General features: G+C 64.7%; 56 protein-coding genes, 1 tRNA gene and 2 pseudogenes (2 of these 59 running past the window's edge). 27 read left to right on the plus strand and 32 right to left on the minus strand.

What is annotated here, in order from left to right; translation table 11 throughout:
- Positions 1-109: the 3' end of an SDR family oxidoreductase gene (locus LB528_RS01895; protein ID WP_224713646.1), read on the plus strand. 686 nt of this gene lie to the left of the window's left edge; 109 of the gene's 795 nt are visible here — the last part of the coding sequence; the start codon falls outside the window, past its left edge; its stop codon occupies positions 107-109.
- A 356-nt stretch (positions 110-465) separates the two neighbouring features.
- Entirely contained in the window at positions 466-1,557 is a 1,092-nt protein-coding gene (locus LB528_RS01900) for a 3-deoxy-7-phosphoheptulonate synthase (protein WP_224713647.1), read from the plus strand.
- A 21-nt stretch (positions 1,558-1,578) separates the two neighbouring features.
- On the opposite strand, the gene LB528_RS01905 is transcribed toward LB528_RS01900, so the two are convergent.
- A complete protein-coding gene (locus LB528_RS01905) occupies positions 1,579-2,214 on the minus strand; it encodes a LysE family translocator (protein WP_224713648.1) in 636 nt (211 codons plus the stop codon).
- A 127-nt stretch (positions 2,215-2,341) separates the two neighbouring features.
- Here LB528_RS01905 and LB528_RS01910 point away from each other — a divergent pair, with 127 nt between their 5' ends.
- Positions 2,342-3,046, plus strand: a complete 705-nt coding sequence (locus LB528_RS01910; protein ID WP_224713788.1) for a helix-turn-helix transcriptional regulator — start codon at positions 2,342-2,344, stop codon at positions 3,044-3,046.
- A gap of 43 nt (positions 3,047-3,089) precedes the next feature.
- Here LB528_RS01910 and LB528_RS01915 read toward each other — a convergent pair whose 3' ends face one another.
- Positions 3,090-3,890 (minus strand): class I SAM-dependent methyltransferase, encoded by an 801-nt coding sequence (locus tag LB528_RS01915; RefSeq protein WP_224713649.1) that lies wholly within the window; start codon positions 3,888-3,890, stop codon positions 3,090-3,092.
- A gap of 189 nt (positions 3,891-4,079) precedes the next feature.
- On the opposite strand from LB528_RS01915, the gene LB528_RS01920 reads away from it, so the two are divergent.
- Positions 4,080-5,483 (plus strand): FAD-dependent oxidoreductase, encoded by a 1,404-nt coding sequence (locus LB528_RS01920; protein ID WP_411962084.1) that lies wholly within the window; start codon positions 4,080-4,082, stop codon positions 5,481-5,483.
- A 71-nt stretch (positions 5,484-5,554) separates the two neighbouring features.
- On the opposite strand, the gene LB528_RS01925 is transcribed toward LB528_RS01920, so the two are convergent.
- From LB528_RS01925 to LB528_RS01945, 5 genes and pseudogenes are all read right to left on the minus strand, one after another.
- Positions 5,555-6,634: an NAD(P)H-dependent flavin oxidoreductase gene (locus tag LB528_RS01925; RefSeq protein ID WP_224713650.1), complete on the minus strand. Its 1,080-nt coding sequence runs from the start codon at positions 6,632-6,634 to the stop codon at positions 5,555-5,557.
- 63 nt (positions 6,635-6,697) lie between these two features.
- Positions 6,698-6,890: pseudogene (locus LB528_RS01930) on the minus strand (LacI family transcriptional regulator); the annotation flags it as partial.
- 22 nt (positions 6,891-6,912) lie between these two features.
- Entirely contained in the window at positions 6,913-7,449 is a 537-nt protein-coding gene (locus LB528_RS01935; RefSeq protein ID WP_224713651.1) for a GNAT family N-acetyltransferase, read from the minus strand.
- Positions 7,449-7,754, minus strand: coding sequence for a DUF1778 domain-containing protein (locus tag LB528_RS01940; RefSeq protein WP_224713652.1), 306 nt, complete (start codon positions 7,752-7,754; stop codon positions 7,449-7,451). The genes LB528_RS01935 and LB528_RS01940 overlap by 1 nt, the downstream gene beginning before the upstream one ends.
- 50 nt (positions 7,755-7,804) lie before the next feature.
- Entirely contained in the window at positions 7,805-8,950 is a 1,146-nt protein-coding gene (locus LB528_RS01945; protein WP_224713653.1) for a LacI family DNA-binding transcriptional regulator, read from the minus strand.
- A gap of 621 nt (positions 8,951-9,571) precedes the next feature.
- Between LB528_RS01945 and LB528_RS01950 the strand changes: the two genes are divergently transcribed.
- The 8 genes from LB528_RS01950 to LB528_RS01980 all read left to right on the plus strand — a co-directional run bounded on the left by LB528_RS01950 (position 9,572) and on the right by LB528_RS01980 (position 16,642).
- The gene (locus LB528_RS01950; protein WP_224514962.1) at positions 9,572-10,534 is read left to right on the plus strand and encodes a sugar-binding protein; all 963 of its coding nucleotides are present in this window, start codon (positions 9,572-9,574) and stop codon (positions 10,532-10,534) included.
- A 122-nt stretch (positions 10,535-10,656) separates the two neighbouring features.
- Positions 10,657-12,222 (plus strand): sugar ABC transporter ATP-binding protein, encoded by a 1,566-nt coding sequence (locus tag LB528_RS01955; protein WP_224514964.1) that lies wholly within the window; start codon positions 10,657-10,659, stop codon positions 12,220-12,222.
- Complete coding sequence (locus LB528_RS01960; RefSeq protein ID WP_224713654.1) at positions 12,219-13,214, plus strand: ABC transporter permease; 996 nt, start codon at positions 12,219-12,221, stop codon at positions 13,212-13,214. Before LB528_RS01955 ends, LB528_RS01960 begins: the two co-directional genes overlap by 4 nt.
- Positions 13,215-13,409: 195 nt before the next feature.
- Positions 13,410-13,961 (plus strand): transporter substrate-binding domain-containing protein, encoded by a 552-nt coding sequence (locus tag LB528_RS30510; RefSeq protein WP_411962085.1) that lies wholly within the window; start codon positions 13,410-13,412, stop codon positions 13,959-13,961.
- 30 nt (positions 13,962-13,991) lie between these two features.
- Entirely contained in the window at positions 13,992-14,252 is a 261-nt protein-coding gene (locus tag LB528_RS30515; protein WP_411962086.1) for a hypothetical protein, read from the plus strand.
- A gap of 87 nt (positions 14,253-14,339) precedes the next feature.
- A complete protein-coding gene (locus LB528_RS01970; RefSeq protein WP_224713655.1) occupies positions 14,340-15,086 on the plus strand; it encodes an ABC transporter permease in 747 nt (248 codons plus the stop codon).
- A 3-nt stretch (positions 15,087-15,089) separates the two neighbouring features.
- On the plus strand, positions 15,090-15,827 hold the full coding sequence (locus LB528_RS01975) for an ABC transporter permease (RefSeq protein WP_224713656.1): 738 nt from the start codon (positions 15,090-15,092) through the stop codon (positions 15,825-15,827).
- Positions 15,827-16,642 (plus strand): ABC transporter ATP-binding protein, encoded by an 816-nt coding sequence (locus tag LB528_RS01980; RefSeq protein WP_318012263.1) that lies wholly within the window; start codon positions 15,827-15,829, stop codon positions 16,640-16,642. Before LB528_RS01975 ends, LB528_RS01980 begins: the two co-directional genes overlap by 1 nt.
- A gap of 202 nt (positions 16,643-16,844) precedes the next feature.
- Here LB528_RS01980 and phnN read toward each other — a convergent pair whose 3' ends face one another.
- The 9 genes from phnN to LB528_RS02025 form a co-directional block, all read right to left on the minus strand.
- Complete coding sequence (gene phnN, locus LB528_RS01985) at positions 16,845-17,471, minus strand: phosphonate metabolism protein/1,5-bisphosphokinase (PRPP-forming) PhnN (protein WP_224514976.1); 627 nt, start codon at positions 17,469-17,471, stop codon at positions 16,845-16,847.
- Positions 17,468-18,607, minus strand: a complete 1,140-nt coding sequence (locus tag LB528_RS01990) for an alpha-D-ribose 1-methylphosphonate 5-triphosphate diphosphatase (protein ID WP_224514979.1) — start codon at positions 18,605-18,607, stop codon at positions 17,468-17,470. The genes phnN and LB528_RS01990 overlap by 4 nt, the downstream gene beginning before the upstream one ends.
- A 20-nt stretch (positions 18,608-18,627) precedes the next feature.
- Entirely contained in the window at positions 18,628-19,335 is a 708-nt protein-coding gene (locus LB528_RS01995; protein ID WP_224713657.1) for a DUF1045 domain-containing protein, read from the minus strand.
- Positions 19,336-19,574: 239 nt separating this feature from the next.
- Positions 19,575-20,390, minus strand: coding sequence for a 5-deoxy-glucuronate isomerase (gene iolB, locus LB528_RS02000; protein ID WP_224713658.1), 816 nt, complete (start codon positions 20,388-20,390; stop codon positions 19,575-19,577).
- Between the two features lie 14 nt (positions 20,391-20,404).
- Entirely contained in the window at positions 20,405-20,617 is a 213-nt protein-coding gene (locus LB528_RS02005) for a DUF3329 domain-containing protein (RefSeq protein WP_224514985.1), read from the minus strand.
- 76 nt (positions 20,618-20,693) lie between these two features.
- On the minus strand, positions 20,694-21,608 hold the full coding sequence (gene iolE, locus LB528_RS02010) for a myo-inosose-2 dehydratase (RefSeq protein WP_224514987.1): 915 nt from the start codon (positions 21,606-21,608) through the stop codon (positions 20,694-20,696).
- 146 nt (positions 21,609-21,754) lie between these two features.
- Positions 21,755-23,605 carry a 3D-(3,5/4)-trihydroxycyclohexane-1,2-dione acylhydrolase (decyclizing) gene (gene iolD, locus LB528_RS02015; protein ID WP_224713659.1) on the minus strand — a complete coding sequence of 617 codons (1,851 nt, stop codon included), beginning with the start codon at positions 23,603-23,605 and terminating at the stop codon, positions 21,755-21,757.
- A 32-nt stretch (positions 23,606-23,637) separates the two neighbouring features.
- Positions 23,638-25,572, minus strand: a complete 1,935-nt coding sequence (locus LB528_RS02020) for a bifunctional 5-dehydro-2-deoxygluconokinase/5-dehydro-2-deoxyphosphogluconate aldolase (RefSeq protein ID WP_224514990.1) — start codon at positions 25,570-25,572, stop codon at positions 23,638-23,640.
- 153 nt (positions 25,573-25,725) lie between these two features.
- Positions 25,726-26,571, minus strand: a complete 846-nt coding sequence (locus tag LB528_RS02025) for a MurR/RpiR family transcriptional regulator (protein WP_224515115.1) — start codon at positions 26,569-26,571, stop codon at positions 25,726-25,728.
- A 158-nt stretch (positions 26,572-26,729) separates the two neighbouring features.
- Between LB528_RS02025 and LB528_RS02030 the strand changes: the two genes are divergently transcribed.
- The gene (locus LB528_RS02030; protein WP_224514992.1) at positions 26,730-27,839 is read left to right on the plus strand and encodes a Gfo/Idh/MocA family protein; all 1,110 of its coding nucleotides are present in this window, start codon (positions 26,730-26,732) and stop codon (positions 27,837-27,839) included.
- Between the two features lie 69 nt (positions 27,840-27,908).
- Here LB528_RS02030 and LB528_RS02035 read toward each other — a convergent pair whose 3' ends face one another.
- The 7 genes from LB528_RS02035 to iolE (LB528_RS02065) all read right to left on the minus strand — a co-directional run bounded on the left by LB528_RS02035 (position 27,909) and on the right by iolE (LB528_RS02065) (position 34,998).
- Positions 27,909-28,847: a sugar phosphate isomerase/epimerase family protein gene (locus tag LB528_RS02035; RefSeq protein ID WP_224514994.1), complete on the minus strand. Its 939-nt coding sequence runs from the start codon at positions 28,845-28,847 to the stop codon at positions 27,909-27,911.
- A 33-nt stretch (positions 28,848-28,880) separates the two neighbouring features.
- On the minus strand, positions 28,881-29,873 hold the full coding sequence (gene iolG, locus LB528_RS02040; RefSeq protein WP_224514996.1) for an inositol 2-dehydrogenase: 993 nt from the start codon (positions 29,871-29,873) through the stop codon (positions 28,881-28,883).
- 63 nt (positions 29,874-29,936) lie between these two features.
- Positions 29,937-30,755 (minus strand): carbohydrate ABC transporter permease, encoded by an 819-nt coding sequence (locus LB528_RS02045; protein WP_201412757.1) that lies wholly within the window; start codon positions 30,753-30,755, stop codon positions 29,937-29,939.
- The gene (locus LB528_RS02050; protein ID WP_224514999.1) at positions 30,752-31,657 is read right to left on the minus strand and encodes a carbohydrate ABC transporter permease; all 906 of its coding nucleotides are present in this window, start codon (positions 31,655-31,657) and stop codon (positions 30,752-30,754) included. Before LB528_RS02050 ends, LB528_RS02045 begins: the two co-directional genes overlap by 4 nt.
- Positions 31,657-32,970, minus strand: coding sequence for an extracellular solute-binding protein (locus tag LB528_RS02055; protein WP_224713660.1), 1,314 nt, complete (start codon positions 32,968-32,970; stop codon positions 31,657-31,659). The genes LB528_RS02050 and LB528_RS02055 overlap by 1 nt, the downstream gene beginning before the upstream one ends.
- Positions 32,967-34,064 carry an ABC transporter ATP-binding protein gene (locus tag LB528_RS02060; RefSeq protein ID WP_224713661.1) on the minus strand — a complete coding sequence of 366 codons (1,098 nt, stop codon included), beginning with the start codon at positions 34,062-34,064 and terminating at the stop codon, positions 32,967-32,969. Before LB528_RS02060 ends, LB528_RS02055 begins: the two co-directional genes overlap by 4 nt.
- 22 nt (positions 34,065-34,086) lie before the next feature.
- On the minus strand, positions 34,087-34,998 hold the full coding sequence (iolE, locus tag LB528_RS02065) for a myo-inosose-2 dehydratase (protein WP_224713662.1): 912 nt from the start codon (positions 34,996-34,998) through the stop codon (positions 34,087-34,089).
- A 484-nt stretch (positions 34,999-35,482) separates the two neighbouring features.
- Here iolE (LB528_RS02065) and LB528_RS02070 point away from each other — a divergent pair, with 484 nt between their 5' ends.
- Positions 35,483-36,955 (plus strand): PLP-dependent aminotransferase family protein, encoded by a 1,473-nt coding sequence (locus LB528_RS02070; RefSeq protein ID WP_224713663.1) that lies wholly within the window; start codon positions 35,483-35,485, stop codon positions 36,953-36,955.
- Positions 36,956-37,254: 299 nt separating this feature from the next.
- On the opposite strand, the gene LB528_RS02075 is transcribed toward LB528_RS02070, so the two are convergent.
- From LB528_RS02075 to LB528_RS02085, 3 genes are all read right to left on the minus strand, one after another.
- Positions 37,255-37,638 carry a GFA family protein gene (locus tag LB528_RS02075; protein WP_224713791.1) on the minus strand — a complete coding sequence of 128 codons (384 nt, stop codon included), beginning with the start codon at positions 37,636-37,638 and terminating at the stop codon, positions 37,255-37,257.
- Between the two features lie 138 nt (positions 37,639-37,776).
- Positions 37,777-37,853: transfer RNA gene (locus LB528_RS02080), tRNA-Arg, on the minus strand.
- Between the two features lie 225 nt (positions 37,854-38,078).
- Positions 38,079-39,002 (minus strand): DUF1003 domain-containing protein, encoded by a 924-nt coding sequence (locus tag LB528_RS02085; protein WP_224515009.1) that lies wholly within the window; start codon positions 39,000-39,002, stop codon positions 38,079-38,081.
- 446 nt (positions 39,003-39,448) lie between these two features.
- On the opposite strand from LB528_RS02085, the gene LB528_RS02090 reads away from it, so the two are divergent.
- Positions 39,449-39,898, plus strand: a complete 450-nt coding sequence (locus LB528_RS02090) for a universal stress protein (protein ID WP_224515010.1) — start codon at positions 39,449-39,451, stop codon at positions 39,896-39,898.
- Between the two features lie 429 nt (positions 39,899-40,327).
- On the opposite strand, the pseudogene LB528_RS02095 reads toward LB528_RS02090, so the two are convergent.
- Positions 40,328-41,176 (minus strand): annotated as a pseudogene (locus LB528_RS02095) (D-alanyl-D-alanine carboxypeptidase family protein); the annotation flags it as partial.
- A 312-nt stretch (positions 41,177-41,488) separates the two neighbouring features.
- On the opposite strand from LB528_RS02095, the gene LB528_RS02100 reads away from it, so the two are divergent.
- From LB528_RS02100 to LB528_RS02115, 4 genes are all read left to right on the plus strand, one after another.
- Positions 41,489-43,297, plus strand: a complete 1,809-nt coding sequence (locus LB528_RS02100; protein ID WP_224713665.1) for a methyl-accepting chemotaxis protein — start codon at positions 41,489-41,491, stop codon at positions 43,295-43,297.
- A gap of 242 nt (positions 43,298-43,539) precedes the next feature.
- The gene (locus LB528_RS02105) at positions 43,540-44,646 is read left to right on the plus strand and encodes a hypothetical protein (protein WP_224713666.1); all 1,107 of its coding nucleotides are present in this window, start codon (positions 43,540-43,542) and stop codon (positions 44,644-44,646) included.
- A 227-nt stretch (positions 44,647-44,873) separates the two neighbouring features.
- On the plus strand, positions 44,874-45,500 hold the full coding sequence (locus LB528_RS02110) for a nucleoside triphosphate hydrolase (protein WP_224515018.1): 627 nt from the start codon (positions 44,874-44,876) through the stop codon (positions 45,498-45,500).
- Between the two features lie 151 nt (positions 45,501-45,651).
- Complete coding sequence (locus LB528_RS02115; protein ID WP_224515020.1) at positions 45,652-45,975, plus strand: hypothetical protein; 324 nt, start codon at positions 45,652-45,654, stop codon at positions 45,973-45,975.
- 17 nt (positions 45,976-45,992) lie between these two features.
- Here LB528_RS02115 and LB528_RS02120 read toward each other — a convergent pair whose 3' ends face one another.
- From LB528_RS02120 to LB528_RS02130, 3 genes are all read right to left on the minus strand, one after another.
- Positions 45,993-46,697 (minus strand): glutathione S-transferase family protein, encoded by a 705-nt coding sequence (locus tag LB528_RS02120; protein WP_224713667.1) that lies wholly within the window; start codon positions 46,695-46,697, stop codon positions 45,993-45,995.
- Positions 46,698-46,935: 238 nt separating this feature from the next.
- On the minus strand, positions 46,936-48,144 hold the full coding sequence (locus LB528_RS02125) for a beta-ketoacyl-[acyl-carrier-protein] synthase family protein (protein WP_224713668.1): 1,209 nt from the start codon (positions 48,142-48,144) through the stop codon (positions 46,936-46,938).
- Between the two features lie 4 nt (positions 48,145-48,148).
- Positions 48,149-48,403, minus strand: coding sequence for an acyl carrier protein (locus tag LB528_RS02130; RefSeq protein ID WP_041003067.1), 255 nt, complete (start codon positions 48,401-48,403; stop codon positions 48,149-48,151).
- Between the two features lie 235 nt (positions 48,404-48,638).
- Here LB528_RS02130 and LB528_RS02135 point away from each other — a divergent pair, with 235 nt between their 5' ends.
- The 5 genes from LB528_RS02135 to LB528_RS02155 are packed head-to-tail and all read left to right on the plus strand — an operon-like array spanning position 48,639 to position 51,010.
- Positions 48,639-49,487, plus strand: a complete 849-nt coding sequence (locus LB528_RS02135) for an urease accessory protein UreD (RefSeq protein ID WP_411962088.1) — start codon at positions 48,639-48,641, stop codon at positions 49,485-49,487.
- Positions 49,488-49,508: 21 nt separating this feature from the next.
- Entirely contained in the window at positions 49,509-49,811 is a 303-nt protein-coding gene (locus LB528_RS02140) for an urease subunit gamma (RefSeq protein ID WP_224515023.1), read from the plus strand.
- An 11-nt stretch (positions 49,812-49,822) separates the two neighbouring features.
- Positions 49,823-50,077 carry a DUF1272 domain-containing protein gene (locus LB528_RS02145; protein WP_224515024.1) on the plus strand — a complete coding sequence of 85 codons (255 nt, stop codon included), beginning with the start codon at positions 49,823-49,825 and terminating at the stop codon, positions 50,075-50,077.
- A gap of 26 nt (positions 50,078-50,103) precedes the next feature.
- The gene (locus LB528_RS02150; protein WP_224515025.1) at positions 50,104-50,697 is read left to right on the plus strand and encodes a HupE/UreJ family protein; all 594 of its coding nucleotides are present in this window, start codon (positions 50,104-50,106) and stop codon (positions 50,695-50,697) included.
- A 7-nt stretch (positions 50,698-50,704) separates the two neighbouring features.
- Complete coding sequence (locus LB528_RS02155; RefSeq protein WP_224515026.1) at positions 50,705-51,010, plus strand: urease subunit beta; 306 nt, start codon at positions 50,705-50,707, stop codon at positions 51,008-51,010.
- Between the two features lie 17 nt (positions 51,011-51,027).
- Here LB528_RS02155 and LB528_RS02160 read toward each other — a convergent pair whose 3' ends face one another.
- Both LB528_RS02160 and LB528_RS02165 read right to left on the minus strand, forming a co-directional pair.
- Entirely contained in the window at positions 51,028-51,513 is a 486-nt protein-coding gene (locus tag LB528_RS02160; protein ID WP_224515027.1) for a hypothetical protein, read from the minus strand.
- Between the two features lie 117 nt (positions 51,514-51,630).
- The gene (locus tag LB528_RS02165; protein ID WP_224515028.1) at positions 51,631-52,008 is read right to left on the minus strand and encodes a hypothetical protein; all 378 of its coding nucleotides are present in this window, start codon (positions 52,006-52,008) and stop codon (positions 51,631-51,633) included.
- A gap of 182 nt (positions 52,009-52,190) precedes the next feature.
- Between LB528_RS02165 and ureC the strand changes: the two genes are divergently transcribed.
- The 3 genes from ureC to LB528_RS02180 all read left to right on the plus strand — a co-directional run.
- On the plus strand, positions 52,191-53,903 hold the full coding sequence (gene ureC, locus LB528_RS02170) for an urease subunit alpha (RefSeq protein WP_411962087.1): 1,713 nt from the start codon (positions 52,191-52,193) through the stop codon (positions 53,901-53,903).
- Between the two features lie 93 nt (positions 53,904-53,996).
- Positions 53,997-54,590 (plus strand): hypothetical protein, encoded by a 594-nt coding sequence (locus tag LB528_RS02175; RefSeq protein ID WP_224515029.1) that lies wholly within the window; start codon positions 53,997-53,999, stop codon positions 54,588-54,590.
- Between the two features lie 56 nt (positions 54,591-54,646).
- Positions 54,647-54,831, plus strand: partial view of a glutathione S-transferase family protein gene (locus LB528_RS02180; RefSeq protein ID WP_224713669.1) — the beginning only. Its footprint extends 421 nt past the window's final position; only the first 185 of its 606 coding nucleotides appear in the window; the start codon lies at positions 54,647-54,649; its stop codon lies beyond the right edge, outside the window.

Consider the following 54,831-nt stretch of genomic DNA (forward strand, 5'->3'; position numbering starts at 1 on the left):
GGCGCAGCTTGCCCGGCTGATCACCTATATGCTGAGCCCCCAGGCCGGCGTCATGACCGGCTCGCTGGTCGATTATGATCAGAACATAGCCGGGGTGATAGGAGAATAAGAGCCGGCGCCGCGGCCAGCCCTTTCTCCCCGTCACTATACGGGGAGAAATGCCTGGCAGGGCAATGAGGGGCAGCGCCAGCATTGACAATTGGCACTTCCAAGCGCGGCCGTCGCTGTTTAGGCGATCACCTTCAGAGGGCAGCATCATCGGCGCGTGACAAACGCCTTCGCATCGACTATATGGGCCGCATGATCCACCTGACCGCCTCGTTTTGGTACTTTTATGACAGCTCGCTGGCGGCGGGAGGATTGCGCTCGATCTGAAAACTCCAGATCAAAAATCCGACAAGCCGCCAGACCTGGCGGCTTTTTTGTTTCAAGCCGGCAGGTCTCCTAAACCAGGAGCAGAAAGCCGTGTTGACCGCCACAGACGACCTTCGGGTCAAGGAACTCAAGGTACTGACCACGCCGGACGAGGTGATGCGCGAGATACCGCGCTCGCTCACGGCGACGCGTACCGTTGCCGCGTCGCGCAACGCCATCCATTCCATCCTGAATGGGGCCGACGATCGACTGGTGGTCATTGTCGGCCCTTGTTCCATCCATGACCCGGTCGCCGCCGTGGACTACGCCAGCCGTCTGGCGGCGCTGCGCGAGGCTCTGGCCGACCGGCTCGAGATCGTCATGCGTGTCTATTTTGAGAAGCCGCGCACCACAGTCGGCTGGAAGGGCCTGATCAACGATCCCGACCTCGACGGCAGCTTCAACATCGACAAGGGGTTGCGCATGGCGCGCAACGTTTTGTCGGCCGTCAACAATCTCGGCCTGCCGGCGGCGACCGAGTTCCTCGACATGACGACGCCGCAATACATCGCCGACCTTGTCGCATGGGGCGCAATCGGCGCGCGCACCACCGAAAGCCAGATCCATCGCGAGCTGGCCTCGGGCCTTTCTTGCCCGGTCGGCTTCAAGAACGGCACCGATGGCAATCTCAGGATCGCCGGCGAGGCGGTGAAGTCTGCCGCCCAGCCGCATCACTTCATGGCGGTGACCAAGGGCGGCCGCAGCGCCATCGCTGCGACCACCGGCAACGAGGATTGCCATGTTATCCTGCGCGGCGGCATCACGCCGAACTATGATGCCGCAAGCGTCGACGCCGCTGCTGCCGAGCTTGGCCGCATCGGCGTCGCGCCGCGGCTGATGATCGATGTCAGCCACGCCAACAGCGCCAAGAAGCCGGAGAACCAGCCGAAGGTCGCGCATGACGTGGCGGGCCAGGTCGCGGCGGGCGACGAGCGCATCATCGGGGTCATGATCGAGAGCAATCTCGTCGCCGGCCGCCAGGATGTCGTGCCTGGCAAGCCGCTGGTCTACGGCCAGAGCATCACCGATGGCTGCATCGACTGGGCGACCACCGAGACGGTCCTGCACGGCCTCGCCGGCGCCGTCGAATGGCGCCGATCGGTGAAGCGCGAGATGCTCGCCAGCCGTCAGGGCGCGGCCTGAGCGAAATGGAGAGGGCGGCGATCACGCCGCCCTCAAGCCTTCCCAGGCCGTGAATATCGAAACGGCAAACAGCAGCAGCCCTGCCGCGCGGCCTGCAAATGTGGTCGCCTTCGGATTGTCGACCAGCAGGCTCCGGCTGCGGCCGGCGGTGACGGCGAGCCCGCCATAGATCGCAGCCTGCGTGGCGACCGTCAGCAATCCCATGATTGTCGCCTGCATCCAGATTGGACCGTAAGCCGGTTTCAGGAATTGCGGATAGACGGCAAGGATGAAGAGATAGGCTTTCGGATTGATCAGGCAGGTGACTAGGCCCTGCCGAAACGCCTTCCAGGCCGAGCGGCTCCCCGAGGGCCCGTCATCGCCGACGGTGATCGAGCTGCGCATCAGCGAAATGCCGATATAGGCCATGTAGGCGGCGCCGGCGATTAGCAGCGGCGTAAACAGGATCGGCACAAAATGCATGAGCAGGCCGACGCCGATCGCGCCGTTCAGCGTGTGCACGGCGCCTCCGAGCATGATGCCGGCGGTCGCGGCCAGGCCCCTGTTGCTGCCGCCGGCCAGCGCATTGGCCAGCACGAACAACATGTCCATGCCCGGAACGGCGATGATGCCGAACAGAAGCACGAAGAACAGCCAGAGGTTTTCGGCATAGCTCATGTCAGTTGCCTGTCGCATTATCCGCTTGCGCGAAAAGGAATCTGTTGCTTTTCAAGCGGGTAGGCGACTCTATAGGTCACTCCAACTGACGGGGATGTGTCAGTTGCGTTCTGATCGGGCCAAGGAAATGCGCAAGGCCTCGCGGCTGTTCGAGATCATCCAGATCCTGCGTCTGGCCAAGAAGCCGGTGACGGCGGCGACGATCGCCGGGCATTTGGAAGTCACCGTACGCTCGGTCTATCGCGACATCGCCGCCCTGCAGGCGATGCGCGTGCCGATCGAGGGCGGGCGCGGCATCGGCTACATATTGCGCCCCGGCTTCGACCTGCCGCCGCTGATGTTTTCCATCGAGGAGATGGAGGCGATCGTGCTGTCCTTGGCGCTGCTCGAGCGCACCGGCGACGAGGAGCTCAAGCAGGCCGCCAAACGCGTCGGCGCCAAGATCGCCGGCGCCGTGCCGCCGCCCTTGCGGCAGACGCTCGACGCCAATGCCCTCCATGCCTGGGGCTTTGCCGCACCCTCCGCTTCCGCCGTCGACCTCGCTCTGGTCCGCCGCGCCATCCGCGACGAGGAGAAGCTAAGCCTCTCCTATCGCGACGAGGCGGGACGGGCGAGCGACCGCATCATCCGCCCGGTCGCGCTGATCTATTATGCCGAGACCGCCAACATCGTCGCCTGGTGCGAGTTGCGGCAGGCCATCCGCAATTTCCGCAGCGACCGAATCGAGGACTGTCGGCCGGGGGGCCTGTGGTTCAAGGGCGAGGGCGACCGGCTGCGGCAGGTCTGGGTCGACGGCTGGGAGATCAACGCCGCGGCCACCGGCGGCAACTGAGGCGTCCTGCCTTGCGATGCAGTGCTGCGCGGTCGACGCGATTTCAGGGCACGATGCCGCGGCAGGCCCAGGCGACGTTGGCGAAGGATCGCGGGCCGTCGGGCCGGCCGGCCTGATAGGCATCGCGAACTGCGGCCTCCGTACGGGTTCGCTCAGCCGCGTCCAGCGTGGTCATGTATTTGCCGAGCGGGCCTTCGCCGGCGCCGATCGGCGCCCAGAAGTCGTCGAAATCCGCGTAGTCCATGCGGATCATCAGCTCGGCCTCGGTGACATCGACGAGACCCTGCTCGACAAAGGTCCGCTTCATCTCGCCCGGCTGCATCATCGGCTGGAAGCAATAGCGGCTGCGCATCTGGCGCCCGCTTTCGCTGAGCGCCGCGACAGTGTCGATTATCATGCGCATGCCGGTCATGCCGCCGTAATGGTCCCAGACCACGGCCGCGACCACGCCGCCCGGCCGCGTCACGCGGCGCATCTCCGCCACCGCCTTGCCGGCCTCCGGCACGAAGTGCAGCACCAGCAGCGCCAGCGCGCGGTCGAACGCATTATCGTCGAACGGCAGGGCGGTGGCATCCGCCTGCTGGATGGTGACGCGCGGATCTGTGTTCCTCTCCTTCGCCGCCGCGACGAAGACCGGCGAGAAGTCGATGGCCTGGATCTCGGCGAGATCGCCCGATTTCGCCAGTTCGAAGGTGAGGCTGCCGGTGCCGCAGCCGACATCGAGGATTTTTTCGCCGCCGGCCAGACCTGCGAAGTCGATGAACTTGGGCGCGAGTCTTCTGCTCCAGCGCCCCATCAGTTGCTCATAACCGGACGCCGCGTGAACGGTGAAGCTTGATGTCATCCCGCCCTCCCTTCGCTGGTTTCAGCCTAAACCTGCGCGGAAGCCATGCCAAGCAGCGAAAACAGCGGTTCGTTCCGTGATCGCACGCAAGGGTTGGAGTGGGTGGGCGCCGGCCGGCCAGGCACGTTGCCGGGAACGTGTGCAGAAGCTAATATAGCACCGGACCCTCGCGAAAAATTTGGGGGACGGGTGAGCAAGATCCTGATTTGCGGTGGAGGCGTAATCGGATTGTGCACGGCGGCCATGCTTGGCCGTGACGGTCATGACGTGACGGTCCTCGAGGCTGATCCGGCGGATCGGCCTTCGAGTTCCCTTCAAGGATGGGACTGGGAGCGCCCCGGCGTTGCGCAATTCAGGCAGCCTCACAACCTCAGCTCGCGTTTCCGAATGGTCGCCGATCAGGAGCTGCCGGGGCTGACGGATATATTGCTGCGCGCCGGCTGCGTCTGGATGGATTTCTTCGACCCTCGATCGTTGCCCCCGACGATAACGGACAGGGCGCCCCGCCCGGGCGACGAAGCCATGCGCTTCGTCACCGGCCGGCGGCCGGTGATCGAGTGGGCCACAGCAGAGATGGCGCAAGCGGCGCCCAATGTGACGGTGCGGCGGGGGATCAAGGTTCGCGAGCTGATCACGGGAGCCTCAGCCATTCCCGGCGTGCCGCATGTTGCGGGCGTTCGCACCACGTCCGGCGAGGAGATTCGCGCCGACCTGGTGATCGATGCGATGGGGCGGCGGAGCCCTGCCTGCGAATGGATCGTTGCGGCCGGAGGCCGCAGTCCGAGGGAGGAAGCTGAAGACAGCAATTTCGTCTATTTCACTCGCTATTTTACGGGCAAGCAGCGGCCGCGCCGAAAGGGCCGCCTGCTCACTCCGATGGGACTGTTCTCGATTCTCACGCTGGATGGCGACAACGACACCTGGTCGGTCACCCTGTTCACCTCCGCGAGAAACAAGGCCATGCGGGCTTTGCGCGACACCGCCACGTTCCACCGCGTCGTCATGGCATGTCCGATGCAGGCCCATTGGCTTGACGGCGAGCCGATCACGCATGTCCTGCTGATGGCTGGCGTTCTCGACCGCTACCGGCGGTTTGTCGTCGACGGCCAGCCTGTCGTCACCGGGTTTGCGGCTGTGGCCGACGCCTGGGCCTGCACCAATCCGTCCGCCGGGCGGGGGTTGAGCGTCGGCCTCCTGCACGCGCAGGTGCTCAGGAATGTCGCTCGCCGGCACATCGACGACCCCGCCGAATTCTCGCGAGAATACGATGTCGAGACCGAGCGCCAGGTCGGCCCCTTCTATCGCAACCAGATCGCCGCCGACCGCGCCCGGATCGCGGAGATGAACGCCCTGGCGGACGGCCGTCCTGTTCCGCCGCCCAATCCGGTGATGGCCCGGCTTTTCGCCGCCGCAAGCGAGGATGCCGACGTGTTTCGCGGCGTGATCGAGATCGCCATGTGCGTTTCGCTGCCGCAGGACGTCATCGCCAGACCGCATATCGCGGCAAAACTGGCCGAACTGGACGGTCGCCCTTTGCCGCCGAATCCCAACATCATCGATCGCGACCGTATGGCATCCCTGCTTGCCGGCTGATCTTTTCGCAATCCAGCGTCGACGCGCGGAGATAAAAGCTCATCGGGGACGCCAACGACCGGAGACTTCGCTCACGCAGGCGTCGTTTTGCCGGCCGAGAGAGCGTCGAACACTTCGCCCGTTTCGGCCACGAGCGTTCGCACCAGTTCGCCGGCCGGAAGTTCCCTGTTGAGCGCCGCCGCCTGCCCATAGAGATGGAAGGCGAAATCTTCCTTGGCGTCGCTGAGCGGAGCGCTGAGCGCGACCATTTGCGGGAAGTCCGGAAGGGGCACCCTGCTCTCTTCCATTTCCAGGGCGAAGCGGGTGCGTCTGGCCCGCGCCGCGCGGCCGGTGAAGACATCGGTGACCATCGTGTCCATATCGGTCGCGGTGCGGATCAGGGCGCGGCGCGGCGCGTCCGTGCCGGCTTCGTCGCAGGACAGGAAGCCGGTCCCGATCTGCACGCCGCTGGCGCCAAGCGCGAAAGCGGCCGCTATGCCGCGGCCGTCGGCGATGCCTCCCGCGGCAATGACCGGGAGCTCGACGGCATCGACGACCTGCGGAACCAGTGCCATCGTTCCAACGCCGTCGCCGGGACCATTGGGAGCGTGCGAACCGCGGTGACCTCCCGCCTCCCAGCCCTGGGCTATGACCGCGTCGGCTCCACCGTCGGCGAGCTTGCGCGCCTCGGCGACATTGGTCGCGGTGCCGATGATTGCGATCCCGGCTTGCTTCAGCCTGCCAACGGCGGCCGCATCCGGAATGCCGAAATGAAAGCTCACGATAGGCGGGCGGATCTCGAGCAGCAGTTCAAGCTTTTCGTTGTCGAAACCCGGTCCGATCGGCGGAAGCCTCCGCGAGGGTTCACCGAGCGACAGCTCCTCATAGTAGGGCCGCAACCTGTCGATGACCTGGGTCAGCACGGCGTCGCCGGTGTCGGGTCTGGGAATAACAAAGAAGTTGAGGTTGAAGGGACGCCCGGTCAAGGCGCGCATCTGGCGCGCAACGTTGCGCAGGCCATCCGGCAGCATCGATGCGCATCCGAGCGACCCCAGCCCACCGGCATTGCTCACTGCGGCGGCGAGTTCGGGCGTTGCTGAGCCCGCCATAGGCGCCTGGATGATCGGATGCTCGATCTTGAAGAGATCGCATAGACGGCGGTTCGGCCACATGAGCGTTTTTCCTGTTGGGAAGGAACACACGCCCACCCATCATAAACCGGTCGCGGGGCCGGGTCACCGGAATTGTGCGGGTACGCTCCCTACGCACTCTCTTTCCACCAGCGGGCACTCCAACTTGGTGATCGGATACCGTCCGCGGCCGGGCGTCGGCGGCGTCTTCAGCTGCTCGATCGCCCATTGGCCCATCCCCAGATGCGGCAAGGTCGTCAGCGGCGGGAAGAGATGGTCGGGCGATCTCCTCGTTATTGCAGTGGCCTGCACAGCTCGCCTCAAGTTTTCGAGAACAGCGCCTGTACCGTCTCGAACGGCATCAGCATGACGCGCTCGCCCAGCGGAGACATAGTGAAGCCGTGACGCTGGTAAAAACCAACGGCGCCGTCGTCGATGGCGTGTGCCACTACGGCACGAACCCCGGCAATTTCCGAAACCGCGAGGCAACGCCGCAGCGCATCGGAAAGCAGGTCGCCCCCGAGGCCCATTCCCTGGAACGCCTGATCGACCGCAAGGCGGCCGATCAGCAGCAGAGGCACTTGCTCGGGCATGCCGGGACGCAGTTTCGCGCTTGGCAGCGCGACCCGTTCTTCCATCGCTGTGGAGATCGCGTAGTAACCGACGACCCGATTTTTCGTGCCCGCGTCGCAGACGACATAGGTTCGGGCAGACAGTCCCTCGCCGGCGGGGGCACGGTTTCGCAGCCAGTCATCAAGGGTGGAATACCTGCCGTTGCGAAATTCTGCGACGTCATGACTGATGGTCAGCCGTTCCGGAGCGCGGACTCGCGGGCCTTGCGATTGCCCAGCGGGCATCAGCGGTCCCAGGGTGGCTTGCGCGTCATGCGGGCGCGAAGCTCTTGCGACGGCTTGTTCGGCGCGTCGAGCAGATCGAGAAATTTGTCATGCGCGTCTGCATCGAGAAAGAAGGCACGCTGGTCGAGAATGGTCTCCTCGGCCTGCTTGCGCGCACTGTCCAGCATGAACTCCGACAGTTTTTGCCCGCGCAAGCTCGCGGCGCGGTTGAGAATGGCCTTCGTCTCGGCCGAGGCGCGGATCTGAATCACGTCATTCTTGCGAACTGCGTTATGATCGCTGCCAGCATGACTGGACTGCGCCATCGAAATCCTCCTGTGTCGGGGTCAGATATCTAGCGATTGTCAATACAATGTCAATACGTTCCAAGTCTTGAAGCGGCGATCTGGGACGTCCTATCCTTCACGTCTGCCACACTCTCCCGCTCCACCAGCGGGCATTCCAGCTTGGTGATCGGATAGCGGCCGCGGCCGGGCGTCGGCGGCGTCTCCAGCTGCTCGATCGCCCATTGGCCCATCGCCAGATGCGGCAGGATGGAGGTCGTCAGCGGCGGGAAGAGATGGCGGGCGATCTCCTCATCGTCATAGCCGACCACCGAGATGTCCTGCGGGATGTGCAGGCCGGCTTCCTTCAGCGCCTCGTAGCAGCCGATCGCGGTACGGTCGTTCTGGCAGAAGATGGCGGTGGGTCGCTCCTTGAGTCCGAGCAGCTTGACCGTCGCGGCGTAGCCGGCGCTGGCCGACCAGTCGCCCTCCACCACCAGTTCCGGATCAAACGGGATATCGGCGGTGGCTAGAGCGCGGCGGTAGCCCTTGAGCCGATCCTGAGCGGCCTGCATCCACGGCTCGCCGGTGATGGTGGCGATGCGGCGATGGCCGTGGGCGATCAGATGCCTGGTCGCGCTCTGGCCGCCGGCGATCTCGGAGGGAACCACGGCCGGAAAGGCATAGTCGGCGGTGTAGCAGTTGAGCAGGATGACCGGGATGTCGAGGCTGTAGAGGAAATCGGGCGCGGCGATCTCGCGGGTGAAGATGGTCATATAGATCAGCGCCGAGATGCCGCGCCTTGTCAGTGCCTGGATGGCGCGCGGCTCCATCACCGCGTCGCCCATGGTCTGCGCCACCAGAAGCACATTGCCGGCATTCCACGAGGCCTGCCGCGCGCCCTCGATGGCGACCACCGCCTCGGGGCTGGTGGCGAGCTGGTCGACCGCGAAGCCAATGACGCCGTCCAGGCCTTCGAACGGCGTCACCGGCGGCCGCAACGCCGAAAAGACTGGTGGCGAATAGCCCAGCGCCCTGGCCGCCTCGATCACCCGGTCGCGTGTCTGCTGCGACAGCCTGATGCCCGGCGAATTGTTGAGCACGAACGAGACCGTCGCCTGCGAGCAGCCGGCGGCGCGCGCAATGTCGGTCATGGTGACGCGCCCCTTGGGCTTAGCGGCCGGCTTGCGGCGCCTGGAAGCCCCGGGAGTATCGCGCAGTTCCGTCGGTTCGCTCATGGTCGTTTCCCAAACCCAGACGGCCCTAAAGCAAAGGCCGATGGCAACGGCAAGATGGTCGAGGCCGGTGCGTTATTGAGATTGCGTCAACTAATTTATATTATCAAGCGCGGCATGCAAATCGCCGGCTGCGCCGCTTCGCGACGAAACCGGCCAAACAAGTCAACAATGCTGACGATTCCCGTATTCCTGCGCGGCTGCAAGGCTTGCTACGCTCACTCTCCTCGCTCCCCGCGCGTCCTTCGACCAGCAACTCCTCCGCTTCGAAAGCGCGCGTCGTGGTCTTATAACTAATACTCTTTACTAATAGCCGGCAGCGTTCTACTGTCAACTCGTCGTCACCGTTCGGGCTTCCGTTGGGTGATGACGGGTGTGAGGGACGCTCGCTCGAAACCCGGCGGGATCGCCGGTTTGGGCTCATGTCCATTCTCACGAAAATGTCAGACAAATCGGACTATTTACGAACGCCACATGAGTGTCTAGTGTCCCCATCGCGGCCGGATCGGCACCGTTCTTAAGTCGGCGGACCTTCGCCGTACCCTTGAGGAGGAGGTTGTCCGGGCCGCAGCCGAGACATCGGCAACGAGTTCTACAGGCAAGTTCTACAAGGGAGGTTGAACTATGAAATCCATGATCCGTAATGCATCTGTCGCCACGGCGGCCTTGCTCATCGGGCTTGCGGCCACGGCGGTAACCCGCGCGGACGACAAGCCGACGCTGGCCTTCGTCGTCAACGGCGCGTCCGACTTCTGGAAGGCGGCGGAAGCCGGCGTGAAGAAGGCGCAGGGCGAACTGCCCGACTACAATCTCGAGCTCAAATATCCGGAGCAATCCTCGGTCGCCATCCAGCAGCGGCTGATGGACGATCTGGTGACGGCAGGCGTCAAGGGCATCATGGTCTCGGCCGTCGATCCCAAGACCTCGACCGACGGGCTGAACAAGATCGCGTCGGAAACCGCGCTGTTCACCACCGACTCGGATGCGCCGCAGACCAAGCGCGTCGCCTATATCGGCTCGTCCAATGTCGATGCCGGCAAGCAGGCGGCCGAGATCGCCAAGAAGGCGATGCCCAACGGCGGCAAGTGCCTGGGCTTCGTCGGCCTGCTCGGCGCCGACAACGCCAAGGAGCGCATCCAGGGCATGAAGGACGGGCTCGCCGGCAGCAAGATCGAGCTGGTCGACGTGCGCGGCGACGACATCGACCAGGCGCGCGCCAAGAAGAATGTCGAGGACGCGCTGGTCGCCAGCCCCGACATCACCTGCATGGTCGGCTTCTACTCCTACAACACGCCGCGCATCTATGAAGCGCTGCGCGACGCCGGCAAGCTCGGCCAGATCACCGTCGTCGGCTTCGACGACGATCCGATCACGCTGGGCGGCGTCAAGGAAGGCACCGTCGCCGCGACCGTGGTGCAGCAGCCGTTCGAATGGGCCTATCAGGGCATGAAGCTGATGGCCGCCTATCTCAAGGGCGACAAGTCGGGCATCCCGGCCAACAACCTGATCATCATCCCGACCAAGATCATCGGCAAGGATGATGTGGACGCCTACGCCGCCAACCTCAAGGCGATGCAGGGCAAGTAAGCTCAGCACAGTTGCGCCGGCTCAAGGTTCGCCTTGAGCCGGCGTTCGTATTGACGGACCCGCCAAGGCCCGTCAGTCTGTGGCCACCGGCTGTTGCCCCCGTGCGGTAAACTTTAGGCGCGATGACCTCTACCGACACCACTCAACCGATCACCGCTCCGTTCCTGAGCCTGGATGCCGTGCGCAAGACCTATCCGGGCGTTGTCGCGCTGGACAGGTTCTCCATGGAGGTCCGGCCCGGCGAGGTCATCGGCCTGGTCGGCGAAAACGGCGCCGGCAAATCGACGCTGATGAAAATTCTCGGCGGCGTGACGCGGCCGGACAGCGGCACCATCACCGTCGATGGCACAGCACATGACGCGCTGACCGTCGAGCACAGCATCGGCTCCGGCATCGCCTTCGTGCACCAGGAACTCAACCTCTTCGAAAATCTCGACGTCGCCGCCAACATCTTCTTCGGCCGCGAGCCGCTGCGCGCCGGACCGCTGAGGCTGGTCGACCGCGCGAAACTGCGCGAGATGGTGGCGCCGCTGCTGAAGCGCGTCGGCGCCAATTTCTCAGCCGACGCCCCTGTCGCGTCGCTGTCGCTCGCCCAGCAGCAGATGGTCGAGATCGCCAAGGCCTTGTCGATCAAGGCCCGCCTTGTGATCCTCGACGAGCCGACCTCCAGCCTGCCGATCGCCGAGACCGAAAAGCTGCTCGACGTCATCAAGGGGCTGAAGGCCGAAGGCATCAGCGTCATCTTCATCTCGCACCGGCTGCATGAGATCGAGCGCGTCGCCGACCGTGTCGTGGTGCTGCGCGACGGCACGCTGGCCGGCACGCTGGCGAAAGACCGGATCAACCACGACGAGATGGTCAGGCTCATGATCGGCCGCATGCTGAAGGAGCGCGAGAAGGCCGGCGAAGCCGCGCGGGCTCCGGGCAGCGTTGCGCTGTCGGCCGACGCGATCTGCACCAGCACCTATCCGGACAGGCCGGTCAGCATCGAACTGAGGCGTGCGGAGATCCTTGGCCTCGCGGGCCTGGTCGGCTCCGGCCGCACGGAGCTCGCGCGCGTGCTGTTCGGCATCGACGAGCGGTTGGCCGGCAGCGTCACGCTCGACGGCAAGCCGCTGAATGTGACGTCGGCCGCCGACGCGGTGGCGAACGGCATCTTCCTCGTGCCGGAGGACCGCAAGCTCACCGGCATATTGCTCGATCTCTCGATCGCGCAGAACATTTCGCTGCCCAACCTGCCGGCCCATGCCAGGCGCTCGCTGGTCTCGGTCGGCGCAGAGCTCGCGACGGCGGAAAAGCAGAAGAGGAACCTCGGCATCAAAGCGCCGTCGGTGCTCACCCGCACCGGCACCTTGTCGGGCGGCAACCAGCAGAAGGTGGTCCTGGCCAAATGGCTGGCGATGAACCCCAAGGTGATGATCCTGGACGAGCCGACGCGCGGCATCGACATCGGCGCCAAGGCCGAGATCTACGGGCTGATGCGGGCGCTCGCCGATGCCGGCGTCGCCGTGCTGATGATTTCCAGCGACATGGAAGAAGTGATCGGCGTGTCGGACCGCATCGCGGTCATGCATGAGGGGCAGATCTCCGGCATCCTCGACAAGGACGATTTCAGCCAGGAGAACGTGCTCTTGCTGGCGGTCGGCAAGAAGCCGAAACTGCTGCAAGCGGCGGGAGGAGCGCAATGAGCAAGAAAGATCTCGGCCTGCTGATCCTGATCCTGGTGGTCGGCGCGGTGGTGACGGCCATCAATCCGCGCTTCCTGTCGGCGATCAATCTCGCCAACACCTCCAACCTGGTCGCGCTGTTCGGCATCCTGTCGATCGGCCAGGCCTTCGTCATCATCACCGGCGGCATCGAATTGTCGGTCGGCTCGGTGATCGCGCTGCTCGGCACGCTGTTCATCGACTTCATCGCGGTGCGCGAGGTGAGCTGGCCGCTGGCCTTCGTGCTGATCCTCGTGCTCGGCGCCGTCATCGGCTTTGTGCATGGCTGGCTGATCACGCGGCTCAAATTGCAGCCATTCGTGGTGACGCTGTGCGGCCTGCTCATCTATCGCGGCGTGGCGCGCTTCTACACCGCCGACGGCACGGCCGGCTTCGCCTTCGGGCAGAATTTCCCGACGCTCGAATTCCTGACCGCCGGCCGCTCCTATGGCCTGCCGAACAGCTTCATCGCGCTGATCGTCATCGCCATTGTCATGTGGGTGGTGCTGCACCGCTCGGTCTTCGGCCGCTATCTCTACGCAATCGGCAAGAACGAGGAAGCGGCGAAATATTCCGGCATCCGCACCGGCCGGGTAATCATTGCCGCCTACGTCATCTGCGGCGTCCTGACGGCGCTGTCGGCGATCTATTTCGCCATGTATACGCGCTCGATCTCGCCGGCGAGCCATGGCCAGTTCTACGAGCTCTATGCCATCGCCGCGGCGGTGCTCGGCGGCTTCTCGCTGCGCGGCGGCGAGGGCTCGCTGGTCGGCGCCGTCCTCGGCACCGTGCTGCTGCAGGAGTTGCAGAACCTCGTCAATTTGCTCGGCATCCCCTCGTCGCTCAACTTCGCGGTTATGGGCGGCGTGATCCTGATCGGTGTGCTGGTCGACCAGCAATGGGGCGCCTTCCGCGCCCGGCGCCGGATCCTGGAGGCGTCGCGCAGGGGCGTCGCCGGTGCGCCGGCGGAGTAGCCTCGCTCCCTTCCGCCCACTCCCGGACCGGGTTCCGATTGGATCGATGCTCGTGGTGAAGCCGCGGGCAAGTCCGGATTCGTGGACGAATTGCAACAACGCGTGAACCGGAAAACAGCCCTTGTCGCAGAATCGGGGCTGGGCTAAGCAATTGGCATCTGAGGGTTCCAAGAACAAAATATGGGAGAAATGACCGTGACATCATCACGTTGGATCGCGCTTGCCGCGCTGGCCTTGACCTGCTCGACCCCGGCGATGGCCAAGGACTGGAAGACCGTGACGGTGGCGATGGAGGGCTCTTATGCCCCGTGGAACCAGACGGATGCCAGCGGCAAGATCGTTGGCTTCGAGGTGGACATCCTGAACGACGTCTGCGCCCGCGCGAAGCTCCAATGCAACATCGTTGCGCAGGATTGGGACGGCGTCATTCCTGGCCTCACCGCCGGCAAGTTCGACATCGTCATGGACGGCATGTCGATCACCGAAGAGCGCATGAAGACCATCGACTTCTCGATCCCCTATGCCTCTTCGCCGGTGGCGTTCCTGGCCGACAAGAACGGACCGCTGGCGCACATGTCGAACAGCGGCAAGATGATCGACCTGTCGAAGGACGACGCCGAATCCAAGGCGGCGATCGACACGCTGCGCAAGGAGCTCACCGGCAAGAATGTCGGCCTGCAGGTCTCGACCACCGAGGCGACGTTCGCCGACAAATATCTCAAGGATGTCGCCAACGTCCACGAATAAAAGACCACCGACGAGCACGACCTCGACCTGATGGCGGGCCGTATCGACGTGGCCTTCGCCGACACCACTTATTTCCTAGGCACGCTGGCCAAGCCCGATGCCAAGGACCTGGAATTCGTCGGCCCGCAATTCAAGGGCGGCCCGATCCTCGGACCGGGTATCGGCGCTGCCTTCCGCAAGACCGACAAGGACCTGCAGGACATCTACAACAAGGCGCTCAAGGCCGCGCTCGACGACGGCTCGGTGTCGAAATACTCCATGCAATGGTTCAAGATCGACATTACCAAGTAATGTCGCAACGGGAGCAGCCAAGGCTGCTCCCGTTTTGCATTGAGCAATATACGTCGATACCTATCTCGGCGCCCGCAGGAGCCGTAAGTGGAGTTTCTCAGCGATCTGAAAGACCAGGTGTCGACGGCGTATGAGCTGTTGGCTGCCGGCTGGGGTGTGCAACTGCTCTGGGGCATCGCCTGGACGCTCGCCGTCACCGTAGTCTCGATGCTGATCGGCGCGATACTGGGGTCCTTGGTGGCGGCGGCCAAGCTTTCGCATCGCGGCGGATTGAGGTTCATCGGCGAGAGCTACACCACCGTCTTCCGCGGCGAACCGGAACTCCTGATCATCTACCTGTTCTACTATGGCGGCACTCAGGTGCTGACCGGCGTGGCGCGGTCGACCGGATCGATCGGCTCGACGGACATCTTGAACATGCCGAGCTTCCTGGGCGGCGTGCTCGCGGTCGGCATCATTTCCGGCGCCTACCAGGCCGAGGTCTTTCGCGGGTCGTTCCTGGCCATCCATCGCGGCGAGCTGGAAGCGGCCCGTGCCTACGGCATGTCGGCCTGGCTGCGGTTTCGCCTCGTGATCATGCCGCAAGTCCTGCGTCTCGCGGTGCCGGGGCTGGGCAATGTCTGGCAATTGACCATCAAGGATTCGGCGCTGATCTCGGTCACCGGCGTCGCCGAGCTGATGCTCACCGCCAACAAGGCTGCGCGTTCGACGCATCATTCGCTGCTTTTCTACACGCTCGCCGGCATTCTCTACCTGGTGATGACGTCGATCTCGACGCCGATCTTCGACAAGGCCGAGCGTTACACCTCGCGCAGTTTCACGCGGCCGAAGTGAGAGGTGGCGGTGGGGTTTGATTTCTATCTTTCGACCATGTGGAGCGTGCTCAAGGCACTGCCGCTGACGCTCGAGATCTGGTTCTTCGGCATCGCCTTCGGACTCATCATCGCCACCGGCCTGACCTGGCTGCGGGCTTCCGGCTACAAATTGGGTGAATATTTCACCCGCGCCTATGTCTTCGTCTTCCGCGGCTCGCCGCTCTTGGTGCAGCTCTATCTGATCTATTTCGGGCTCTCCCAGTTCGACTTCGTTCGCCACAGCCCGATCCTGTGGCCGATCCTGCGCGATCCGATGTATTGCACGATCGTCGCCATGGCCTTGAACACAGCCGCCTATGAGAGCGAGATTTTCCGCGGCGCGCTGCGGGCGGTGCCTGTCGGCCAGATCGAAGCGGCCAAGGCGTTCGGCATGTCCGCCTTCACCCGTTTTCGCCTCGTCACGCTGCCGATTGCGCTGCGGCTCGCCTTGCCGGCCTATTCGACGGAAATCATCCTCATGACCAAGGCGACCGCGCTGGCCTCCGTGGTCACCATCATGGAGATGATGGGAACGGCGCAGAAGATCCAGCACGACACGTTCCGGCCGATCGAGGTGCTGACCTGCGCCGGCGTGATCTACCTGCTGCTCAACCTGTCGATCGCTCGGCTGTTCGCCTGGGTCGAGCACCGGCTTTCACCGCATCTGCGTCCCCCGCCTGAGCAGAGACAGCTCATCAAACCCGTCCCGGAGGTGTTGTGATGTCGGCAAATGTCGCCGCTGCCGCGAAAGCCGCACCGTCCTCCGACGGGATGCCCGCTATCAGCGTCAAGGATCTGCGCAAGTGCTTTGGCGATCATGAAGTGCTCAAGGGCATTTCGCTCGAAGCGCACAAGGGCGACGTCATCTCGATTCTCGGCTCCTCCGGGTCCGGCAAGAGCACGATGCTGCGCTGCATCAACCTCCTGGAGACCCCGGATTCCGGCGAAGTGCGGGTCGACGGCGAGCTCATCAAGATGAGGCGGGGTCGCGACGGCCACCAGGTGCCCGCCGACATTCGCCAGGTGGAGCGGATCCGCGCCAACCTCGCCATGGTTTTCCAGAGCTTCAATCTCTGGTCGCATATGACGGTGCTGGAAAACCTCGTCGCCGCACCGACGCATGTGCTCAAGCGGCCGCGCGCCGAATGCCTGGAGCAGGCCGAGGCGCTGCTGAAGCGCGTCGGCATATGGGAGCGCCGCAACTACTATCCGCCCCACATGTCCGGCGGCCAGCAGCAGCGCGCGGCAATCGCCCGCGCCCTGGCGATGAATCCCAAGGTGATGCTGTTCGACGAGCCGACATCGGCGCTCGATCCGGAACTGGTCGGCGAGGTGCTGCGCGTCATGCGCTCGCTCGCCGAAGAAGGACGCACCATGCTGGTCGTCACCCATGAAATGGGCTTCGCCCGCGACGTGTCGAGCAAGGTAATGTTCCTGCACAAGGGCGAGGTGGATTCGGTTGGCGAGCCGAAGGAAATGTTCGCCAGGCCGCCGACCCCGCAGTTCAAGCAGTTCATCGCCAACTTCAACAAGTGAAGCGCCGCTATCGCTTCGTCATTCTATGGCGGAGCAAGGAGCGAAGCGACGCAGCGAAGACCATAGAATCCATTCCGTGACTTCGATGCGTTGCAACGGTGCAGAATTCTGCTCCGCTGTGCCCTTCGGCGAAAGTCACGGAATGGATCCTCGGGTCTACGCGCCGCTTCCCGGCGCTCCGCCCGTGGATGACGACGTCGAGTCAGATCATGTCCGACAGATCCGAAAACGCCATCGCCCTGCGCAGCACCTCGGCGAAGCGTTCGCCGGCGATGTCCTTGTCGCCGCTGTTGTCGATCGAGGTCACGTCCGGTCCCGTCAGCTTGACGCTGGTGCTGCGCGCCAGGCGGGCAAGCACCTCGCCGCGCGATTCTCGGCCGCGCGCCGCCAGCCGTTCGGCGAGCATCTCCGGCGTGGCGGTGATCTCGACCACGGCCAGGTTGGCATAGCGCTCGCGCAGCGCCGGGATGACCGCGCGGGAGACATTCGCCACGGCTACATGGCCGTTCGCCACGGCCCAGTCGACATCGGCCGGCAAGCCATAGCGCAGGCCGTGCGCGTCCCAGCAAAGCGAGAAGGCCCCGTCGGCTTCCGCTTCGGCAAAGGCGGCATCGGCCAGCGTATCGTGATCCTCGCTTGCCGTATCGCTTGGCCGGGTGATGACGCGGCGCACGAATTCCAGCCGCGTCTCGCCGGCAAAGCGCGCTTTGGCGTAGCCGATCAGCGTATCCTTGCCGGCGCCGCTCGGGCCGACCACCGCGACGAAGACGCCGTTGCGGATCGGCAGGCTGTCGGCCAGCTCGCGCTCGATGAGAGCCGAGACCATCATGCGACCCGGCCGCCCTGGCGCCACACGATACGCACGACCGGCACGTGGTCGTCGACGCGCACGCGCACAAGGTCGGCCCGGCGGCCGGGCTCGATGACGCCGCGGTCGTTGAGGCCGATTGCTTCGGCCGGGTTCTTCGAGACCATGGCGACCGCCTGCGGCAGCGAAATGCGGTCGACGAGATCGCCGAGGAAGAAGGCGGACTGGATCAGGCTGAAGGGAATGTAGTCGGACGAAAGGATGTCCAGCAGGCCGTCGGCGGCGAGCGTGCGCGCCGAGACATTGCCGGAATGCGAGGCGCCGCGCATGACATTCGGCGCGCCCATCAGCACGCCGAGGCCCGCCGCCTTCGAGGCCTTGGCCGCCTCTTTCGTCGTCGGGAACTCGGCGACGCGCACGCCCTGCTCGATCGCTTCGTCGACATGGCCGGCGGTCGCGTCGTCATGGCTGGCCAGCACAATGCCGCGCTCATGGCAGGCGGCCGAGATGAAGACGCGGTTCGGACCGGAATTGCGAGCCGATTCCGCCATCCGCTTCTCGCAGAATTTCTGGAAGTCGTGGTCCGTCAGCTTCAGCTTGCGCTGGTAGTAATAGGCATAAGTCTCGAGGTTGACGAACTGGCGCTGTCCAGGCGCATGGTCCATCAGCGAGGCGAGCTTCACCCGCTCGTTGGTCTCGAAATTGGCGAAGGCCTTGAGGCAGTCCGGCGCCGAGACCTCGCAGCGCAGGTGGATGAAATGGTCGGCCCTGAGCCGATCCTGGCGCACGCTGTCCTCGATCGCGTCGGCGAGCTTGCGGACGTCGTCGGACTTCAGGTCGGCGTCATCGTCCATGCCGACGCGCAAGGCGTCGAGTACGGTGGTGATGCCGGCGGTCGCCACCTGGGCGTCATGGGCAAGCACGGCGGCGATCGGGTTCCAGCGCACTTTCGGGCGCGGCGCGTAATGGCCCTCGAGGTGGTCGGTGTGCAGCTCGACGAGGCCCGGGATGATGTAGTCGCCGCCCATATCCTCGCCGGTGCGGGCAGCACCCGGCTCGACGGCGGCAATCAGGCCGTCGCGCAACAAAAGCGAGCCCTCGATGATTTCATCGGGCAGCACGATGCGGGCATTGGTGAGAACGGTTTCGGCGGTCATCTTGGGCGGTCCTATATCAATCAAGCTGTTTTGCGGGCAGGGCCGCGGCCAAGCGCATGGTGGGAAAGCACCATGAATGGGGCGCCGGGTTCGCTTTCGACAAACAAGGTCAGCGCATCCACCGGCACCGGCTGCCGCAGCACATCGGCGAACAGGCCGTCGATCGCCGCGCGAAGACGTGGGCTTTCCTCTGGCCCGACGCGCCCCGACAGCGTCATGTGGAAGCGGAACGTGTCGAAGACGTAGGGATAGCCCCATTGGCAAAGGTTGCGAAACTCCTCCGGGTTCAGCGCATCGGGGCTGCGGCGCTCGATCTCGGCCTCGGTCAGCGGCGCGCGGAACGGGTCAAAGGCGCGCACCACCTCGCCGGCGAAATCGTGGAGCGGCGCAAACTGCGTTTCCGGCACCAGCGCGAAGAAGCCGTCGATCTGGCCGACGACCAGACGCGGGATGACGACCGGCGGCGTCGCCGCGGCAAAACTGTCGAGCGCGGCGCGCAGCGAGGCTTCCGTCTCGTTCGGCGCCAGCCGGAACGGCGCCTTCAGCGTGGCATGGAATCCGTAGCGCCGGGCGGAGGCGGTGTGGAAGGCGACTTCCGCGGCCGACAGATCGCCCACGGCCTCGACCGGCCGCGTCGCCGCGCCGAACGGGTCGCGGCCCAGCCAGTTGGCGGCAATGCGCGCCAGCTTCTCGTCCTGCCCCGGGGTATAGTAGATGGCGTAGCGCATGGGCGTTCCTCGTCAAGCGCGCTGCGCCCCGAAGGATTATGCGACGCGCTTCAAGTCATTGTTTCGGCAAGTCGTGGCCCAAACGCCGGAGCGCTTGCGGCGACATGCACCGGAACCGCTGCCATAGGTGATTTCCATGACGGATTGACGAAGCTTTCATGGGTTTTCGAGGGCAAGTCCAGCACGGAGCTCGTTAGCCGACGATTTTCCGGACTGGACCAACGGCTTTGCCGGCCTGCCTATCCGGCCTTCATCAGCCATTCGTGCTCGGCCGCGTTGTGGAACTTCCACGTCCGCTTCGGTCCGGCCATGACGTTGAGGTAATAAAGGTCGTAGCCGTGGCAGGCCGCGCAGGGGTGATAGCCCTTGGGTACCAGCACGACATCGCCGTCCTCGATCGCCATCGCTTCGTCCAACTCCCGCACGCCGTTGCGGTCGGCATCGGTGTAGACGCGCTGAAAGGCAAAGCCCTGCGTCGGGTTGAGTCGATGGTAATAGGTTTCCTCGAGATAGGATTCGGCCGGCAGATTGTCCTGGTCGTGCTTGTGTGGCGGATAGCTCGACGTATGGCCGCCGGGCGTGATCACCTCGACCACCAGCAGCGAATCCGCCGGCTTGCCCTCGGGCAGGATGTTGGTGACGTAACGCGTGTTGGTGCCCTTGCCGCGCACTTCCTGGCCGAGATCGTCAGGCCCGATGACGCGCACCGGCAGGCCGCCGCTTAAGCCGGGCGCCGAGCAGACGGCGAGCTCCAGTTCGGTATCGGCGGTCACCGACCAGTCCGAGCCCTGCGGCACATAGACCGACCATGGCTTGCCTTCAAAGGGCGACATGCGCTCGCCGAGCAGGCCGAGATCCTTGCCGCCGGCCGACGCCTTGCCCTTGCCGGTGACGAACACCAGGCACACCTCGCGCTCTGCCGTCTTGCCCGACGCCGTCTCGCCCGGACGAAGCCGATGCAGATCGAAACCGACATAGGTCCAGCCGGCGCTTTGCGGCGTGACGTGGGCGACATGGCCGTGGCCCCTATCGGCCTTGACGAGCAGTTTCGACATGGGAGCTCCTTTGATCATTCCTTCGGCTCGGCCGGAGGCTTAGCCTCTTCCACCGGCTTGTAGAGGTAGAAAAACTGCCACACCGCGTAGCCGGCGAAGCCGAGGGCGATGACGCCCCAGAAGGGCGTGCCGGAGGCGAACTCGATCACCGACCAGGCCAGGCAGACGGCGACGACGGCGATACGGCGCCACAGCGGCCGGAAGAAGGGATGCTCATAATCTTTCATCGCGCCAATCCAGGATTTGCCCAAAGCGCAACGGATAAACCGCGCGCCCCGACTAATCCATCATTCAATCCACCGTTCAGGCCGGAAAACCTTGCGTCTCGACCGTATAGCCGGCGTCGGTCATCACCCGCATCAGCTCCTTGTGGCCGACCTGAGCCATCTTGAGCGGCGGGTTCTTCTTCGGATCCTGCTCGGCCTCGACCACGAACCAGCCTTCATAGCCATGATCGGCGAAACGCTGGACAATCGCCCCGAAGTCGAGCGAGCCGTCGCCCGGCACGGTGAAGGCGCCGAGCGCGACGGCATCGAGGAAGGACTGTTTTGTCCGGTCGAGCCCGTCGATCACGTCCATGCGCACGTCCTTCACATGGACATGGTTGATGCGCTTGTGGTGGTTGTCGATGGCGCGCAGCACATCGCCGCCGGCAAAGGCGAGATGGCCGGCATCGAGCAGCAGCGGAATGCCTTCGCCGGAATTGCGCATGAAGGCGTCGAGCTCCGGCTCGGTCTCGACCACCGCCGCCATGTGGTGGTGATAGGAAAGCGGCATGCCCTGCTCCGCGCACCATTCGCCGAACTCGGTGACGCGCCGGCCGTAAGCCTTCATCTCGTCGTCTGAAAGTTTCGGCTTGGTGGCCAAAGGCTTGGAGCGGTCGCCCTGGATGGACCGGCCGACCTCGCCATAGACGATACAGGGTGCGTGGACCGCCTTGAACAGGTCGATCATCGGCTGGATGCGATCCTTGTTCCGGGAGATGTCCTCATCGACCAGCGTGCCGGAGAACCAGCCGCCGCAGAGCGTGACGTCGGCCTCCTTCAGGATCGGCAGCATCACCTTCGGATCCTTGGGAAAGCGGCGGCCCATCTCCATGCCGGTGAAGCCGGCCGAGCGCGACTGGCGCAGGCATTCTTCCAGCGACACGTCATCGCTCAATTCCACCAGATCGTCGTTCCACCATGCGATGGGGGACATGCCCAGTTTGGCTCTCAAGTCGTCACTCCAATGTCGGTTTATTCCTACCCCCCTTGTGGGGCGGGTCGCTGCGAAGCAACGGGGTGGGGGCGGCGCTGCCCCCACCCGGACCTTCGGTCCGACCTCCCCACGAGGGAGAGGTAGGGAGCATCGCCTCGCCGGCTTCAATCACCGACGCTCTGTTTCTGCTTCTTCTCCTCATACGCCTTGCGCGCGGCATTGACCTGCGGCCGCGACGAGACTTCCGGCACGGCGACATCCCACCAATGACCGCCGGCCTCCGTCGACACCAGCGGGTCGGTGTCGATGACCAGCACCGTGGTCTTGTCGTTCTTCTTCGCCTTGGCCAGCGCCGTCTCCAGTTCGGCAATCGACGCCACCTTCTCGGCGACGGCACCGAGGCTTGCCGCATGCGCGGCGAAGTCGACGTCCGGCATCACCTCGTGGCGGGCGTCCTTGAGCAGGTTGTTGAAGTTGGCGCCGCCGGTCGCCATCTGCAGCCGGTTGATGCAGCCATAGCCGCGGTTATCGAGAAGCACGATGGTGAGCTTGAGGCCAAGCATCACCGAGGTGGCGATCTCGGAATTAAGCATCAGATAGGAGCCATCACCGACCATGACGACCACCTCCTGGTCGGGCTTGGCCATCTTGACGCCGAGACCGCCGGCGATCTCGTAGCCCATGGTCGAGAAGCCGTATTCGGCATGGTAGGAGCCCGGCGCGCCGGCCTGCCACAGCTTGTGCAATTCGCCCGGCAGACCGCCCGCGGCATGCAGCAGCGTGACGCCCGAGCCCATGGCGCGCTGCACGGCGCCGATCACTTGCGCATCGGACGGATAGGCGGCGTTGGTCGAGGCCGTCACCTTGGCGGCGGCGGCCTGCCACTCCGTCTTGCCCTTCAATGCATTGTCGGTCCACGCGGCTGGCGCTTTCCAGCCCTTCAGCGCGGCGGACAGCTCGGCAAGCCCTTCGGCCGCGTCGGCGACCAGCGGCAGCGCCCAATGCTTGCCGGCGTCGAAACCTTGCGTGTTCAGGCCGATGATGGTGCGGCCGGCATTCTTGAACAGCGCCCAGGAGCCGGTGGTGAAATCCTGCAGCCTGGTGCCGACCGCAAGCACGACATCGGCCTCCTCCGCCAGCCGGTTGGCGGCCGACGTGCCGGTGACGCCGACCGCCGCCATGTTGAGCGGATGGTCGTCGGGCAACGAGGATTTGCCGCCCTGTGTCTCGCAGACCGGAATGCCAGCGCCCTGCACCAGCTTGGCGAGCTCGTCCGAAGCCTGCGAATACAGCACCCCGCCGCCCGCGATCACCAGCGGCTTCCTGGCGCCCTTCAGCGCCGCGACGGCCGCCGCCAGCTCGTTGCGATCCGGGCGCAGCCGGCGCGGTGTCCAGACGCGCTCGGCGAACAGGCTTTCGGGATAATCATAGGCTTCGGCCTGCACATCCTGGCAGAGCGAGAGCGTCACCGGGCCGCATTCGGCCGGATCGGTCAGCACCTGCATGGCGCGGTTCAGCGCCGGGATGATCTGCTCCGGTCGCGTGATGCGGTCGAAATAGCGCGATACGGGACGGAAGCAGTCATTGACGCTCGCCGTGCCGTCGGAAAAATCCTCAGCCTGCTGCAGCACCGGGTCGGGCAGGCGGTTGGCGAAGATATCGCCTGGCAAAAACAGGACAGGCAACCGGTTTACATGCGCGAGCGCGGCGGCCGTCACCATGTTGAGCGCGCCGGGGCCGATCGACGAGGTCGCGGCCATGAAGCGGCGGCGGAAATTGGCCTTGCCATAGGCGATCGCCGCATGCGCCATCGCCTGCTCATTATGGGCGCGGAAGGTCGGCAGCTCGTCGCGGACCTGGTAGAGCGCCTCGCCGATGCCGGCGACGTTGCCATGGCCGAAGATCGCCCAGACTCCGCCGAAGATCGGCACCTTCTTCCCGTCGATCTCGGTGATTTGCCGGCTGAGGGAGCGGGTCAGCGCCTGCGCCATCGTCAGGCGGATTGTCTTGCTCATGGTGTCTCCTCCGCAGTCCTTCAGCGGTCCTGTTATGCGGCTTTGCGGCCGCGTGCGGCAAGCCATGCCTCGGTCAACTGCTCGAAGCGCGCGGCCATGTCGGCGATCGCCTCGTCATCCGACATCCTGCCGGCCAGCCATCTTTCGGCGGCGTTGACGAAGATGGTGCGACCGACGGCAAAGCCCTTGACGATCGGCGCATTGGCGGTGGCGGCAAATGCCGCGACCAACTCGTCCTGCGGCGCTTCCAGCCCGAGCAGCACGACGCCGCGGCACCAAGGATCGTTCCTGACGATCACCTGTTCGATCTTGGCCCAGGCGCCTGCGGAAGCCTGCGGCTCGAGCTTCCACCAGTCGGGCTTGATGCCCAGCGCATAGAGCTCTTCCAGCGCGCGCGGAATGGTGGTGTCGTCGAGCTTGCCGTGCTTACCGGCGATGATCTCGACCAGCAATTCGCGGCCGACTTTCCGCGCCGCTTCGAACAAAGCGCGCAGCTTCTGCTGCTGCTCAACTTTGAGCGCCTCCGGGTCGTCCGGGTGATAGAAGCACAGGCATTTGATGCAATGGTCGACCGGCCATTCGGTGAGCTGCGAGCCGATGTCCTGCGAAAACTCGAAGCGCAGCGGCCGCGATCCGGGCAATTCGACGGGGCGGCCGAGCCAGGCGAAGGGATGGCGGGCGAATTCGAACATGGCGTCGCGGCCATATTTCTCGTCGATCAGCATGCCGTAGCCATCGCGGCCGGCGGCGACCTTTGCCGCCGCCTTGACCGTCAGCACCTTGAAGTCGGGAATACGCGAAACATCGGCGCCGACCCTGGCCGCCACATCTTCCAACTGGACGCGATGGTCGCAGGCCAAAGCCATCAACGAGGGGATGTCGCGCCGCCGCGTCGTTGCCCAGTGGACGTGGTTGATCGCCTCGTCCTTGCGCAGCGCCAGGTGCTTGCTGCCATGCTTCAAAAAGAACTGCAACTCCTCGAAAGTCGGATATTCCGGCGCGCAGAGCAGGCGCGACACCGCGAAGGCGCCGCAGGCATTGGCCCAGGTCGCGGCGGTGGCGAAGCTTTCGCCGCCGAGCCAGCCGCGCAGGAAGCCGGACATGAAGGCGTCGCCGGCGCCGAGCACATTGTAGATCTCGATCGGGAAACCCTTGCCGACGATGCCGTCCTCGAGATCGTCGCTGATCGGGCCGTCATAGACGATGCAGCCCTTGGCGCCGCGCTTGAGCACGATGGTCGCCAAGGACAGGGCGCGGATCGTCTTCAGCGCGCTCAGGCAATCGTCGGCGCCCGACGCGATCATGATCTCTTCCTCGGTGCCGACGATGAGATCGCAATCGGGCAGGACCGTCTTCAACTGCGCCGACACGCGGTCGGATTTGACGTAGCGCTCGAAGCCCTCGGCATGGCCGGCAAGGCCCCAGAGGTTCGGGCGATAGTCGATGTCGAACACCACCTTGCCACCCTTGGCCTTCATCAAGCGGATCGCCTTGCGCTGCGCGGCATCGGAGTTCGGCCGGGAGAAATGCGTACCGGTGACGACGACCGAGCGCGCCGAGGCGATGAAGGCCTCGTCGATATCTTCTTCGGCCAGCGCCATGTCGGCGCAGTCCGAACGATAGAAAATCATCGGCGAGACGCCTTCGCTTTCGACCGAGAGCAGCACCAGCGCCGTCAGCCTCTCCTTGTCGGTCTTCAGCCCGTCGACCGAAACGCCCTCGCGCCGAAGCTGCTCGCGGATGAAACGGCCCATCTGCTCGTCGCCGACGCGGGTGAGCAGCGCCGAGCGCAGGCCGAGCCTCGCCGTGCCGACGGAAATATTGGCCGGGCAGCCGCCGACCGACTTGGCGAAAGAGGTGACGTCCTCCAGTCGCGAGCCGATCTGCTGGCCATAGAGATCGACCGAGGCGCGGCCGATGGTGATGACGTCGAGCGGCGGGTATTTCCCCTCCACGGCTTCGCCCATTCGAACCTCCCATCGGCCTTGTTGTGTAGAGCAGCGTCGTTTTGGACAGCACGCGCCAGCGATGGCGTGGTGTCGTCAATATGAAATATTAATTCCAATCTACAGTCAATATGGAATGAGCATTCCCAAACTGAAAAGCGCTCGTCTGGGGGCTCAGCCCCTGCGCCGGCGCCCGGTCTCGCGGCGTTTCTCGCCCACGGCGACGGTCAGCGCCATGGCCAGCGCCATGGTCGCCGAGATCGAGCGGAAGCCGCCGAAATCGGCCTCGGCGACCTCGAACCAGACCTTGGCGAATTGCGCCAGCGGCGAGAAGGATGAGTCGGTGATCGCCACGATCGGCACACCCTGCTCGGCGATCGAGCGCGTCTCCTCGATCGTCGCCGGCGCGTAAGGCGAGAAGCTGATGGCGATGACGGCATCGCGCGGCGTGGCGAAGCCGATCATCTCGGCGTTCAGTCCCGCGGCCGATTCCACCAGCTGGTTGCGGATCTTCAGCTTCCCCAGCGCATAGGCGATGTAGGACGCCACCGGGTAGGAGCGGCGCTTGGCCAGCACATAGATCGTCTCGGCTTTCGCCAGCAGCGTCACCGCCTCTTCGAAATGTGCATCGTTGAGCGAACGCGAAATGTCACCAAGCGAGGTGCTGGCGGCGGCGACGAAGCCGTCGAAGATCGCCCGGTGGCCACCGCCTTCCTCGGCCTTGGCGCGCAGCGCCGCCAGCCGCTCGTCATAGGAGGAGTTGCGCTCGCGCAGCCGCTCGCGGAAAACCTGCTGCAGGCTGGTGAAGCCATCGAAGCCGAGCTGCTGGGCAAACCGGATCAGCGTCGAGGGCTGCACGCCGGCGGAAGCGGCGATACTTGCCGCCGTCCCGAAAGCGATATCGTCGGGGTTGTCGAGCGCATAGGCGGCGATCTGCGCGATGCGCTTGGGTAGGCTCGCGCGCCTGTCCAGGATCGTCGCGCGCAGCGTTTCGAAATCGCGAGGCACCCGTTCGTCCATCGTCGCTCCGCCCACGCTCATAAGGTTTTGTCCCTCTCCTGCCTCATCATAGCGAGTTCGCGCAAGAACACCATAAAAAATGATTTAGATGTTCCATTCTTTACTAAAATGGACTAATTCATCCATACGAGCTTTCCTTTAGTCTGGAGACAATCGACATGGTCGGAGTGGGCCTCATCGGCACGGGCTTCATGGGCAAGTGCCACGCCATCGCCTGGAACGCGGTGGGCACCGTTTTTCCCGATGTCGACAAGCCCAAGCTGGTGCATCTGGGCGAGGTGAATGACGATTTGGCCAAACGCAAAGCTGCCGAGTTCGGCTTCGCAAAAGGCTCCGGCGACTGGCGCGCCGTGGTCGAGGATCCGGACGTCGAAATCGTCTCGCTGACCACGCCCAACCAGTTCCACCCGGAAATGGCGATCGCCATCCTCGAAGCCGGCAAGCATCTGTGGTGCGAGAAGCCGATGGCGCCGAGTTTCGCCGAGGCCGAGGCGATGGCGAATGCCGCAAAAAAATCCGGCAAGGTCGCCGTGCTCGGCTACAACTACATCCAGAACCCCGCAATCCGTCATATCGGCGCGCTGCTCGAGGAAAAGATCATCGGCGGTGTCAATCTCGTGCGCATCGAGATGGACGAGGACTTCATGGCCGACCCCGAAGCGCTGTTCTTCTGGAAGCATGAGGCTTCGTCCGGCTATGGCGCGCTCGACGATTTCGCCGTGCATCCGCTGTCGCTGATCAGGGCGCTGTTCGGCCGCGTCAGCCGGGTCATGTGCGACATGATCAAACCCTATGCCGACCGCAAGACCGCGTCCGGCGCTCGCCGCGCGGTCGAGACCTACGACATCGCCAGCGTCTTGATGCATATCGAGAACGGCGTTGCCGGCACGCTGCTGGTCAACCGCTCGGCCTGGGGCCGCAAGGGCCGCATCGCCATCCAGATCTTCGGCTCGAAGGGCTCGATCCTCTACGACCAGGAGCGGATGAACGAGTTCCAGCTCTACCTCACCGCCGACCGGCCGACCGAGCAGGGCTACCGAACCATCCTGGTGGCGCCGCACCACAAGCCCTACGATTCCTTCCTGCCGGCGCCCGGCCACGGCCTCGGCTTCAACGACCTCAAGATGATCGAATGCCGCGAGCTTCTGATGCGCATCGCCGGCAAGCCGGCCCGCATCATCGACTTCGACGAGGGGCTGGAGATCGAGCGCACCGTGCATGCCATGGCCCGCTCGTTCCAGGAGCAGCGCTGGGTCGATGTGAGGTGATTGGGCCGAGCGTCGGGACCGGTATGGTGGTTCACGGCGGCCGGCCAATGCAAAATCGGATCTGAGCATTCAGGCCAGGTTGATGGCGACGTTGCGCAGCAGCGCCACGGATTTGCGCATGCCTTCCATGGGCGACAGCATCATGTCCTCGTGCTCGATCGACAGCACGTCGTCGTAGCCGGCCTGCTTCAGCGCCGTGCAGAACTGCCGCCACCAGGTCTCGCCGTGGCCGTAGCCGAGCGTGATGTAATTCCAGGCCCTTTCGGCAAACTGATTTGGCGGACGGGCATCGAGCACGCCGTCGATGGCCGCCGGTATCGGTTCGACGCGCGTATCCTTGGCGTGGACATAGTAGATCGCCGAGCCAAGCTTGCGCACGGCGGCGATGGGATCGGCGCCCATCCATATCGGATGGCTCGGATCGTAGTTCGCGCCGACCGTCTCGCCGACGGCATCGCGCAGCCGGAACAGTGTCTGCACATTGTACACGGCCTGATGCCCATGCAGTTCCAGGCAAAGCTTCCTGATGCCAAGGTTGTTCGCAAAGCCGACGAGGTCGCGCCAATACGGGATGATGCAATCGTCCCACTGGTAGCGCTGGATCTCGGCGCATTCGGGCGGCCAGTCGGTGATGATCCAGTTGGGGTTGGCGTCGCCCGGGCCGCCCGGCAGCCCCGACATCATCACCACGCGGTCGATGCCCAGGAGGCTCGCCAGCCGGATCGTGTCCTCGGTCACCTGGCGGTGCTGCTTGCCCTGCGGTCCCGGATGCAGCGGATTGCCCGAGCAGTTGAGCGCCGCGATCGTCAGCCCGTGGTCGCGGACCTTGGCGACGAATTCGGCGCGGGTCGCCGCGCTATCCAGCATGGCCGCAAGGTCGATATGCGGCGCCGACGACCAGTTGCCGCAGGCGAACTCCAGCGTCTCCAGCCCCAGTTCGGCCGAGGCGCGCAGCATTTCGTCGAAGGACAGGTAGCCCAGGCTGTCGGTGATCATGCCAATCTTCATTTCGGAAACTCCCGCTTGCTTCGGACCGTCCGCTCACAGCTCTACGGGCTCAAACCTGCCGGACCGGGCCGACGCAAGCGCCGCCTCGCAAAGGATCATCGCCTTGCGACCATCGCTGGCGGTGACCGCCGGCCGCCTGCCCGTTTCGACGCAGGTGATGAAGTGGTCGATCTCGGCCGCGTAGGACTCGGCATAGCGTTCGACGAAGAAGTAATAGGGCTTGTCGCGCGATATGCCCGTGCCGCCGTATATTTCCACCGAGGTCGGCAGCCGGTTGCCGGCCTGCAGCATGCCGTCGGCGCCGTGCACCTCGATGCGCTGGTCATAGCCATAGGCAGCCCTGACGCTGTTGTTGATGTGGCATTGCCGGCCGGACGCCGTTCGCAGGATGAACATCGCGGTGTCGTAGTCGCCGAGCTTCCTGTATTGCGGCGCCACCAGCGAGGAGCCGGTCGCGAAAAGTTCGACTGGTTCTTCGCCGAGCATGTTCCGCGCCATGTCGAAGTCGTGGATAGTCATCTCGCGAAAGACGCCCCCGCCTCCCGCTAGCGCTTCCTCGGATTCCGGCTCGGGGTCGCGGCTGGTGATGATGACCTGCTCGACGGCGCCGATCTCGCCGCCATCGAGGCGCTCCTTCAGCGCCCGGAAGCTCGGATCGAAGCGGCGGTTGAAGCCGATCTGGAACGGCACGTCGGCCTTCGCGACCGCCGCCAGGCACTCGTCGGTGCGCTTCAGGTCGAGGTCGATCGGTTTCTCGCAGAAGATCGCCTTGCCTTGCGCCGCCGCAGCCATGGCTAGCTCCGCGTGGGTGCGTGTGGCCGACGCGATGAAAACCATTTTCACTGCCGGATCGTTCATAGCGGTCTCGGTGTCCACGATCTCGGCGCCGGTTACGGCGGCGACCTTCTCGGCCGCCTCGCGATTGGGATCGACGACGTAGCGCAGCCGCACCTTCGGGTGGCGCGCGAGATTGCTCGCATGCACACGGCCGATCAGCCCTACCCCGAACAGACAAACATCCATCATGCGTTCGACTTTCCCATCAGGCCGCTCCATCGCTGGCGGCCGGTTCGTGTTGCCCAAGCGGCATCATTTCACGGCGCCCATGGTCAGCCCGCGCACCAGATGCCGCTGCACCAGAAGCGCGAAGAACACGATCGGCAACGCGCCGATGACGCCGGCCGCTGCCATCGAGGCCCAGTCGGTGTCGATGCGGCCGATCAGCGTTGCCGTGCCGCGCGGCATGGTCATGGCGCGGGGCGTCGCCGTCAGCGCCAGCGCGAAGAGGAACTCGTTGAAGGTGACCAGCACGGCGAAGATCGCTGTGGCCGCGAGCCCAGGTGCCGCCAATGGCAGCGTGATGCGGCGAAAGGCGCCGAAGCGCGAATCGCCGTCGACCATCGCCGCCTCCTCGAGGTCGACGGGGATCTCGCGGAAGAAGCTCTCCATCATCCAGACGCAGAAGGTGACGTTGAAGGCAGTGTAAGTAGCGATCAGGCCGAGCCAGCTGTCGAGCAGGCCGAGGCTGAGCATCAAGAGATAGACCGGGATCAGGATGACGACTGGCGGGATGATGCGCAGCGTCAAGAGGAACAGGCCGACCTTGCGCTCCGCGGCGAAGGGTAGGCGGAACCTGGCGATCGCATAGGCGCCCATCGCGCCGACGATCAGCGCGATTGCGACCGAGAAGAAGGTCACCACCAGCGAGTTCGTCAAATAGGAGCCGAACTGCTTTTCGGTGAACAGTCGCACGTAATTGTCGAGCGTCGGCACATGCGGGTAAAGCGTGCCTTCCTGGGTGATCTCGCGGTTCGACTTGAGCGAGGTGGAGACCAGCCAGTAGATCGGCAGCAGCACGACGGCCAGCACGAAGATGGTGGTGAGGATGCGCGACAGGCGGTTGCTCATGACGCGTCCACCCTGCGCAGCAGCCTGATGGCGCTGAAGGCCAGCGCGAGCACGACGAGGCCGATCGTCACGAACAGCGCCGCCGCATATCCGGTCTGCTGGAATTTGAATGCGGTGTCGTAGCCGTAGATCGAGATCAGCCTCGTCGCTTCGCCCGGCCCGCCACGGGTCAAGACGAAAACCTGGTCGAAGGTGCCGAAGGCGTCGATGGTGCGGAGCACGATCGCTACCGCCAGCACCGGCCGCATCATCGGAAAGGTGAGATCGGCAAAGACGCGCCAGGCGCCGGCGCCGTCAACGCGCGCCGCCTCGAACGGCTCGTGCGGCAGCGATTGCAGCCCCGCAAGCAGGATCAGGAACATCAGCGGCGTCCATTCCCAGACGTCGAGCGCGACCAGGCCGATGAAGGCGTTGAGCGGATTGCCGAGGATCTGGACCTCGCCGCCGCCCGTGGCCTTCGACAGCGCGGTCAGCATGCCGGCGTCGCTGGCATAGATCAGTCGAAAGACGATGGCGACGACGACCGGCGTGATCACCATGGGAATGATCAGCACGGTCCTGAGCAGCCGGATGCCGCGGAATTCGTGCAGGCAAAACAGCGCCAGCGCGAAGCCCAGCACCGCCTCGAAAGACACCGACAGCGCCACGAACTTCACCGTGACCCAGAGTGCGTTGAGAAACTGCGCGTCGCTCCACAGATGCAGATAGTTCTGCAGGCCGACATCGGCCACCGGCGAGCCGTAACGATAGGCTCTGGTGCTGGCGCGGAGCCCATCCCAGAGCGGATAGACGAGCACGCCGAGCACGATCGTCAGGCCCGGCGCCAGCATGAGATAGGGGAGGGCGAGGTCGAGCCCCGCCCCCTGCAGGCGATATTTGCGCGCCTGCGTGCCGGTTCGCATCAGTAGTAACCGGCCGTGGTCAGATAGTCCTTGACCTGCTTGGCGGCCTTGTCGAGCGCAGCGCCCCCGCCGGAGCCGGCCTGCAGCGCCTTGTTGAGCTCGATGCCGAGCAGTTCCTCGACCTTTGCCCAGTCCGGTGTGCGCGGCCGCGGCAAGGCGCCCGCGTCGAGCTGCTGCAGGGCGACCGGGATCAGACGGTTGCCCGGCTTGGCGATGCCGAAGGCGCTGCGCTTGACGGGAATAGAGCCCGCTTCCGAGAGCTTGGCCTGGGTTTCGGCGCTGACATACCATTTCAGGAACTCGATCGAATTCGCCTTGTTGGGCGCCGATTTCGGCACGCCGGCGATGAAGATGCCCATCTGGGCGATCGCCTTTTCCTGCTTCGGCACGACGCCGAAATCGAGCTTGCCGGCGACCTTGGTCTGCGCCGGGTCGTCGGCCTTCAACGCGTTGCCCGAATACTGGATGATGGCGCCGGCATCGCCGCCGAGGATTGCCGCGCCCTCCTGGTCTGAGTCGAACTCGACCACGCCGCTCGGCGCGTTCTGCTTCATCGTGCCGACGAAGAAATCGGCGGAGGCCTTGCCCTCGGCCGAATTGAAGATCGGGTTCCACTTGTCGTCGAAGAAGGCGCCGCCGAACGACAGGAAGATCGGATACCAGCTGGTGACGATCGGATTGCCGGAGACGCCGCGGAACACAACCGGGTATTTGATCTTGCCGGCGGCCACGCCTTCCTTGCCCTTGGCGATCACCTCGTCCCAGGTCTTGGGCGCGCCGCCGGTAAAGACGTCGTTGCGATAGGTGAGCGTCTGCAGGTCGCCGACGAAGGGCACGCAGATCAGCGTCGGCTTGGCGTTCTCGAAGCCCTTGACGCGCGGCCCCTGCTGGGGCGGCCAGTAGGCCATGTCGATCATCGGGCCGATCCAGTCCTTGTCGGCACCATCGATGCCGCCGGCGCCGAGATCCTCGAGCACGTTGGCGGCGCCGAACTGCGGCACCCATGGATCGTCGAGCAGGTAAAGGTCATACTGGCCGGCCCCGCTCTGGGCGTCGGCGAACCACTTCTCGAGCGTCACCCCGTATTCGTCCTCGAGGAACTGGATGTCGAAGCCCTGCTCCTTGGCCAGCGGGATGATCTTTTCCTTGAACGGCGTCAGGCCGCCATCGGCGAAGGCGCCGATGATCACCTTCTTGCCGGCTGCGCGAGCCGGCATCGGCAGGTCGAGCGTGGTCAGGGCCGTGCTGGCCAAGGCGAGGCCGAGCCCGCCCTTGATGACGTAGCGGCGAGTAAGTCTGCTGGAATGCATCATTTCACTCTCCCATTGTTGTTGACCCGGTGGACGGCGGTTAGGCCGGCCGAATTGAAGAAACAGGCGTTCGCCGGGTCGAAGGCGACGCCGATGCTTTCACCCACCACACCCCTGAAATCGCGTCCGGCACGCACCTGGACGTTGCCGCCTTCAAGGCGGACATTGACCAGCGTCTCGTTGCCCATGGGCTCGACCACATAGATTTCGCCCTGCAGTGCGCCCGCTTCGCCCGGCGGCGCGACGCTGCAGTCTTCCGGTCTCAGCCCGATCTCCACGATCTCCGCCAGGCGGCATGCGGCGAGCCGTGTCTGATCCACCGGCACGATCCCGGTGGCGACCGTCACGCCTTGCTCGCAAAGCGCGGCCGGCAGGATGTTCATTGGCGGATTGCCGACGAAGGTGGCGACGAAACGGTTCGCCGGGCGGTCGTAGATCTCGATGGGCGGCGCCATCTGCTGCAGCTCGCCGCCCTGCATGACGGCGACGAGGTCGGCCATGGTGAGCGCCTCGACCTGGTCGTGGGTGACATAGATGGTGGTGGCGCTGAGGCGCTGGCAGAGCCGCTTGATCTCGCCGCGCATGGTTAGCCTGAGCCGCGCGTCGAGATTGGAGAGCGGCTCGTCCATCAGGAAGGCGGCCGGGTCGCGCACGATGGCGCGGGCCAGCGCCACGCGCTGTCTCTGGCCGCCGGAAAGCTGGCGCGGCCGGCGGTCGAGCAGATGGCCGATTTCGAGGATGGCGGCTACCTCGCCGATCTTGGCCTTGCGCCCGGCCTCGGATGTGCCGCGTATCCACAGCGGATAACCGATATTGTCCGCGACCGTCATCTGCGGATAGAGCGCGTAGCTCTGGAACACCATGGCGATGTCGCGGTCGCGCGGCTGCAGCCGGGTGACGTCGCGCTCGCCGATGAACACCTTGCCGGCGGTCGGCATGTCGAGCCCCGCCAGGATGCGCAGCGCCGTCGTCTTGCCGCAGCCCGAGGGGCCGAGAAGGGCGAGGAACTTATGGTCCGGCACGGTGAGGTCCAGCGATCGCAGCACGTTGAGCGCGCCGAAATTCTTGACCACGTTCTTGAAGACTACCGAACCCATCCCGCCAGCGCCCCTGCCTTCCTCAAGCCTTGCGCTCGTGCACGTAGAAACCGGCATCTTGCGCCAGTTTCTTCAGATTGCGATAGCCCATCGTCGCATAGGTCAACGGATGCGCCTTGGCCGGGTCCTGCTCGGCCTCCACCACCAGCCACCCCGAATAGCCCTGGTCGGCGAAGATTTTTAGGAGCGTCGGATAGTCGATCGCGCCGTCGCCGGGCACGGTAAAAATGCCCTCCATCACCGCGCCCATGAAGCTCATATCGGCCTCGCGCGCCTTCTTCAGGATGGCCGGCCGCACATCCTTGCAATGGACATGCACGACGCGCTCGACATGCCGGCGCAGCAATTGCTCCGGGTCGCCGCCGGCAAAGGCGCAGTGTCCGGTGTCGTAGAGCAGGCCGACCGCCTCGCCGGTGCTGTGCATCAGCCTGTCGATTTCCCCGTCGGTCTCGACGATCGTGCCCATGTGATGGTGGAAGGCCATGCCGACGCCGAAATCCGAAAACCGCTCCGCGAGCCGCGTGATCTTGGCTCCATAGGCCTTCCATTCCCCGTCCATCAGCTTCGGCCGCTGCGAGATCGGGTCGTGGATCGCGCCATGCCGGCCGCGCGAGGTGTCGGCATAGACGACGCGCCTGGCGCCAAGATCGCGAAGCAGCGTCAGATGCGGCCGGATCGCCTCGAATTCCTCGTCCACCTCCTTCTCGCAGATGCGCCCGTCATACCAGCCGGAGACCAGCGCCAGCCCGTAACGGTCGAGGATCGGCCGAAGCGTGCGGCTGTCGCGCGGGAACTTGCCGCCAAGCTCGGTGCCGGCATAGCCGGCCTCCGCGGTTTCTGCGAGGCAGGTCTCGAGCGGCGTGTCGCCGCCCAGTTCCGGCACGTCGTCATTGGTCCAGGTGATCGGGTTGATGCCAAGTCGAATTGTCGTCATTGCTCGCTTTCCGCCCCGCAGCCGGATCGCTGCAGGGTATCTGGTCCCGGGAGGAGATGACCGCGATTGCTGGCGACAGGGCGAAGCCCTGCCGTTTCGTTCGGCAAGACGCCCTCCCAGCGCCGCGCCTCACAGTTCCCCGTGTTACATGTCCTTGTCGACGTCTTGCCCCAACGTCATTGCGCGAAGTCTACCCCGCTCTGTCTCCCTCGCGAGGGCCAGTTTTCCGAAAAATGAAGGAACCAGTTTGTGTAGGAGGGTCGGTGTGGCAGGATGGGGGATGGGAAATCCAAGAGCATCCACGCAGCACTATGGAGCTAAGCGTCCAGCGTCGGCGCGAGGCACCCCCCTCTGTCCTGCCGGACATCTCCCCCGCAAGGGGGGAGATCAGATGTCGCCCAGGCTTTCGCCAATCGCCGACGTTGCTGCAAGGCGAGCTCTTTGGGAGCTTCCGTGGCCGGCAGGCCGCGGAGACTAGCCAGCCATGCGCCCCCACCCCAAACCCCAGGCCTTCCCGCTCGACATGCTGGCCGTGAACCGCTCGAGCCCCGAGCATCTCTCGCGCCAGCTCTATCACGGCCTCGTCGCCATCATCCGCAGCCGCGCGCTTCCCCCCGGCTCGGAGCTTCCTTCCACGCGCGCCCTGGCCGCCGAGCTCGGCCTTGGCCGCAACACCATCGTCGCCGCCTACGAACAGCTGGTCACCGAAGGCTATCTCGCCAACCGCCAGGGCGCGCGGCCCGTCATCGTCGACCTGCCGGACGGCCCGCGCGAATCACCGCGCGAGGAGCCGCCCGTCCCGCTGCGATCACCCTCCTTGCGCGGCCAGCAGCTGCTCAGCCAGCCTTATCATCACGGCCGGCCGGGACATGTCGCTTTCCACCCCGGCATGCCGGATGCGCAGAGCTTTCCCTTCGGCGTCTGGGGCCGGCTGGTCGCGCGCCGCGCCAGCCATGGCGGCGAGACGCTGTTCGGCACCTATGATGTCACCGGCCACCCGGCGCTGAAAGACGCGATCGCCGGCTATCTTTATTCCGCGCGCGGCGTGCGCTGCCGTGCCGAGCAGATCGTCATCACGACCGGCGCCCAGGCCGCCTTCGATCTTCTCGCTCGCCTGCTGCTCGACCCCGACGACACGGTGTGGATGGAGGAGCCCGGCTATTACGGCGCCAAGGCCGCCTTCACCGTGGCCGGCGCCAGGATCCTGCCGATTGCGGTCGACCAGGAGCGCGGCTGGCATCTCGACCCGCCGGACCCGTTGCCCCGCCTCATCTATGTGACGCCGGCCTGCCAGCATCCGCTGGGCATCACCATGCGCATGGAGGAGCGGCTGCGCCTGCTCGACATCGCCGATACCGCGAATGCCTGGGTGATCGAGGACGATTTCGACGGCGAATACCGCTTTCAAGGCCGCCCCGTGCCGGCGATCCAGAGCATGGACCGCTCCGGCCGCGTCATCTATGTCGGCACCTTCGCCAAGCTTTTGTTCCCTGCGCTGCGCCTCGGCTTCATGGTGCTGCCGCAAGAGCTCGCCAGCCGCATCGTCAACGCGCTCTCCACCACCGGCCAGTTCGCGCCGCTGCTGCTGCAGGCCGCCTTGGCCGATTTCATCACCGAGGGCCATATGAGCCGGCATCTCAAACGCATGCGCCGCATCTACGCCCAGCGCCGCCAGCTCTTCCGCGACATCGTCACCGAGCGCCTGCGCGACGAGATCACGCTCTCCCCCGCCGAAGCCGGCATCCAGGTGGTGGGCTACCTCAAGGAAGGCATCGACGACATCGAGGTCAGCCAGGCGGCGGCCAGACGGGCCATCAACGTCTCGCCGCTGTCGAAATATTTCCAGAACACCGCGCCGACCCAAGGGCTGGTGCTGGGCTATGCGGCGTGTGATGCCGCGCAGATGAGGGATGGGGTCGAGAGGCTGGCGCAGGCGATAGGGGAGGTGGTGAGGTGAGGCTAAGGCGATCTCAGTTGGCGGAGAGGTGGAAGGCAGGACCTGTGCCGATTGAGTATCGGACGCTGTACGTCGCCGCCATGCTGCCAGGAGCTCTCGGCAGCGCCGACGCAGCGTGCAACCGACGTGATTTCGATCTCTGATCAATCGTCCGGCTTGGGCTAGAGCTCTAGAAAGGGGCTGATGAAGTCAGATCGAAGTGGCTAATCGCCGGGGCTTCCTTACGGGTTTTCGTGCCCTGGCTTGCTCTCACCGTTGGACTTCATCTGTCGGTCCCTCACGTGCGCCTGCAGCTGAAACTAGCCGTCCTGCTCCTGCGGTAGCCCGTCGGTTAGATCGTAAAAATCGGACTTCGATCCCACGAAAATATGCTTGCTAAGGCGCAGGCCTGTCGGTGGGTCAAGGGTTCCGGCAGCGACGAAGGTTTGAAGGCCGGGAGCCGCCTTCCAGAATAGATTACCGCCGCAGCGCGAGCAGAAACCGCGCTCGACGTCGTGTGACGAGCGGTACCAACTGAGGGTAGACGACGCTAGCAGTTCAAGATTCTCCGAGCGACAGGCCGCCATAGCCGCGAAGTTGCCACTGGTGCGGGCGCATTGGGTGCAGTGACAGGCTACAGGCTGTGCAAGCTCACCCGCGATTTGGTAGCGCACTGACCCGCATAGACAACGACCCGACGACATGGAGACCTTACCCGCCAAGGGAGATTTTGTTCCATCAAGTTGCGAACGGAGTTATTGTGCTGAAGTAGCCCTCGACAAGGCTTTCAGGACGCGTGTCGCAGCTGCTTTTCGCCCTTCTGAAGCCGCGGAAACCGAAATTGGCGCACCCGACAAGATTCGAACTTGTGACCTCTGCCTTCGGAGGGCAGCGCTCTATCCAGCTGAGCTACGGGTGCTTCCCGGAGAACCGGAAAACGAACCGGCCGGTGAGCCGGCCAGCCACGGCTTCTTAGCGGAAGCCGCTGCGGGCTTCAACGGGCAATTGGCGATTGTGCGGTGGGCTGTTGGGTGATTGTCCGACCGATAGGCCATCGGAGACGGCGCTCCCCCTCTCCGTCTCGGCTTCGCCGAGCCACCTCTCCCCCGCTCTGGCGGGGGCGAGGAACCGAAGCTCCGGTGGCCTAACCTTCTGCCTCGACCTTCGCCGTCTTGCGCCGCACCGCCCGCGCGGTGTGCTTCTGCTTCTTCGCGCTTGCCAGCTCGTGCATGGCATCCAGCTGCATCTGCTGCATCTCGGCCAGGCGCTGCCATTGGCGCGAGATCAGGTAGTCGAGCTTTTCGTGCAGGTGCCGCACTTCCAGCTCGGCCTTGAGGTTCACCCGGTAGTCGTTGAAGGAGCGCAGCCGGTCTTTGGCTTCCTGGCGCTTCTGGCTCATCATGATCACCGGCGCCTGGATGGCGGCGATACAGGAGAGCAGAAGGTTGAGCAGGATGAACGGATAGGGGTCGAAGGCCTTGGATTCGCCCTGGACGAGGTTGAGGCCGATCCAGATCAACAGCACCGCCGCGAAGGAGATCAGGAACCACCAGCTGCCGCCGAACTCGGCCATGCCGTCGGAGACGCGGTCGGCGAAGGAGCGGTGCTCCTCGAACTCCTCTTCCGAGTTTTCCGAGATCGTGTCCTGCCTGGCGATCGATTCCACCACCTGGCGGTCGAGCTCGGAGAATTCGCCATGCTCCTGCTGCAGCAGTTCCTCCATGTAGCGCATGCGGTAGCGGCCGAGCTCCTCGCGGCTGATGCGGGCGCCGCGCGGCAGGTCGGGATGGTCGGAGCGAATGCGATCGGCGAGGCTGGGCCTCAGATCGTCGATGCGCACCAGGTCGCGCTTGCGGAATTTGCGCCCCGATATCGCAGAGGGTTTCTTCTTCGGCTTGACCCTGGTCGCGCCGGGAACATGCGGTTCGGAATCCGGCACCTCCGGCGCTTCGAGGATCTCGTCGGCGGCTGCTTGCGCATCCTCCGGCACGGTTTCCGCCTCGAGATACTCGCCGGCGATGTCGTTCTCGTCGTCGGGCTGCGCGGATGCCTTCGGGTCGCCTGCCATGCTCGGTGCTCCTGTTCGAGGCTTTGCGATACGATACGCCAAGCCGGCGGCATATCCATGGTCAGTGTGAAAAGTGTGTGACGGAACAAGTTCTTGTGATCGGGCGGGCGGGCTGCTTAGGCAATTGCATAGGTCGGCGCACCCCCTCATCCACCCGTTACGCGGCCACCTTCTCCCCGCCGGGAAGAAGAGGGAAGCGCCGGCGCTGACAATCTCCTCTCCCCGCCGGGGAGAGGTCAGCCGAGCGAAGCGGAGGCTGGTGAGGGGGAGCGCCGTCGGCAATTTCTCACCACCCCTGGAGCAATCGTCTCCGCCCCCTGGCCTTGAGTGAGATCAACCTGTCCCCTGTGGCGGGCCTGATAGGCTGACTATATCGACATCGGGCCTGACCGTTCAGGTTCCCGCCACCTGGGGCGCGCAGCGCCCGCAAATGAGGGATCGCCGCCATGTACAAGAAAATCCTGATCGCCACCGACGGTTCGGAACTCGCCCAAAAGGGCGTCGCCCACGGGCTTGAGCTGGCCGAGGGGCTCGGCGCCGCCGTCGTCTTCGTCACCGTCTCCGAGCCGTTCCCGACGCTCGCCTGGGGCGGCGCCATGGCCGGTTATGTCGCCGCCGACGAGCTCACCAATTACCAGGAAAACGCGCGCAAATATGCCCGCGAGGTGCTCGACAAATGCCAGGCCGAGGCCGGCGCGAAGGGCATCGGTGCGAAGACCCTGCACATCGAGAACCGGACGCCCGCCGAGGCGATCCTCGATGTGGCTGCCGCGGAGGCCTGCGACCTGATCGTCATGGCCTCGCACGGCCGCCGCGGGCTGGGACGCCTTGTGCTCGGCAGCCAGACGGCGGAGGTGGTGTCGCTGACGCAGATCCCGGTGCTGGTGGTCAGATAAAAGATTGGTGGGACAACGCCTCCCAATGAGGTCGTCATTCTAGGGCGGAGCGACGCGAAGCGTCGCGCAGACCCTGGAATCCATGCCATTACGCCCGCCGAAAAATGCATCGGTGCAGAACGAGGACGCCTACGCCGGCGTTCCGGCGCCACTGTCTGCACCGTCGCGACGTTCACAGGTCGCGGCATGGATTCTAGGGTCTGCGCGCGTCGCTTCGCTCCTTGCTCCGCCCTAGAATGACGAGCCGACAAGGGCACCGTTCTACTGCGCCGGTAGCAGCAGCGGCGAACTGGGCGACGCTAAGTCCGGCGACGGCAGATCCGACGCCGGCTGGCCCGGCCGCGTCGACGCAGGCGTCGCCTGATTCGGCGTCGACAGGCCGGGCAAAGCCGAGTCGGGCGGCTGCAGGCCAGGCGGCGGCGAGGCCGGCTGTTGCCCGGAATACATCAGCCTGGGCTGGCCGGCATCGGCTATCGTCGGCCCCAGGCTTCGCTGGATCAGCGCCTCGACATGGTTGTTGCGCTGGCGCGCGCTGTCGGCGCCCATTACCACCACGATCAGATGCCGCCCATCGGCATTGTAGGAGGTGACGATGTTGTAGCCGGAAGCTCTTATGTAGCCGGTCTTGATGCCGTCGACCCCGCGCACGCGCCCCAGCATGTCGTTGTGGCCGCGCACCAGCCGCCCGCGGAACATGAAATCGCTTTCGGAGAAATAGTGGAAGTGCTGCGGGAAGCGCTTTTCCAGCGCCATGCCCAGCACCGCCATGTCGCGCGCCGTCGTCACCTGGCCGTCGTCGGGCAGGCCGCAGGCATTGCGGAAATTGGTGCCGGTCATGCCGAGCGAGCGGGCCTTGGCGGTCATCGTGGCGGCGAACTGGTCCTCCGAGCCGCCGCCCAGATATTCGCCCACCGCCACCGCCACGTCGTTTGCGGACTTCACCACCATGGCGCGGATGGCGGAATCGATGTCGATCGTCTCGCCGCGCCGGAAGCGCAGCTTCGTCGGCGGCTGCGAGGCGGCGTGGTCGGAAACCGGGATCTGCGTCTGCTTGGTGACGCGGCCGCTCTCCAGCGCCTCGAACAGCATGTAGAGCGTCATCATCTTGGTCAGCGAGGCGGGATAGCGCTGCGCCGTGGAATTGACCTCGAACAAGGTCTTGCCGGTCGAGGCGTCAACCACGATCGCCGCATATTTCTGCGGCTTGGCCGGCACGGCAAGCACGCTTTCAGGCGGCGCGGCCGTGGTGCAGCCGGCGACCAGCAGGAGCAGGGCCATCGCAGCGATGAGTTTCTGGAGGATGAGGAAGGGACGGGGCAAGACGGTTCTAAAGCTGTTGCTGAGATGCGGCGAAGCTAACGTAACGCATGTGCCGCGTCCAACTGGTTAACGGCGGCAATAAGGCATTTGCCCAGGTTTTGGAGGTTCGAGCCGTCGCCGAAGCTGCCAATCTCCCCTTGCGGCCCGCAAGGGGGAGATCGTATGTCGCGCAGGCTTTCGCCAATCGCCGGCCGCCTGCTCACCCCCGCTTTGCGTTCCGCTCCACCTTTCCGTTAATATGCGTGCGGCTTGGTTTTGGGGGGATCGGCAATGTCGGAAATCGCCAGGGGTACGACCTCGCTTTTGCGAGCATCGCTCAGCCGCACCGGCAAATGGGCGGCGAGCTTCGCCTTTATCAGCGGCGCGGTCGGCGACGTGCTCAACCCGCTCGGACCCTTTGCCGCCTATATCGCGCTTGGAGCCGCGGTCGCGGCGCTGATCATCGCCGTCGCCATGGTGCTGCGCCTGGTGCTGGCGGCTAAAGCCATGCCGGCGCTGATCTTCGCCACCAGCGCCGCGGCGATCGCCGGCGGCGTCTACGGCATCCAGCAGCAAACGAATTCGCAGAACGGCGTGGTCGCCAGCCTAGTGCCGGCGGTGGCCGAGCTGCAGCAGTCGCTGGGCATCGTCTCGCAGAAAGTGGCGAAGGTCGAGAAGACCGTCACAGAGACGCAGAAGATCGTCGAGGCGGTCAAGAAATCCACCGACACGGTGGCGAAGACGACTGAGGAGATCGCGCAGACGCAGACCAAGCAGACCGCGCAAGGCGCCGAGACGCAGAAAACCGTCGAAGCGGTCAAGCAGACCACCGACAACCTGGCCGCGGGCCAAGAACAGCAGCAGGCGCAGGTGGAAAAACTGCAGGCGACGACCGAGCAGGTCGCCGCTTCGATCGACACGATCGCCAAGGGATTCGCGCAGCTCTCTGCGCAGGGCGGCGCGATCGCCGATCCGAATCGCCCGGACGAGTTTTATCACAATGCCCGCGTCTACGAGCTTGCCGGCGACATGCTCAACGCGCGCCGCTCCTATCTTGCCTTTGCCGGCTTCGATGTCGACGCGGTCGACCCCTACACGCGCTTTGCCACGCTGCTCAGGGTCCAGGACGGCAAGGCCGGCGCCCGCGAAGTGTTCGGTTCTCTGGCGGAAAAGGCCAAGGCGCCGTCGCTCAGGCTTGTCCATCTGTTGCAGTTCGACGACGCCCAGCGGGTGGACAAGCTCAACGCCTTCATCGCCGCCAACCCGGATTACGCGCCGGCTTATTTTCTCCTGGCGCAGGAATTTTCCGAGGATCGTCTCGGCAGCCAGACGCTCGCCGACAAGCGCAGCGAAGCGCAGGCGCTGGCCAAGTTCGTTTCCTATGAGAAGGGTGGCGGCCTGCTCAGATATTTCGTCGATCAGACCCAACTGGCCGACTGGCTCGACCGCAGCCGCACGCGTCTCGCGGCATTGGGCGACGTGCTCGACCCGTCGCGCTTCGTGCCGACGCTGACGCCGATGCGCTCCAACGCCGGCTGGTCGATGACGATCTCGCTGCCGGAGCCGGCGACTGCGATTTCCTGGCGCCTCGGCGATAGCGGTCCGTTCACCGACACCGGCCTGATGGCGATGAACGACCAGCGCACCGGCAAGCCGATGCCCAATCCGAGCTTCGAATTGCCGGACAGCACCGCCGCCGCCATCATCGCCATCAAATATCTCGACATCCGCGGCCGCGAGACCGGCCCGTTCGACATCCGCTTCGATCCGGATTCGGCGCTTCAGCAAGGCAACAAGCAGATCCTCGACCAGTTCTGGACGTCTTGGATCGCCTTCGACGCCGGCGGCAATCGCGGCTTGGTCTATTTCACCCAGATGCTCTCCTTCCGCTGCGCCATCAAGGCGGTGCATTACGGCCTGAACGGCACCGCGCTCGACAAGGAGATCAAGATGCCGCCCTGCGACGCCAAGGACCCCTACGCCATCCCCTCCGACTACCAGCCTTACTTCAAGGTCAAGGACGACGTGAAATCGATGGCGGTGCAGGTGACCTATACCGACGGCACGAAGTCGCCGGTCAGGGAGTATAAGCGGCAGTAGGGTTCCTTATCCTCCCCCTTGTGGAGAGGGTCGATCCGCGCAGCGGATCGGGGTGGGGATCGAAAGAATACTTTCTTTGAGCCCACCCCGTCGACCGGTCTCCGCTTTGCTCCGACCGCTCGCCGACCCTCCCCACAAGGGGGAGGGTGAGGAACTGATGCAAATTGCCTGCCATCTCGCTTGCGTATCCGGTGCTGGACAGGCTTTGCTGCCGCGAGAAAAAGATTCGCCGGGAGGCATCCATGGACACGGCTACCATCACCGCAAAGGGCATCTCCGTCTCGCTCGATCTCGCCGTCGGTCACATCAGTGCCATGGACATCGAAGCCGACGGCCGCGTTCTGAAACCGCTGCATCGCGCGCCCTGGGTCGGCACGCCGCGCGAGACATTGCCTGAGAGCCTCCCCGAAGGCACGGTGAGGCTCTCCGGCGATTTCCTCTGCGCGCCCTTCTCCGCCAGCGACGTCGAGGCCGCACCCCTGCATGGCTGGCCGGCCAACAGCGAATGGGACGTCGTCGAAAGCGCCGCCATTGCCGGCGGCTGGCGGGCCGTTTTTCGGCTGCGCCGCAAGGTGATGGGCGCCGCTGTCGACAAGGTCTTCACGCTGCGCGACGGCCACCCCTTCCTCTACCAGGAGCACATCTTTTCCGGCGGCTCGGGCGCGATCTCCGTCGCCCATCATCCGATGACGGCCATGCAAGGCGGCGGCCGGTTGGCCTTCTCGCCAAAACGCGTGGCGGTGACGCCCGCCACGCCGCTCGAGCCCGATCCGGCGCGCGGCAGCTTCATGCTGGCCTATCCGGCCCGCGCCGGTGACCTTGCGCAGTTTCCGCTCGCCGCCGGCGGCACAACCGACCTCACCGACTACCGCATCGAAGACAGGCGCGAAGATTTCATCACCCTGGTCGAGGCGGATCACGGCGGGCCGGGCTGGACGGCGATTGCCCGCCGCGCCGAGCAGGACCTGGTTCTGGTGCTGAAGAACCCGGCCGAACTGCCGGTCACCATGCTGTGGTTCTCGAATGGCGGCCGCGACTACGCGCCCTGGAGCGGCCGTCACGTCGGCGTGCTCGGCGTCGAGGACGGCCGCACGGCCGTCGGCCATGCCGCTTCGCTCGGCGACAACTGGCTGAAGCATGAAGGCGTGGCGACGGCCTTTGCGCTGGCCGAGGGGCGGTCGGTCTCGTTTCGCCATGTGATCGGCGCGGTTCCGTTCGCCGAGGCCGGACCGCTAGGCGGCCTGGAAACCGCGCCTGACCGCTTGCGTGTCCTCGCTGCCGGCGGGGCAGCGCGGGAGGTGCCGTTCGACGGCGGGTTCCTGCGCATCGGCCGTTCGGTTCCTGCTTGAGAGGTCGGCCAGGATGGGTCCGCGCAGCGGACGGGAAGCCAATTGCTTGGCTTTCCGAGCGACGAAAGCCGGTAGGACAGAGGGGGTGCTGTCCCGCCGGCGTTTTGGATTTCTGCATGAACCGGCAGCATGTGACCGGCAGCTTGCGATCTAAACGACGTTCTAAGATTTGAAATTTCCGCTCGGTGCCGCCAAAATGTCGGCCGAACAGCACCGGAAAGGCGCCTATGTCCGAGATCGCTCATATCACAGCCGCCATCTTCAAGCGCGCCGGCAAGGCCAAACGCTTCGTCGTCGCCATCGCTGGTCCGCCCGGCGCCGGCAAGTCGACAATATCCGCCTCATTGCATGAGCTTTTGCCGGAGGGCAGCTCGGAGGTCGTGCCGATGGACGGCTTCCACTATGACGACATTATTCTCAACCGCCGCGGCCTGCGTCCCCGCAAGGGCGCGCCGGAAACCTTCGATTTCGCCGGCTTCGAGACGCTGCTGAAGCGCATCCGCTCCGGCGAACCCGATATCGCGATTCCCGTGTTCGACCGCAGCATGGAACTGTCGCGCGCGGCGGCCGAAATCGTTTCCGCCGACACCAAGTTTGTCCTGGTCGAAGGCAACTACCTGCTGCTCGACGAGGAGCCCTGGTCGCGGCTGGCGCCTTTGTTCGATTTCACCATCTTCGTCGACGTGCCGCGGGCTGAGCTCGAGCGCCGGCTGATGGAGCGCTGGCGCGAACACGGCAAATCCGACGAGGACGCCCGCGCCTGGATCGCCTCCAACGACATGCCCAACATCGAGCGGGTGCTGGCGCGGCGCCGGCCTGCCGATATGGTCGTCGGTTCCTTGGTTATTGGTTAACCTGCTCAATTTTCAATAGTTTTGGGCGGGAACCTTAAGGTTTTCGCGCCGTTATGGCCCTATCCCGAATTGTCCGGCGCCGGAGCAATTCCAGGAAGGCGGCGAACGCTTTCCCTCCGAAACTGCGAACCGAGAATGCAGGAGCCGTCAGATGGCAACGAACAGCAGAAAAACCGCGCCCAAGAAGGCCAGGGCCAGCCAATCCAGGATGACGCAAGCCCCAGCCGGCGCCGGCCCCGCGGCGGCCGAACGATCGAAGGACGCCAAGCCGGCTTTCGGTAAAGCAGCGCCGAAGAAAGTGACGCCCGGCGCGGCCCACAAGGTCGCGGCCAAAGCGCAGAAGCCGCACAAGCCAGCTGCAAGCAAATCGGGTCCGATACGCACGGTCGCAAGCGTTGCGACTGGCGCGGTGGTGGCGACTGCAAGATTGGCCGCGTCCATGCTTGGCAGGCGAACCAGCGCCAAGTCGAAATAAGAGCCGAAATAAGAGCCCTAGCCTTTCGCTGGAATGGTGAGCCCCCGCTTCACCGCCGGCCGTGCCAAGCCGCGCTCCAGCCATTCGGCGACGGTCGGGAAATCGTCGAAGCCGACCAGGTCGCGCGCCTCGTAGAAGCCGATCAGGTTGCGCACCCAGCCCAGCATCGAGACATCGGCGATTGTGTAGTCGTCGTCCATGATCCATTTGCGGCCCTTCAGGCGCGTTTCGAGCACGCCGATCAGCCGCCGCGACTCGTCGCGGTAGCGCTCCAGCGGCCGCTTGTCGGCAATTTCGCGCCCGGCGAATTTGTGGAAGAAGCCGACCTGCCCGAAGATCGGGCCGATCGCCGCCATCTGGAAGAACACCCATTGGATCGCCTCGTAACGGCGCGCCGGATCGGCGGGAATGAGCTTGCCGGTCTTGTCGGCCAGATAGAGCAGGATGGCGCCGGACTCGAACAGGCCGATCGGCTTGCCGCCCGGACCGTCCGGGTCGATGATCGCCGGTATCTTGCCGTTCGGGTTGAGCGACAGGAATTCCGGCGTCCAGCTCTCGTTCTTGCCGATATCGACATAATGCGGCTCGTAGGGAAGGCCGATCTCCTCCAGCGCAATCGAGACCTTCACGCCATTGGGCGTCGTGGCGGAATAGAGCTGCAGGCGCTCGGGATGTTTGGCCGGCCAGCGCTTGGCGATCGGAAAGGCGGACAGGTCGGTCATCGCAAACTCCGAATGCGGATTGGCGCGGGGCGGCGCTTATGGCGGGTCAGGGAGAATTAGGACCCCGGCCAGCCGGGATCAATACGCCGCCAGATCAGGATGACGTTTCGTTGAATCGGCATCCTGATCTAACTCTTTGTTGGAGCATGATCTTCTCCGAAAACCGGCTCCCACCTTTCGGCATCATGCTCCCACCAGCTTGCCGTGCACACACAGTCAGCCGGTCGGCTTCGGCCGGTCAGATCGCCTTGAAGGCCAGCACCGCATTGGTTCCGCCGAAGGCGAAACTGTTGCTGAGCGCGGCGCGCACCTTGCGCTCGCGCGCCGTGTTCGGCGTCACGTCGAGATCGCATTCCGGGTCCGGCTCGCGATAGTTGGCGGTCGGCGGCACCATGCCGTCACGGATCGCCATCACGCAGGCGATCATCTCCAGTCCGCCCGAAGCGCCGAGGCAATGCGCATGCATCGACTTTGTCGACGACACCGAAAGCGAACGGGCATGGTCGCCGAAGACGCGCTTGATCGCCGCTGTCTCGATCTGGTCGTTGGCCTTGGTGCCGGTGCCGTGCGCGTTGAGATAGTCGACATCTTGCGGATTGAGCCCGGCATCAGCCAGGCAGAAACGCATGGCCGCTTCCGGTCCCTCGACGGTCGGCGCGACGATGTCGGAGGCATCGGCCGAAAGCCCGACGCCGGCGATCTCGGCCAGAATCGTGGCGCCGCGCGCCATCGCATGATCATAGCTTTCCAGCACCGCCATGCCGGCGCCTTCGCCGAGCACAAGGCCGGCACGGTCGGCCGAGAACGGCCTGCAGGTGTCGGGCGAAAGCACTCTGAGCGCCTCCCAGCCCTTCAGCACGCCCCATACCAGCGGCGCTTCGGTGCCGCCGGCGACCATCACGTCGGCGCGGCCGAGCCTGATCTGGTCGACGGCCGAGGAAATCGCATGGTTGGCGGACGAGCAGGCTGAAGTGGCGCCGAAGACAGGGCCGCGCAGCCCGAGATTCATGCTGACTTGGCCGGCGGCCGCGCCCGGCATCACTTTCGGCACGGTGAAGATGGCGGCGCGGTTGCGCCCTTCGAGCAGGATTGCGCGGTAATTCTCCTCGATGGTCTCGAAGCCCGCGACACCGACGCCGACGACTGCACCCATCCGGTAGGTGTTGTCGGCATGCGCGGTCAAGCCCGATTGCCGCATCGCTTCCCGCGCCGCGATCACCGCCAGCAGGCTGAAGCGGTCCATCGACACCCCCTGCTTGCGGTCGATGCCATGATCCGGCAATTGCTTGATTTCGCAACCGGTCTTGACCTTGAGGTCATGCAGCGACGGATTGTCGATGGGGCCGATGGCGGAGCGGCCGGCGCGCATGGCGTCCCAGATCCCCGCCGCATCGTTGCCGAGCCCGCAAATCCCGCCGATACCGGTGATGACGACGCGTTTTTGCATGCAGTCAGGCTTTTTTCGCGATCAGTTCGCGAACCGCCTCGACCATGTCGCCGACGTTCTTGAGATTGCTCCAGGCATCGACCGTGTTCATTTCGATCTCGATGCCGTATTTTTCCTCGAGATCGAAGATGATCTCGGTCAACTCCAGCGAATGGATACCGAGCGTTCCGAGATCGGTGCTGGCGGTGATTTCCTCGCCGCCGGTGTCGGCATGCGCTTTGATCTTTTCGATGATCTCGGTCGTCAGTTGGTCAGCCATTCGGTTCCTTCCCTGTCGTTTCCCGACGCCAACTGATCAGCGCCTTTTTTATCCCCGGATCCAACAAACGCCGTTGCCCTTACCTCGCCAGACACCGCGCGACCGCTCCAGGGTGGCTTCCCTCTATAGAAACCAAAACGATGTCAAGCAACAAGCGATATATCGACAAAGCCGCCGGAGTGCTTAACCTGGAATCGTGGACACGATCGAGAACACCCTGACATCCCGGCCCGCTTTGCCTGCGGCCGCCGCTCCTTTGCCTGCCGCGCAACGTGTTGCCGGGCGAGCCAGGCTTTTCTGCGGCAAGGGCGATGGCCGGACACGCTTGCAGCGCCTCTACCAGGACGGATCGGCCAAGATCCGCCTGCCGGCGGTGCAAGGCGATCCGCTCGAGGCGGTGCTCATCAACACGGCTGGCGGGCTGACCGGCGGCGACCGCCTTGGCTGGACGATCGAGGTCGGCGCCGATGCCTCAGCCTCCATCACCACCCAGGCCTGCGAGAAGGTCTATCGCGCCGCCGCCGACAGGGCCGAGACAAGCGTCGGCCTGCGGGTCGGTTCGGGCGGCCGCATCGCCTGGTTGCCGCAGGAAACCATCGTTTTCGACCGCGCCGCCTTCGCCCGCACTCTGGATGTCGAGCTTGGCGACGATGCCGAGGCATTGATGCTCGAAGCCACGCTGTTCGGCCGGCTTGCGATGGGCGAGCGGATGGTTCAAGGCAGTTTCCATGACCGCTGGCGGGTTCGCCATGGCGGTGCGCTGGTCCATGCGGAGGATTTCAGGCTCGGCCCGGACATCGCCGCAACGCTCCAGCGGCGGGCGGCGACCGGCGACGCGCTTGCCGTCGCCACGGTGCTCTTCGTTTCGCCGCAAGCGGAAGATCTGCTGGGCAAGGTCCGGGCCATCATCGGCGATCCTGGCACCGGCGGCTGGGGCGGCGCCAGTTTCTGGAGCGTCGGCCGATCTGGCAAGCTTCTTGCGAGGCTCTGTGCCGGCGACGGCTACCAGCTCCGCAAGCGGCTGGTTCCGCTCGTCGAACTGCTTAATGGGCGGGCGGGCCTGCCCAAATTGTGGTCACTCTGATCTGAAACACCGGGATATTGCATGAATCTTACGCCGCGTGAAAAAGACAAGCTGCTCATCGCCATGGCGGCGATGGTGGCGCGCAAGCGCCTGGAGCGCGGCGTCAAGCTCAACCATCCGGAAGCCATCGCCCTGATCACGGACTTCGTAGTCGAAGGGGCGCGCGATGGCCGCCCGGTCGCGGAACTGATGGAGGCGGGCGCCCATGTCGTCACCCGCGCCCAGGTCATGGAGGGCATCGCCGAGATGATCCATGACGTCCAGGTCGAGGCGACGTTCCCCGACGGCACCAAGCTGGTGACCGTGCACGAACCGATCCGGTGAGGAGGAAGACGATGCTGGAGCTCAGGCCCAATTGCGAATGCTGCGACAAGGATCTGCCGCCGGAGGCGACCGATGCGCTGATCTGCACCTTCGAATGCACCTTCTGCGCCGACTGCGTGGATAATGTGCTGGGCGGCGTCTGCCCAAATTGCGGCGGCAATTTCGCGCCGCGGCCGATCCGGCCGGCGGCCAAGCTGGCGAAATATCCGCCTTCGACCAGGCGCGTGCTCAAAGCCGAAGGCTGCGGTCCGCGCAAGGCCGCTTAACCGGGTCAATTGGAAAGGGCAGAAAGATGATCCCCGCTTCGACGAAACGCAGCACGCTCGCCGTCGTCCTGTTGCTGGCGGCCGCCATGCCCGCCTACGCCCATGTCGGCGTCGGCACGACCTCTTCCTTCGCAGCCGGGTTCGCGCATCCGCTGTCCGGGCTCGACCACATGAGCGTGATGATCGCCGTCGGCCTTTGGGCGGCGATGAAGGGCGGCAAGGCCGTCTGGGCCTGGCCGCTGGCCTTCGTCGGCGTGATGCTGGCCGGCGGCGCGCTCGGCATGCTGCATGTGCCGGTGCCTTTCGTCGAGCCGGCTATCCTCGCTTCCGTCGTGGCGCTCGGTCTGCTGGTGGCGCTGGCGATCGACCTGCCGGTCTCGGCCGGGATCGCCATCATCGGCCTGTTCGCGCTGTTCCATGGCCATGCTCATGGCACCGAAGTGCCGGAAAATGCCGGCGGTTTTGAATATATGGCCGGCTTCGCGATGGCGACGGCGCTGCTCCACGGCGTCGGCATCGCGGCCGGTCTCGGCCTGGGCTCGCGCTTCCGCGGCGTGGCGCGCACCGCCGGCGCAGCTTGCGCGGCGATTGGCGTCGGCCTTGCCTTTGGCATGTTGTGAGGGTGCGATGATCCCCGGCGAAGTCATTACGGCCAAAGGCGGTATCGACCTGAACAAGGGCCTGCCCACGGTGACACTCAAGGTCGCAAACAGCGGCGACCGGCCGATCCAGGTCGGCAGCCACTATCATTTTTACGAAACCAATGAGGGCCTGAAATTCGACCGCGAGCGCGCGCGCGGCATGCGGCTCGATATCGCCGCCGGCACGGCCATGCGCTTCGAGCCGGGACAGGAGCGCGACGTCACGCTCGTGCCGCTGGGCGGCAAGCGCGAGGTCTACGGTTTCCAGCAGAAGGTGATGGGCAAGCTGTGAGGTCCGGCGCGCTCACATCACTTCGGCGGCTTAGCGGCGGCATAGATGACGACCTTCCCCGGATTGTCGAACTCCACGGCAAGCACGTCCTCGGCCTGCACGCGCCGCGAATCGATTGCGTTGAAGAGCAAGGCGTTCGCCTCGATCTCCTGGCGCAATTCGGCGACATCCTCCTGATGCTGCTTCACCTTGTTCTCGATGGCCGGCGGCGGTCCGCCTTCGCTGCGCGCCGCGTCGGTCAGGAAGATGATGTCGACCGTGTCGAGCTTGGTGATCTTGCGCACCGCGCCGATATTCTCGCGGGTGCGGTCGATGGCCGTGATGACCTTTCCGGCCTCCGTCGTGGACAGCGCCTCTTCCTGCCGGACATCGGAATCGACGATTGCCGCGGCAGGCCGGCCGTTGTCCAGCGGCTGCGCCGCGGACGCCGCATGGGTCGCGGCCATGAAAAGCGTGGCGGCAGCCACGGGACTCCATTTTGCAAAACGCGGGGCAGTCGCCATCGCTCGCTCCTGAATGAACTTGTGGCGGGGCGAAAACAGCGAAACGGTCCTGTCTGGCCGCAGGTTCCCTTCAAAAGCCGGCAGGCGGACCGCAAGGCGGCCCGCCAAGGCACGCAATCAGCTCGCTTTCTTGGTGATCAGCGTCAGCGCGCCATTGGGCTGCATGCTGGCGGCGATCACCTGCGCCGAGCTCATGCCCTTGGCTTCGAGCGCGGATTTCACCTTGGGCGTGGCGTCGATCGACTTGCGCAATGTCTGCAGGCCGGCATCGCCGCGCTGCGCCACGATCTGGTTGACCTGCGTCTGCGCGTCCTTGGGCAGTTCGGTGATGTCGACGACGTTGACGCTCTGGATCGCTGGCGCCGCGGACTGGGCTTTCGGCGCGGCGGGTGCGGTGGGCGCCGGGCTAGGCTGCGGTGTCGGCTGCTGCTGAGCGCTGGCAGCTCCGGCCATCATCAGACTGGCGGTCGCGGCGAGAAGTATCGCTTTGCGCATGGATATTCCTTCCATCGGCTTGGGAGTGATTCCGCCCGCCTCAACGGCCTGATGGGAACGCTCAAATGGGCGCTCAAAGTGTCGCCGGGCGGGTCATTGCATGACCATTGGATGGCGACAATGTGTGCCCCGCGTCCAAACAACCTTACTTTTGGCGACCTGAATTTCGGGAGCAATTGCTGATGGCCAGGATAAGCCGTGCCGCCTATGCGCAAATGTATGGACCGACGGTCGGCGACAAGGTGCGGCTTGCCGACACCGAGCTCTTCATCGAGGTTGAGAAAGACCTCACCGTTTATGGCGAGGAAGTGAAATTCGGCGGCGGCAAAGTCATCCGCGACGGCATGGGCCAGAGCCAGGTCACGCGGGCCGAGGGTGCTGTCGATACCGTCATCACCAATGCGCTGGTCGTCGACGCGCTCACCGGCATCGTGAAGGCCGATATCGGCCTGAAGGACGGCCGCATCGCCGCGATCGGCAAGGCCGGCAATCCGGACACCCAAGCTGGCGTCACCATCATCATTGGCCCCGGCACCGAGATCATCGCCGGCGAGGGCAAGATCCTCACGGCCGGCGGCTTCGACGCGCATATCCACTTCATCTGCCCGCAGCAGATCGAGGAAGCGCTGATGAGCGGTATCACGACGATGCTGGGCGGCGGCACGGGCCCCGCGCATGGCACCCTGGCCACCACTTGCACGCCCGGCCCCTGGCACATGGCGCGCATGATCCAGTCCTTTGACGCGTTCCCGATGAATATCGGCCTGTCGGGCAAGGGCAATGCCTCAAAGCCCGCGGCGCTGGAAGAGATGGTGCTGGCCGGCGCCTGCTCGCTGAAATTGCACGAGGATTGGGGCACGACCCCGGCCGCCATCGACTGCTGCCTGTCGGTCGCCGACGCCTACGACGTACAGGTGATGATCCATACAGATACGCTGAACGAATCGGGCTTCGTGGAAAACACGGTGGCGGCCATCAAGGGCCGCACCATCCATGCCTTCCACACCGAGGGCGCCGGCGGCGGCCACGCGCCCGACATCATCAAGGTCTGCGGCCTGCCCAACGTCATCCCGTCCTCGACCAATCCGACCAGGCCCTACACGGTCAACACCTTGGCCGAGCATCTGGACATGCTGATGGTCTGCCATCATCTGTCGCCGTCGATCCCCGAGGACATCGCCTTCGCCGAAAGCCGCATCCGCAAGGAGACGATCGCGGCGGAGGACATACTGCACGATATCGGCGCCTTTTCGATCATCTCTTCCGACAGCCAGGCCATGGGCCGGGTGGGCGAGGTGGCGATCCGCTGCTGGCAGACCGCCGACAAGATGAAGCGCCAGCGCGGCGCGCTGCCTGACGAGACCGGCGACAACGACAATTTCCGCGTCCGCCGCTACATCGCCAAATACACCATCAATCCGGCCATCGCGCACGGCCTGTCGAAGGAGATCGGCTCGATCACCGTCGGCAAGCGGGCGGATCTCGTGCTGTGGAACCCGGCCTTCTTCGGCGTCAAGCCGGAGATGGTGCTGGTCGGCGGTTCGATCGCGGCAGCACCCATGGGCGACCCGAACGCCTCGATCCCGACGCCGCAGCCGATGCACTACCGGCCGATGTTCGGCGCCTACGGCAAGGCCTTGACCAACTCCTCGGTGACCTTCGTCTCGAAGGCGGCGTTCGATGCCGGCCTGCAGGGCAGGCTGGGTGTCGACAAGGCGATGATCGCGGTCGAGAACACCCGCTGCGGCATCGGCAAGCATTCCATGGTGCTCAACGACGCGACGCCGCAGGTCGAGGTCGATCCCGAAACCTACGAAGTGCGGGCCGACGGCGAGTTGTTGACCTGCGAACCCGCGACCGTGCTGCCGATGGCGCAGAGGTATTTCCTGTTTTAACAGTCGGCTGATCGGTGAGTGGGCAAATATCGTTGCGGCTCGCGCGCACAGACCGCAATATGCGGCAAAGCAGCAGCCGCATTGTGATTACGCATGCCCACCGAAATCGCCTCTCCGCACGACATCTTCCCGCATATCCGCATCGTCATGGGCATGGTGATCGGCCTCGGCGTCACGCGGCTGCTTTCGGGAACTGCCCGCATCGTCCAGCATCCCGGCCAGTACCGGCTCTATGCGGTGCATCTCGCCTGGGTCGCTTCGGTGCTGTTGATGCTGGTGCATTTCTGGTGGTGGGAGTTCGGCCTCTACGCCATCGAGAACTGGACCTTCGGCAAATATCTTTTCATCATCTTCTACGCCATCACGCTGTTCCTGCTCTGTGCGCTGCTGTTTCCGGATTCGATGCTCGATTACACCAGCTACGAGGATTATTTTTACTCGCGCCGCGCCTGGTTCTTCGGGCTGCTGGCGGCGACCTATCTGCTCGACGTGGTCGACACGCTGCTCAAAGGTCCGGAGCATTTCGCCCGCTTCGGCAATGAATATCTGATCCGCACGCCGGTCTTCGTCGCGCTTTGCCTGGTGGCGATCCTGGTTCGCGACCGCCGTTTCCACATCGCTTTCGTCGCGGCCGCGCTTGTCTACCAGGTATCGTTCATCCTGCGGCTCTTCGACACCATCGTCTGAGCGCCATTGGGCTGATGCGGGCGATGGTCTAAGGTTTCGGAAAAGCAAGGTTAACCATGTACAACGCCGTCGGATCGCGCGGATCCCGGGTCAGCCGGGTGCTCTGGATGCTCGAGGAACTCGGGCAGCCCTACGAATTCGTCGAGGTGAAGCTACGCTCGCCGGAGGCCTATGCGCTCAACCCCTCCGGCAAGGTGCCGATCCTGATCGACGGCGAGCTCAAGGTCACGGATTCAGCGGC

The organism is Mesorhizobium sp. CA4 (assembly GCF_020165075.1).
Lineage (GTDB): Bacteria > Pseudomonadota > Alphaproteobacteria > Rhizobiales > Rhizobiaceae > Mesorhizobium.

Bases quoted from the DNA above. Each gene is read 5' to 3' on its own strand.
- LB528_RS02060 (WP_224713661.1), bottom strand. From the start codon at position 34,064: ATGGGTTCGGTAGTCTTCAAGAACGTGGTCAAGAATTTCGGCGCGCTC.
- LB528_RS02175 (WP_224515029.1), top strand. From the start codon at position 53,997: ATGCCCACCGAAATCGCCTCTCCGCACGACATCTTCCCGCATATCCGC.
- LB528_RS02090 (WP_224515010.1), top strand. From the start codon at position 39,449: ATGTACAAGAAAATCCTGATCGCCACCGACGGTTCGGAACTCGCCCAA.
- LB528_RS02085 (WP_224515009.1), bottom strand. From the start codon at position 39,002: ATGGCAGGCGACCCGAAGGCATCCGCGCAGCCCGACGACGAGAACGAC.
- LB528_RS02110 (WP_224515018.1), top strand. From the start codon at position 44,874: ATGTCCGAGATCGCTCATATCACAGCCGCCATCTTCAAGCGCGCCGGC.
- LB528_RS02075 (WP_224713791.1), bottom strand. From the start codon at position 37,638: ATGTCGTCGGGTCGTTGTCTATGCGGGTCAGTGCGCTACCAAATCGCG.
- LB528_RS02160 (WP_224515027.1), bottom strand. From the start codon at position 51,513: ATGGCGACTGCCCCGCGTTTTGCAAAATGGAGTCCCGTGGCTGCCGCC.
- LB528_RS01910 (WP_224713788.1), top strand. From the start codon at position 2,342: ATGCGCAAGGCCTCGCGGCTGTTCGAGATCATCCAGATCCTGCGTCTG.
- LB528_RS02150 (WP_224515025.1), top strand. From the start codon at position 50,104: ATGATCCCCGCTTCGACGAAACGCAGCACGCTCGCCGTCGTCCTGTTG.
- iolE (WP_224713662.1), bottom strand. From the start codon at position 34,998: ATGACGACAATTCGACTTGGCATCAACCCGATCACCTGGACCAATGAC.
- LB528_RS02155 (WP_224515026.1), top strand. From the start codon at position 50,705: ATGATCCCCGGCGAAGTCATTACGGCCAAAGGCGGTATCGACCTGAAC.
- iolB (WP_224713658.1), bottom strand. From the start codon at position 20,390: ATGTCGAAACTGCTCGTCAAGGCCGATAGGGGCCACGGCCATGTCGCC.
- LB528_RS01950 (WP_224514962.1), top strand. From the start codon at position 9,572: ATGAAATCCATGATCCGTAATGCATCTGTCGCCACGGCGGCCTTGCTC.
- LB528_RS02045 (WP_201412757.1), bottom strand. From the start codon at position 30,755: ATGAGCAACCGCCTGTCGCGCATCCTCACCACCATCTTCGTGCTGGCC.
- LB528_RS02115 (WP_224515020.1), top strand. From the start codon at position 45,652: ATGGCAACGAACAGCAGAAAAACCGCGCCCAAGAAGGCCAGGGCCAGC.
- LB528_RS01935 (WP_224713651.1), bottom strand. From the start codon at position 7,449: ATGCCCGCTGGGCAATCGCAAGGCCCGCGAGTCCGCGCTCCGGAACGG.
- iolD (WP_224713659.1), bottom strand. From the start codon at position 23,605: ATGAGCAAGACAATCCGCCTGACGATGGCGCAGGCGCTGACCCGCTCC.
- LB528_RS02120 (WP_224713667.1), bottom strand. From the start codon at position 46,697: ATGACCGACCTGTCCGCCTTTCCGATCGCCAAGCGCTGGCCGGCCAAA.
- LB528_RS02030 (WP_224514992.1), top strand. From the start codon at position 26,730: ATGGTCGGAGTGGGCCTCATCGGCACGGGCTTCATGGGCAAGTGCCAC.
- iolG (WP_224514996.1), bottom strand. From the start codon at position 29,873: ATGATGGATGTTTGTCTGTTCGGGGTAGGGCTGATCGGCCGTGTGCAT.
- LB528_RS01925 (WP_224713650.1), bottom strand. From the start codon at position 6,634: ATGTGGCCGAACCGCCGTCTATGCGATCTCTTCAAGATCGAGCATCCG.
- LB528_RS01980 (WP_318012263.1), top strand. From the start codon at position 15,827: ATGTCGGCAAATGTCGCCGCTGCCGCGAAAGCCGCACCGTCCTCCGAC.
- phnN (WP_224514976.1), bottom strand. From the start codon at position 17,471: ATGATGGTCTCGGCTCTCATCGAGCGCGAGCTGGCCGACAGCCTGCCG.
- LB528_RS01905 (WP_224713648.1), bottom strand. From the start codon at position 2,214: ATGAGCTATGCCGAAAACCTCTGGCTGTTCTTCGTGCTTCTGTTCGGC.
- LB528_RS02005 (WP_224514985.1), bottom strand. From the start codon at position 20,617: ATGAAAGATTATGAGCATCCCTTCTTCCGGCCGCTGTGGCGCCGTATC.
- LB528_RS02100 (WP_224713665.1), top strand. From the start codon at position 41,489: ATGTCGGAAATCGCCAGGGGTACGACCTCGCTTTTGCGAGCATCGCTC.
- LB528_RS02130 (WP_041003067.1), bottom strand. From the start codon at position 48,403: ATGGCTGACCAACTGACGACCGAGATCATCGAAAAGATCAAAGCGCAT.
- LB528_RS01940 (WP_224713652.1), bottom strand. From the start codon at position 7,754: ATGGCGCAGTCCAGTCATGCTGGCAGCGATCATAACGCAGTTCGCAAG.
- LB528_RS02055 (WP_224713660.1), bottom strand. From the start codon at position 32,970: ATGATGCATTCCAGCAGACTTACTCGCCGCTACGTCATCAAGGGCGGG.
- LB528_RS02105 (WP_224713666.1), top strand. From the start codon at position 43,540: ATGGACACGGCTACCATCACCGCAAAGGGCATCTCCGTCTCGCTCGAT.
- LB528_RS02050 (WP_224514999.1), bottom strand. From the start codon at position 31,657: ATGCGAACCGGCACGCAGGCGCGCAAATATCGCCTGCAGGGGGCGGGG.
- LB528_RS01995 (WP_224713657.1), bottom strand. From the start codon at position 19,335: ATGCGCTACGCCATCTACTATACCCCGGGGCAGGACGAGAAGCTGGCG.
- LB528_RS02035 (WP_224514994.1), bottom strand. From the start codon at position 28,847: ATGAAGATTGGCATGATCACCGACAGCCTGGGCTACCTGTCCTTCGAC.
- ureC (WP_411962087.1), top strand. From the start codon at position 52,191: ATGGCCAGGATAAGCCGTGCCGCCTATGCGCAAATGTATGGACCGACG.
- LB528_RS02125 (WP_224713668.1), bottom strand. From the start codon at position 48,144: ATGCAAAAACGCGTCGTCATCACCGGTATCGGCGGGATTTGCGGGCTC.
- LB528_RS01945 (WP_224713653.1), bottom strand. From the start codon at position 8,950: ATGAGCGAACCGACGGAACTGCGCGATACTCCCGGGGCTTCCAGGCGC.
- LB528_RS01915 (WP_224713649.1), bottom strand. From the start codon at position 3,890: ATGACATCAAGCTTCACCGTTCACGCGGCGTCCGGTTATGAGCAACTG.
- LB528_RS02020 (WP_224514990.1), bottom strand. From the start codon at position 25,572: ATGGGCGAAGCCGTGGAGGGGAAATACCCGCCGCTCGACGTCATCACC.
- LB528_RS02070 (WP_224713663.1), top strand. From the start codon at position 35,483: ATGCGCCCCCACCCCAAACCCCAGGCCTTCCCGCTCGACATGCTGGCC.
- LB528_RS02145 (WP_224515024.1), top strand. From the start codon at position 49,823: ATGCTGGAGCTCAGGCCCAATTGCGAATGCTGCGACAAGGATCTGCCG.
- LB528_RS02140 (WP_224515023.1), top strand. From the start codon at position 49,509: ATGAATCTTACGCCGCGTGAAAAAGACAAGCTGCTCATCGCCATGGCG.
- LB528_RS30515 (WP_411962086.1), top strand. From the start codon at position 13,992: ATGGCGGGCCGTATCGACGTGGCCTTCGCCGACACCACTTATTTCCTA.
- LB528_RS02025 (WP_224515115.1), bottom strand. From the start codon at position 26,571: ATGGACGAACGGGTGCCTCGCGATTTCGAAACGCTGCGCGCGACGATC.
- LB528_RS01960 (WP_224713654.1), top strand. From the start codon at position 12,219: ATGAGCAAGAAAGATCTCGGCCTGCTGATCCTGATCCTGGTGGTCGGC.
- LB528_RS02165 (WP_224515028.1), bottom strand. From the start codon at position 52,008: ATGCGCAAAGCGATACTTCTCGCCGCGACCGCCAGTCTGATGATGGCC.
- LB528_RS01990 (WP_224514979.1), bottom strand. From the start codon at position 18,607: ATGACCGCCGAAACCGTTCTCACCAATGCCCGCATCGTGCTGCCCGAT.
- LB528_RS01955 (WP_224514964.1), top strand. From the start codon at position 10,657: ATGACCTCTACCGACACCACTCAACCGATCACCGCTCCGTTCCTGAGC.